This is a genomic window from Romboutsia lituseburensis DSM 797 (assembly GCF_900103615.1).
Classification (GTDB): domain Bacteria; phylum Bacillota; class Clostridia; order Peptostreptococcales; family Peptostreptococcaceae; genus Romboutsia_F; species Romboutsia_F lituseburensis.
Map to the genome: position 1 here is coordinate 346029 of NZ_FNGW01000004.1, position 57671 is coordinate 403699.

Consider the following 57671-nt stretch of genomic DNA (forward strand, 5'->3'; position numbering starts at 1 on the left):
AATAGGATTTGGACTAATACTAATAGGAAATACAAATAAAGATAAAATATACATGGAATGGAAGCACGGACTAATAGTTGCTTCCCTTTCATGGATACTACTTATGATACTTTGTGCAATACCATATTACTTAAGTGGTCATATGAAATCTTTTTTAGATGCGTGTTATGATGTTATAAGTGGATTTACAACAACGGGAGTATTTTTACTTCAAGATATAGATCATTTAAGTGTAAGTTTAAATTTATGGAGACATATTTTAACTTTTGTTGGTGGTCAAGGTATGGTTGTACTTGCAATAATGTTTTTATCTTCAAAGACTCAAGGCGCTTACAAAATGTATGTTGGAGAAGGTAAGGATGTTGAATTAGCACCAAATACAAGAAATACAACAAGATTGATATGGATAATAAGTTTATTGTATTTTGCAATAGGGACTTTTGTACTATGGATAAATGGTATGTTTATAGGTCTTAAACCTATGAGATCTCTTTATCATGCAGCATGTATATTTGTATCTGCATGGAGTACTGGAGGATTTTCACCAATGAGCCAGAATATGTTATATTACCACAGTTTCTCTTATGAAATAGTAACGGTAATATTCCTTGTACTTGGGGCATTAAACTTTGGACTTCACTATGCTATATGGAAGGGTAATAAAAAAGAGATTTATAAAAATATAGAAATTCAAACTTTTACAGCTACAATCTTGCTTACTTCATTCTTTATAGTAAAAGGATTAGCTAGACTTAATGTATATCCTAATGCAACTGCTATATTTAGAAAAGGTGTATATGGACTATTATCAGCTCATACTACGACAGGATTTATGAATTTATACGCAAGACAGTTCGCTCTAGAATGGGGAGATTTTGCTATATTAGTAATGATAATTGCAATGTTATTTGGTGGTTGTGCTTGTTCTACTGCAGGAGGATTTAAAGCTCTTAGAATAGGAATTGTAGTTAAAGGATTTATAGCAGATATTAAAAAGAGCTTAATATCAGATAGAAGAGTAAAAACTTTTAAATATCATCATTTAAAAGAACATACTTTAGATAGTGACGTAGTAAAATCTAGTGCTTTGATAATTATACTTTATATGATTTTATTCTTAGGAGGAACCATGCTTGGATGCTATTATGGATATCCAATGTTAGATTCGGCTTTTGAGTCAGCATCAGTAACAGGAAATGTTGGTTTATCAATAGGTATAACTTCAATTACAATGCCAAATCCTCTTAAAGTATATTATATTATAGCAATGTATTTAGGTAGATTAGAGTTTATGGCAGTCTTTGCGTTAATTGGATTTACTATTGGAGGAATAAAAAAATTATGTATAAGAAAATAAGTAAAGCATTATTAATAATATCTATTTGTACAATATTTATAATACCTTTAAAAATAAGTGCTAATGAATATACGATAAATGATTTAATAGAAAATGGAAAAAGCTTTGATAAAAAAGAAATAACAATAAAAGGTGAAGCAATAGGAGAGTCTCTAAAAAGAGACGATCATACTTGGATAAATATAAATGATACAACTAATGCTATGGGAGTTTATATGAGAACTGAAGATGCTAATAAAGTAAGTAAATTTGGTGGATATAGCAAAGTTGGAGATACAATAGATGTTAAAGGAACTTTCAATAGAGCATGTAGTGAGCATGGCGGAGATATGGATATACATGCAAAAGAAGTTAATGTAATAAAGGAAGGTAAAAAGACTATTGAGATAATAGAAAAAAACAAAATTTACACAGGTATAGTATCTACTGTAATAGTAATATTTATGGGATATATAGTTTATAAAAAGCAAAAATAGATGATAAAAATACTGGAATATTATTTCCAGTATTTTTTTATATTCTCTTTATAAAATGTTATATAATCTTCAGCTTTTAAAGGTCTAGAAAAATAAAATCCTTGAGCTGAGTTGAAGTTTAAAAGCTGAAAAACTTTAAGCTGAGTTTCATTTTCTATTCCTTCTACAACTGTTTTTATATTAAGTTCATTTGCCAAATTAGAAATATATTTAACAACATTAAACTGAACCATATTATCAATTTCTTTTACAAAATCTATAGGGATTTTTATTTCATCAAACTTAATAGTAAATAATTTACTTAAGGAGGAGTACTCTGTTCCAAAATCATCTATAGAAATTAAAAATCCAAAATCACTTAAAGTTTTTATTCTTTCTAATATATATAAATTATTTTTAGAAGTAATACTTTCTAGTATTTCCAGGGTAATATTTTTAGGATTTATGTTGTAATTTTGTGTTATCTTAATGATTTTTTCACAAGTACTAGGGTTTTGAAGAGTTTTTAGAGAAATATTTACCGAACACTGCTGGTAAATTCCCTCACAAGAGAGTAAGTTTTGAAACTTACAGGCTTCTTCAAATATATATACATCTAAGACATTCATGTTTCCCATGTTTTCAATTACTGGCAAAAAATCATTAGGACTTAATTCACCTAATACATCATTATTCCATCTACATAAAGTTTCATATCCTAAAACTTTATTGGAGTCAATTGAGACTTTAGGTTGATAAACTGCATATATTTTTTTATTGCTTAAATCATTTTTAAACTCTTTTTTTAGTAAGTTAACTCTATCAAATTCATCTTTTAATTTACTATCAAATTCAACAACAGCTCCACTAACATTTCTTTTACTTACATACATAGCATAGTCTGCTTCTTGAACAACCCTTGAAATATGTTTAGATTCGGTATTTACACTATAACCAACATCTAACTTTATGCAAATTTTATAATCATTGTTTAAAGCATTGATATATCTTTTTTTACTAAAATGAGAAGATAAATTATCTATATAGTTTTTGTCTACAGATTTTATAGCAAATATAAATTCATCTCCACCATATCTACAAAATAGTGTTTCTTTATCTATGTCCTCAGAAATAGATCTAAGTAAATTAGCCACAAATACTAATGCATTATCTCCTGATTCATGTCCATAAATATCGTTTATATCTTTAAACTTTTTTATATCAAAGAAAAATAAAGTATAATTATTTTTAAATGATCTAGATGCTGAGTTAAATCCAATTCTATTATATATTTCACATAAATAATCTAACTTAGATTGTTTTTTTATGTTTTTTAATAATTTAATATTTTCATCTAGAACCAAAGCATCTCTAAATATAAGTAAAGTTATACTTATTATAGTTACTTTAATATATTTGTAAGGGGAAATGCTAGAATCTATAAATTTAGAAACATAAATATATAATAATAAAAATAGTAGAGGTATTATACCTAAAAATATATTAGTAATTTTATTATTAATTTGATTATGTTCATTATTAATAAGCTCCTCGTTAACATATTGATCTTTTATCAGATAATATAAAAACATTAAATGTAAAATTATATGAAGAAAATTGTTTAAGCTTATATGCAGGGCGTATGCAACATTATCATCTAATATATTTAACACATAGCTACTATAATATATAAAATTTGATACAAAAAAAGAAGCTAAAAGGAAAGTACTGGCTTTTCTAAATTTCTTTTTATATATTGAAAACATAAATAATAACATAACAAAAAATCCATAAAATATCATTGATATTTTTTCTAAAACTGAAAAAGTAAACTTAACGTTTTCAAATTGTAAAAATAGAGATTTTAAAAATGTAATTAAGAATATGTTGTCTAAGCTATCGAAAAATAAGATAGCAATCGGAATGAATGCAATTAAAGAATCTCTAAATACAATATAAAATATCTTATATCTAGATATATATTTAATTAATTTAGCTAAATAATAAAAAGTAGTCAAAAAAAACAATATTATAAGTAAAGAGTTGACATAAATTGGAATCGTTTGCCTCATACGCATATAACCAAGTACCCATACTAAATCTATAGTAGACAATAAGTAAATGCTAGACAAAACACCAATTAAAGTTTTATGAATAGTATCATTGTTTTTAATTTTTTTTGAAGTATATATAATAGATATCAAAATCTGTAAATTCCATATTATATTAGTTAAAATATAGATGCTATTGTTATATGAAAAATAAGTACCACTAAAATCTAATTTATTAGAAATTATAAAAACAAAACATGTAATTAATACTTGAATCAAAAAAAACAAACGCATATGTTCACATCCTTAAAATATACTCATAAGTACATATTATACCCCTTTTACAACTAAATTAAAATCGAATCGACATAAATGTAATAATTAATTAACAAACTATTATATATTAATTATTAAAAAAACAAGTATAAATTATTCTTTACACAAAAACTAATATGTGTTATATTGTGGACAATTGGATAACATAGCTAATAAATTAAAATTTTTATCAGAGGAGATGGAAAATGGAAATATTAATTACACAACCAGCAAAAGCTGAATTAGATAAATTACTAAAAAACAGCGAGCATAAATATATAAGAATAGTAACAAAAAGAGAATCTATATTTGAAAAAGGTAGACTAGATTTTACATTTGACAAAAAAGAAGACGATGACTTACTTTTTAAAGCAGAGGGATATGAGATAGTAATAAACGTAAAATTAGCTGCTCAATTACAAAACTTAACTATATCTTATGGTGGACTACTTAGCAGAGATAAATTTACAGTAGAAACTGATTTTGGACTATTCAAATATTAAAAATATTTATAAATAGATGAAAAATTCGCTACACTTCATGTTGCAAACGACTTCGTTCGTTGCTTAAAATAAAAAATTTAATTAATTATGAATTTAAAATAAAGAATTGGTTAATATATTATTACAAAGGTGATTTAGATTACCTTGTATCTAAACACACTAGATAAAAGCTAGGCAATAACCTAAACCTTTTACTAGTATCTATTGGGTGATTAGATAGATGAGATGTCTTAGGATGTCATATTAAATAACCTAACTGAGATTAAAATTACCTCTTTTTAATCTCATGACTGTTAGTAAATGAAGTCAATAGCCAATAGGTGACTAAATGCTAAGTAGTAGATGTTATTTAATAAAAGTCGAAAAAGAGGAAAAAGCATAAGCTTTGGTAAAAGGCATTAGATTTGATGGCTATAACTATTAAATCTATTGTCTTTTATTTTTTTGCTGTAAATTGGAAAAATTAGTTGACACATAAAAATAAAGTACTATACTTAAAGTGTAAATACAATTTAAAAATTGCTAGGGGAGCCACTAGGCTGAGAGGACTACCGACCCTTATACCTGATCTGGATAATGCCAGCGTAGGGAAGCTTTATAAGACTTAACACAACAAATATTATTTTAGATAGTTACAAATCTAAACATTAATTTTGATATTTATTGTATATAAAGCTATACCTAATCAGGTATAGCTTTTTTTACGCTTAAAAGCATTATAATACATCAAAAACTGTGGGTAAGCTATGAAGTATAGTAATATCAACATCTTTGTGAAAGTAAAAAAATGATATTTTTGAGCAACGGACGAAGTCGTTGGCGACATGAGCAAAGCGAATTTTAATACTAAAACTTAAATTAGGGGGACTTTAATATGTTTAATTTAATTGAAAAGGTGAAAGACGTAAATCCATTAGTTTTGCATTATACAAATAATGTAACTATAAATGATTGTGCTAATATAACGTTAGCATTAGGGGCAAGCCCTTTGATGAGTTTTTCATATGAGGAAGTAGAGGATATAGTAAAGATAGCAAATTCAGTAGTTATAAATATAGGAACTATGAATTCAGAGTTATTAAACTTATATCTAATAGCAGGTAAAGTTGCTAATAAGTACAAAAAGCCTGTCATATTAGACCCAGTAGGTGTGTTTGCAACTGAAGCTAGAACAAATCTTACTAATAAGCTTTTAAATGAAGTTAAGTTTGATGTAGTAAAAGGAAATATAGCAGAAATCAAATTTATAGGGGGATTTGATGTAAAGGGAAAAGGTGTAGATTCATTTGATGATGAAACAGATTGTACAGAGATTATAAAAAAGGTAGCTAAGAAATTAGAATGTGTAGTAGCCGCCACAGGAAAGACAGATATTATAACAGATGGAGATAGCGTTTATAAAATAAATAATGGAACTAAAAAGCTTAAAGGCATAACTGGAACTGGTTGTATGAGTGCAAGTTTAATTGCAAGTTTTTTAGGCTGTGATAAAAATACATTAGAATGTGCTACTATGGGTATTTTGACAATGTCTTTATGTGGTGAACTAGCTGATAGTCAAAATCCAGCTATAGGAAGCTTTAAAGTGAATTTAATGGATGAAGTATATAGTTTAAATGTTGATAAATTAAATACATATGCAAAGATAGAAGAGCTAGTTCTAGCTTAAATATTAAATATATAAAAGGGAGAGATAGAGATGTTATTTACTGAGCGTTTATTTGAGGGAAGCAAAGATATTTGGGAAAGTTATTTAGAGCATCCTTTTTTAAAGGAAATAGGAGAAGGAACTTTAGATAAAGAGAAATTTAGAAAATACCTTATACAAGATTATTTATACTTAAAAGAATATACAAAAGTGTACTGCATGGGGGTTGTGAAAAGCAACACTATAAGAGAGATGAATATGTTTTATGAAGGTGCTGATGGGATATTAAATGATGAAACAGCCAACCATATTTCATATCTAAAAGGTTTTGGAGAAAATATGGATGAAATAGAAAAATATGAGTATCACAAAAACAATGAAAGTTATACAAGCTATATGAAAAATGTATCATTAGCAGGTGGGGCTAAGGAAATAATATCTGTGATACTTCCTTGCACATGGAGTTATAACTATATAGGTCTTAAATTAAAAGAAAACTATAAAGAATTTATGGAAGATAGTTTTTATAAAAGTTGGATAGAAGCTTATAGTAGTGAAGGATATACTAAGTTTACAAATGAGTGGATAGATTTTACTAATGAAATATGTAAAGACCTAAGCGAGGAAGAAGAAAGAAACCTTATAAGTATATTTAGAAAAGCTAGTATATATGAAATGGACTTTTGGCATATGGCATATGAGGGGAGTGAACTAGCTTATGTTTAATAGTATATTGCTTGTAGTGTGCATAATACCATTAGCTTTATATGTTTTAAAAATGAGAAAGTATAAATTTAAAACAAAAGAAATGGTTGTAATAGCAATGTTTAGTGCAATGAGTTATATACTATCATTAATTCCATTTGTAAGATACCCTCAAGGTGGAGGAATTAACATGTTCTCAATGCTACCATTGTTATTGGTATCAGTTTTATATTCAAGAGAGGCAGGACTTACAGCAGGTCTTATCACAGGAACTATAAGCTTATTAATGGGTGGATATATAATGCATCCTGCTCAAGTTATATTAGATTATACTATTCCTGATATGGCACTAGGGCTTAGCGATATGTTTGGAAAAGATGATAAGAAAAGAATTATATTTGGTAGTTTGGCTGCAATATTATTAAATACAACATCTCACTTTTTGTCTGGAGTATTTTTCTTTGGACAATTTGCACCAGAAGGAATGAATCCTGTACTTTATTCATTCTTATACAACTTCTCAGGTCATGGAGTAGAAGGAGTACTTTGTGTAGGTATAATGGCAGTACTTCCATTAGCTAATTTAAGAAAAGTTGCAAGTTTACAATAGATACGCACATGACATAAATTAGCGAATTGTAAATAAATTGTAAGAATATTGTTATTTTATTGTAAATACTTATTTTGCAAAATTTGGTATCATTAGTTTAAGCTTAATAAAAGTAGCGAATTTTAAGCAACGGACTAAGTCGTTGGCGACATGAGGTGTAGCGCCCACGCGGGTGGCTTAAGCGAAGCGAATTTTAATAAAAAGGAGAATAAACTGATGAAACTAAAAGTGAGTTTACTGGCATTAATGATGAGTTTAACTTTAGTAGGATGTGCAAATCAATCAACTACTACTGAAACTAAAAAAGATAATAATCAAGTACAAGAAAATATAGATTCGCCAAAAGATAACGCAACAGATGATAATAACAAAACTGATGATACACAAAAAGAGGACGAAAATAAAGACAAAGAACAAACAGAAAATACTCAAGATAAAAAAGAAGAACCTAAAAAGAACTTAAATGGTCAAGAAGATAAAAAAGAAGAAAAATCAGAAACAACAGATTTTAAAATATACACAGCAAAAGAAGAAGACACTGATAAAATAGTTGAATTTGAAACTATAAAAATAAAAAACAGTGCTTCAAAAGAAGAAAAAATAAATCAGTTAATATCAGCTTTAAAAGATGACTACTTTAAAGATGATGTACAAATGGTTTTACAATCAATAGACAATAATGGTATAGCTACTGTAAACTTAGTAGACCAACAAAAGTGGGCTAAACACTTTGCAGGGTCAACTGGTGGAGCTATATCTCAAGCAGCTATAATAGAGACTTTATTACAAAGAGATTACCAAGGGGATTGGATAAAAGGTGTTAAAGTTTTAGTTGATGGTAGTGATGAAGAGGTATTTGATCATGCACCATTTATAGATGTTTTTTATAGATAATTATTAAAGAGCTATCTCTATATAGAGATAGCTCTTTTTTTTAGAAATAGATAAAAAATTCATTAGTAATTAAAAATTACACTTGAACTTTAATAAAGTTAAAGCTACAATTAATATTGTTAAAGATTTAATGGAAAAAAATGTAAATAAAATTAAGGGGAAGACTATGGACGAAAAAAATTTACCGCAATGGATATTAGCGTTAGACCAAGAAGATTTAAATTTTATAAAAAATTTTATAATAACATCTGGATCATTAAAGGAAATATCTAAGTTATATGAAGTTTCTTATCCAACTGTTAGACTTCGTTTAGATAAATTAATTCAAAAGATAAATCTAAATGATAAGCAAGAACAACAACCGTTTTGTACATTTATAAAAGGTCTAGCAATTGATTCTAAAATTGACTTAGAAACTGCAAAAATGATTATTGAAAAATACAAAGAAGAAAAGGAGGAAAAATAATATGTTTAAATTTTTTATATCAATTATTGTAGCGATTGTTGTATTAGCTACACAACAATATTTAAGTACTAGAAAAAAATGGGTTATAGGTGGATTTTTACCTATTATATGGTTAGGATTTTCAATTTGGTTAATTTATTTTAGTCATTCAAAAACTACTCATTCTCTAATACCAGCATGTATAATAATGTTTTTAACTTTAATGTGTGTTTGGGCAGAGGGAAGAGAGTCAGTTAAAAAGAGAATAAATGAAGAACTAAATAAAATGAAAATACATGATATTAAGTAATAATACGTGTTAAGCAAAGAGGGGATATAATTGGAACGATATTTTGATAAAATAAGTTTATTTAAACTAATTTTTATTTATATAGCTATAACAATTGCTATAGGAACGATATCAGAAGTAGAGGTTTTAAAAGATAAAAGCTTTTTAGATGAAAACTTTTGGATGACAGTTGTTAATAGTACAATGTTAATATATTTTATTTTTAAATTTAAAATAATAAAAGATGATTATATAGATACTTTTAATAGCTTTAAACTAAAAGTAAATTATAAAGAAGTAATAACTCTTTCAATAATAGATTTAGTTATGGTTTTTTCTATTTGTGCAGTAGTTATATCTATAATATATAAAATTAATCCTGAGATTGTAGACTCTATGCTATCTGAACCTGTAGAAAAATTAAGCTTTATCTCAACTGTATTTTTATTCACTTTCACAGTTATATTAGCACCAATTGTTGAAGAGATTGTATTTAGAGGAATACTACTTCGTAGAATTTCTTTTAAATTTGGGGTTCGTAAGGGGATAATCTTATCATCTATTGTATTTGCAATACTTCATCCAGGCCTTGGGCATGTTTTTTCATTTATAGCAGGTGTAATTTTCTCATTGATATACTTAAAATATAACAATATTTTGATAAGCACCATAACTCATATGTGTTATAACTTTTTATATTTCATAGCTACAGTGTTTTCAATGTTTTTTGCAAATCAAAATGCATCTATATCTAATATAGAAAGTACTATATATATTTTTGTAGGGATATTAGGGTTGGTATTTTCTTTTAGATATTTATTTAAGTATATAAAAGTAAATTTCCCTGAGAAAAACAGCGAAGAGAATATACTTAAAAGTTATAGTGAAATTTAATAATTGATTTTTAAAAGTATGGACTTGTAAAGTTCATACTTTTTTTAATTTAATATAAAAAGGTTAAAAAAATAAAACTTTTAATTTATAAATCATTAGGTAATTATAGGTAATTTTATGAATTTGATAACTAATCAAAAATCATTTGATATAATTAAGCAGAATGTGAATCAAATACATAGGGGAAATGTGTATAAAAAGTAAGAGGGAGAAAAAATATGTTATTAAAATCAAAATGTAAAAGTGTATTAGCCATAACGCTGATAACTGCATCATGTATGATGAGCGTAGAAGCTATCAATGCATATGCACAAGAAGATCAAGTATCGCAAGCAAAACAAGTATCTGAGACAGAAAATAAAGAAGGGAACGTATCTAGAGTACTTGATCCAGATAAAATAAGTCTAGAGTCAATAATATCTAATGTAATTATTGAAAATGGAGATAGTATATACGAACCATTCCAATATGCTAAGGTTGGTGTAGAGATTACAAATGAAAATGTAGAGTACATAAATGTAAATGGAAGTAGTTTCTACTATAACAAAGATAGTAATTTATTTGAGGGGACTATTGGCAATAAAAAGATAGAAACTATAGTAGTATATTATAAGAATGGATTGAAAAAAATATACACTAGAGATACAAACAATGAAAATACTTTTAAAAAGTTTGATGTTGACGTGAAAAAATTAGAGTTATTAAGCCTTGATATTGAAAAAACAGAAAATTTATCTGTAGGAGATAAAGTTAAGGTAAGTGCAAAATTAAACATGAAAAATACAGCTGATAAAATGCCATGGCGTATAGGGCTTAAGTTTGCAAATAGCAATGCTCCTAAAGGTGAGTACATAATTTCTTTAGTCTACAATAAAGATAAAGACGTATATGAAGGATATCTAGGATATGGCCTAGAACCACCTCGTGATGATACACCTGTATTTCATTATACTGAAAAAGGTGGAATCCCTTATGATGGTGAGAGCAAATTAATTGAAGTAGGTGTATATGTAGCTGATTTTTATGAAATATATGAATCAGTAATTAAAGATAAAGAAGCTTTACAAAAGTATAGTTTTAGTGCACAAAAATATGAAAATCCTATAAAAAATATATATTACTTAGGTGATAAAATAAAAGCAGATGTAAAAAATGCTGATGATATTGAGAGTATAGCTATAGAATATGATAATTCAGCATTTCATGATTTTAAAGATAGATATCATATAGTTAAGCTTAATAAAAAAGAAGGAAATATCTTTGAAGGAGATAGTTCTATTATAAATCTTTATGATGAACGAGTATGTAAAGTAATAGTATACAAATCTAATGGTGGATATGCAATATATGATAAAAAAGATTATCCTAATTATGTACAAACTCTACAGCCTAATGACGATGCAAAAAGAAAGCACAAATGGGTTATGCTAGATGATAAATGGTATTTATATGAAATAAGTCAATCTCAAGGCAAAGCTAATTACAAGATGCAAACAGGCTGGAAGCTTGTAGACAATAAGTGGTACTACTTAAAATCTGATGGAAAAATGGCAACAGGCTGGGAAAAAGTAAACGGAACATGGTACTATTTAGAAGACAGTGGAAAAATGGCAACAGGCTGGAAAATGGTAGATGGAATATGGTATTATCTAGATGGCAGTGGAGCGATGCAAAAAGGCTGGGAAAAAGTAAATGGAACATGGTATTACTTAGATGGTAGTGGGGCAATGAAAACAGGCTGGCAAAAAGTAAACGGAACATGGTACTACTTAAAATCAAGTGGAGCAATGGCAACGGGTTGGATAGATTTAAGTGGAACATGGTATTATCTAGATGGCAGTGGTGCAATGAAAACAGGATGGCAAAAAATATCAGGTAAATGGTACTATATGTATGGAAGCGGAGCAATGGCTAAAAATACAGTAATAGATGGTTGGAGAATAAACTCAAGCGGAGTTGCAACTAAAATAAAATAAGTAATATAAATTCATTAAACTAGAAAAAGAGTGTTTTATAAATGATAAAATTCATTTAGAAATACTCTTTTTTATTTATAAAATAGTAAGGTAAAAGATAGTTAGAAAGCAGAACACAATATTACCAAAAATTAACAAATATGTTACTATAATATAAGTGAGCAAAATAGGGGGAGGAATAAAGATGTTATTAAAATCAAAATGTAAAAGTGTATTAGCAATAACACTTATAAGTGCATCATGCTTAATGTGGCTAGAAGAAACTAGTATATATGCACAAGAAAATAATACAAAAGGGGTAATTTTACATAGAGCATTTGATCCAGACTCAATAAGTTTAGATTCGATTATATCTAATGTAACCATTAAAAATAAAGATGGTATATATGAACTATTTAAGCCGGTTAATGCTAGCGTAGAAATTTCAAATAAAGATGTAGACTATATTATAGTAGATGGAAATAAGTTTACTTACGACAAATATAGTAAATCATTTGATGGAGTTATAACTAACACTAAGCCTCAAAAGATAGTAGTACACTATACAAAGGTATTGAAAAAAACTTATATTAGAAATGAAGCTAATGAAAATACCTTTAGAAAATTTGATATTGATACAAAAAAGGCTGAGTTATTAAACCTTGATATTGAAAAAAAAGAAACTTTATCTGTAGGAGATAAAGTTAAGGTAAGTGCAAAGTTAGACATAAAGAATACAAATGGTAGCATGCCAAAACGTATAGGTCTTAAGTTTGCAAATAATAATGTTTCTGGTGGAGAGTATAAAATTTGTCTAACATACAATAGTGACAAAGGGATTTATGAAGGCTATCTAGGATACGGTTTAGAACCATACTATCCAAAGCCTTATGTTCCTCATTATACTGAAAGTGGAGCAATACCTTATGAAGGTAATAGTAAGCTAATTGAAGTTGGGGTATATGAAAATGATTTTTATGAAAGATACACACCAGTAATTACAGATAAAGAAGCTTTACAAAAATATAGCTTTGATGCCCAGAAATATGAAAATCCTATAAAAAATATATGTTACTTAGGAGATAAAATAAAAATAGAAGTGAAAAATGGTGAAGATATTAAAGGTATATCTATAGAATCTGATTGTCCAGGTATGGAGCCAGAATATGATAGATACTTCATAGAGAAACTAGACAAAAAAGAGGGCAATGTTTTTGAAGGTAATAATAGATATTTACCTTTTTGTAAAATTATAGTATATAAATCGGATGGTGGATATGCAATATACACTAAAGAGGAGTATCCTAACTATGAGAAAGCTTTAGATTGTAACCAAGATAAGGATAAAACGTACAAATGGGTTTTACTTGATAACTATTGGTACTTATATAAAATAAGTTTAGGAGATGTTAATTGGAGACTTAATTATCAAATGCAAACAGGGTGGCAAAACATAGAAGGTCAATGGTACTACATGTATGCTAATGGAAAAATGGCTGCAAACACAGTAATAGATGGTTGGAAAATAAACTCAAGTGGAGTTGCAACTAAAATAATGTAGTAAAGAGTTATAGGGGGAAACATATGAGAAAGTTAAAAAAATCCGTGATATTAGGGCTAAGTATAGCTGCATTAGGAGTAAGTACATACAATGTAAGCAAAACATACGCGTTAGAAAATCCAAAGAGCTATGTAGCTCAAACTAATGAGGCAAGAAGTAGTGAAGTAGGGGTAAAAGATGAAGATGAATTAATATCAGCTCTAAAAGATCCTTCAGTTCAAAAGATAATATTAAAAAATAACATAAAAATATCTAAACAAGAAAATCAAACAAAAATCAAAGTAGAAGGTAAATCAAAAGAAATAATATCTGAATCGTCAACTAATAAATATACAATATCATCTATAGGTAATAAAGACAGTGAGGCTTGTATTTCATTTTATCAAAGCGCATCTATAAAAAATGTAAATATAGATAACGTTGAAATAATAGGATGGGATCTAAATATAGAGAATTCAAATATTAAAAATACTAGTATTAGAGCAAATTACATAAAAAAATGTACTATAGAAAATAGTGCAATGAGTACAGAATGGCTAGACGATAGTAAATTAATAAACACACAAATAGATGAAAGAAAACTTGATTCAGATGCTAAGATAATAAATGTAGATATAGACAATACAAATACAGATTTAAAATATGATGAAAGTACAATAATTGTTGGTAATGAAAATCTAACTTTAGAAAATGTAAATATAAAAAATAAATATGGAAAAGGAATAAAAATAGAGGGTAAATCTGATGTTGTTATAGAAGGCGATGTAAAAATAGAAACAAATAAAACAGAAGCCATATCGTTAGAAGGTTCTTCAAATGACAATAAATCTAGACTATATGTAAATGGAAAACTAAAACAAGTAGGAGATACATATACAATAAAAGCTAAAAATGATGGAGATTATACTGAGGTATATGATAAATCAAATATATTATCAAAAGGATTAGATAGTGGAGGTAGCGGATACTATAATACATCATTGAGAACAGGAAATACACCTAAACTACCAGATTCAAGTATGGAATTAACAAAGGAAGTATCAACAGATGATGAATTAGTGGCAGCATTAGAAAATCCAAAGGTGCAAGAAATAATAGTATTAAATGATATAGAAATATCTAAAAAAGAAATTTATAGTATGATAAAAATAGAAGGTGAATATAAAAAAATAGTAGGAAAATCATCAACTAATAAGCCAAAAATATCTTATAAATTTGATGCTTATATTTTTTTTGATGTAAAATGTAATAAAGGATTAGACATAACTAATATAGATTTTAATAGCATTAGGATGAATTCTGATAAGGTTTATATAGAAAACTGTACTATAGAAAATGGTATAGCAATGACAGGACAAAGTATAAAAAATAGTACAGTAGTAAATTGTAGTATAAGTGCAGTTAATATAGAAAATTGCAAATTGATAAATGCACAAATAGATGTAAGTAGACTAGATTCAGATGTAAAAATAACTAATGTAGATATAGATAATACAATGACGAAATTAGTTGATTATGCAAGTACAATATGGGTGTCTAATGAAAATCTAACTTTAAAAAATGTAAATATAAAAAATAAAAGTGGAAGACCACTAAGCATACAAGGTAATTCTAAAGTTATTATAGAAGGGAATGTAACAATAGAAACAAATAAAACAGAAGCTATTTTATTAGAAATGGATTATACAAAACAAATGGCTAGACTATATGTAAATGGAGATTTAAAACAAATAGGAGATACATATACAATAGTGTCTAAGCAAAGTGGAGTTTATACAGAAGTATATGATAAAAATAATATATTAAATAGTTCTATGGATAAGGATGGAACAGCGTATTATAACACTATAAATAGAGTAGGATCTGAACCCAAATTACCTGAAAACAATAAAAATGGTTGGAAGCAAGAAAATAAAGTATGGTATTACTATAAAAATGGAATAAAGAGCAAAGGTTGGCTAAAGGATGCTAACAAATGGTACTATCTAGGTGAAGATGGTAAAATGCAAACAGGCTGGAAAATGGTACATGGAACATGGTATTACTTAAATGGTAGTGGAGCAATGGAAACAGGATGGAAAAACTTAAATGGAACATGGTACTACCTAAGACCAAGTGGAGCAATGGCAACAGGATGGGAAAAAGTAAACGGAACATGGTATTACTTAAGATCTAGTGGATCTATGGCAACAGGATGGATAGATTTAAGTGGAACATGGTATTATTTAGATGGCAGTGGAGCAATGAAAACAGGATGGCAAAAAATATCAGGTAAATGGTACTATATGTATGGAAGTGGAGCAATGGCTAAAAATACAGTAATAGATGGATGGAAAATAAACTCAAGTGGAGTTGCAACTAAAATAAAATAATAAACTAAATATCCCCTATATAAAAAATACTTTATATAGGGGATATTTTTATTAATTTTCAAACTAAAATGTTGAATTTTGTAGAATAATGAGGTTAACATGCATATAATAGACTAACTATAAATCAACTTATAGTTATTAAAATTTAATAAAGAGGTGTAAGTATGGGATATTTAAAATCACAATCATGTAAAGGGAAAAATTATTATAAAAAATCAAAAAAATCTCATAGTAAGTCAAACCAATCAAACAGCAATTCATATAGTGCAAGCCAATCTCAAGACAATAACTCATATAGTGCAAGTCAATCTCAAGATAATAACTCATATAGTACGAGCCAATCTCAAAATAGTAAATCTTATAGCTATGGATATAGTGATATTAATGTTGGAGATAGTTACAGTTATAGCTATAGTTACAGTTACAGTAGAGACTTATAAAATGATTGACTGAAGATGTTTATAAATGGATAAACATTATGAGCGAGGAGAACAAATAAATAATTACACTATAATAAAAATTATTGGAGAAGGTAGATATGGGATAGTATATCTTGCACAGGACAAAGATCTGAACAAAGTTGTAATAAAACAATTAAAAGAAGATATGCTAGAAAAATACCCTAAAAAAGTATTTTATGAAGCAAATATTATGCAAAATTTAAATAACCCTCAATTTCCTAAACTTATATCAACTTTTAAAAATAATAATACACAAGGCTATATAATGGAATATATCGAAGGTAACAACTTTGAAGATTTAGTAGTGAGACATGAATATGAATTTTCAAGAAAAGAAATATATACCATTGCTAATCAACTTATATCAATTATGAAGATATTACATGAAAATAATATAGTTCATAGAGATATAAGACTCCCAAATGTAATAGTTAGAAAAAATGGTGAATTAGTTTTAATAGACTTTGGATTAGCTAGATATATAGACAATAAGAGGTATTTAAAAGAAATAGATTATTGGTATTTAAGTGATTTTTTAATTCATTTGTATTATACATCATATTACCCTGAATCAGAAATAGATGAAGAAAAGCCATGGTTTGAAGAATTAGATTTAAATCAATATGAAAGAACTTTTTTAAAAAAACTTATGGGTATGGATGGGGAATATAATAATATAGAAGAGATTGAAAATGACCTTAAGATTATCAGTAGTTTAATTTAATTTTTCTATAAGCCATGTATTTATACATGGCTTGTATTATATCAGTATATAGGTGGTTAAAAATATGATAAATTCAAACGGTATATTGAAAATTTATGAAGATTCTTTTAGAACAAATATATATACCACTAGGCATTTTAGAAGGATAGGATTAATAGATGTAGATATTAAATATTTTTATTCAGTAGAAAGAGTTACACTCGCATTTTATAGTTCATCAGGGACTAACAATGGAAAAACTAAAGGGTTATGGTATCCTATTTTAGGAATAAAAACTAGAAATGGTAAATTTACTGAGTTTACACCTTATTTAAACTTTGTATTAACTGACACAACAATAGATGGATTTGCTAATAAAGGATGGCTTGCTAAATCTTTATTTTTCGCTAGTAAACGTCCATATTATAAAAAAACATTAGGATTTTCAAATGGTAGATATTATGAATCTCTTTTTTATATAGGCCAAACACTAAAAGATTTAACACAAAAAAATAAATTTTATTCAATGCCATCTTTAAAACCTAAAACTTTAAATAAAATATTAACATCTGAAGAAGTTTATATTGGTAATAAATGTAGCCAAAAAGAAAATTTTGAAAGATTCATTCAAGATATATTCGAAGAACATTAAAAATTTATATATTATATATTTAATAAATAATATGAGTATAAAACAAATATCTCATATTCAGTTTTAATAAAAAAAGAGTTAATTTCTATACGAAGTATAACTCTTTTTTATTATCAAAAAAAGAAAGTAAAATGTAAAAATAGTAGATAATACAAAGAAAAAAAGGAGATTTTATAGAAAAAGCAGTTATGTTGTAGTAGAATATTTAAAGTAAGGGTTAAAAAAGGAAACAAAGAAGTAAAAGGAGAGATTGGATGAATAGACGTAAAAGTATTATAATTTTAGCTATTATAATGATAGCTATGAATTTTGGTGTAGTAAAATCTAACGCTGCTGAAAAGATTACATATATAAACGGGGTATTATTAGTAAACAAGCAATATGGCCTACCTAAAGATTATAATCCAGGTGAAAACAGAGAAGCTAGAAATGCTTTTGAAAATATGAAAAGAGAAGCTGAAAAAAATAGTTTACAATTAAATGCATTTAGTACATTTAGGAATTATGCTTATCAAGATAGATTATACAACAACTATGTAAAAAGAGATGGACAAGCAAAAGCAGATAAGTACTCTGCAAGAGCAGGATATAGTGAGCATCAAACGGGACTTGCATTTGATATAGGTGGAAGCAATTCTAGCTTAAATGCATCTCAAAAATTTGCTAATACAGCAGAAGGTAAATGGCTTAGAGACAATTCATATAAATATGGATTTATACTAAGATACGATAAAAATAAAGAACACATAACAGGATATATGTATGAGCCATGGCATTTTAGATATGTTGGGACAGACTTAGCTAAAAAGATATATAATTCAGGATTATGTTTAGAAGAATATTTAGGAGTATACAAAAATGGATGGTATCAAGCTGATAACACATGGTATTATTATACAGAAAATAAGCCAGTATCAGGATGGAAAAAATCATCAGGCAAGTGGTACTATTTAAATACTAATGGACAAATATCAACAGGATGGAAAAAAATATCAAACAAATGGTATTACTTTAATATAGATGGAGATATGGAAACAGGATGGAAGCAAATATCAGGTAAATGGTATTACTTCAATGCAGATGGAGATATGGTGACAGACTGGAAGAAAATATCAGATAAATGGTACTACTTCAATGCAGATGGAGATATGCAAATAGGATGGAAGAGATTATCAGATAAATGGTACTACTTCAATGTAGATGGAGACATGGAAACAGGATGGAAGAAGATATCAAATGAATGGTACTACTTCAATGCAGATGGAGATATGGTAACAGGATGGAAGAAAATATCAAATGAGTGGTATTACTTCAATACAAATGGAGACATGGTAGCAAATACAGTTATTGATGGATGGGAAATAGACTCAAATGGAGTTGCTACTGAAATAATAAACAATCAATAATATAAAATAAAGCTATTGCAAAATGATTATGGGAATCACTTTGCAATAGCTATTTTAATATATAAAACCAAAACTACTATTATAAATGTGACTATCACAAACTAAAGTAGATTTAGTACAATAAATTTTTACCTAAATAGCATTATCATTATATTCTTCAAACACTTCTTTATTAATAGAATTAATATGAGACATATAAAGCTTTGTCTCCTTAACAACAACAGGCATAAGTAATATCAAGGCAATTAAATTTGGAATAGCCATAAGACCATTAACTATATCTGCAATTATCCATACCATTTCTAATTTCAAGAAAGAACCTAAAAGAACCATCAAAACAAATACTAATCTATATCCTTTTATACCTTTAGTACCAAATAAGAACTCAAAACATCTTTCTCCATAATAACTCCAACCAAGTATAGTTGTAAAAGCAAATAAACTTAAGCTAAGAGTTAAAAATAAAGGACCTACATTAGGAAGTACACTTTCAAAAGCAGACTGTGTCATAAGAGCACCGTTTAAATCTCCAGTCCAAACCCCTGATAATATAATAGAAAAACCAGTAAGTGAACATATAATTAAACTGTCTATGAAAGTACCAGTCATAGAAATAAGACCTTGTTCTGCTGGCCAATTAGTTTTAGCAGCCGCAGCAGCAATTGGGGCACTACCAAGTCCTGATTCATTTGAAAATACACCACGAGCTATACCATTTCTAATAGCCATAGCAACACTCGAACCTAAAAAACCACCTACAGCAGCCGTTGAATTAAATGCACCATCAAATATAAGTGTAAATGTAGCTGGGATTTTATTAAATGAAGTAAATACAATTAATAAACACATAAAGATATATATACCAGACATAAATGGAACTATAGCTGTTGCCACCTTAGATATATTTTGAATTCCACCAAATATAACTAAAGCCACTATTAAAGTTAATATAATACCAGTAATTCTTGGATCTATTCCAAAGCTACCATTTATAGAATCTGTTATAGAGTTAACTTGAGTAAATGTACCTATCCCAAGTAATGCCACTAAAATACCACTTATAGCAAAGAATATTGCAAGCGGCTTATACTTTTGTCCTAGACCATTAACTATATAATACATAGGACCTCCAGATGTTTGACCATTTTCATCCTTAGTTCTATATTTTATAGCCAACACACCTTCAGCATACTTAGTTGCCATACCAAAGAATGCTGCAAGCCACATCCAAAATAGTGCTCCTGGTCCACCTACCTTTATAGCAGTAGCAACACCAACGATGTTACCAGTACCAACAGTAGCAGCAAGTGCTGTACATAGCGCTGAGAAACTAGAAATATCTCCATTTCCACTGTTTTCAGCCTTAAAAATTAATCTTAATGCAGTTGGAAGTTTAGTGATTTGTAAAAATCCAAGTCTGAAAGTAAATAAGATACCAGTACCAACTAATAATACTAGTAATGGTGGTCCCCATATAAATGAGTCCACAGAGTTTAAAACATCAATTAAATTCATAAAGAACACCCCTTGTATCATTGTTTAAGAAATTAAACAATTTAAAATTTTAAGCTAAATAAATCTTTGGAGTAAAATGAATTAATTGACAGGAATGAAGAAATAAAGTTTATCCTTAGAAAATAACATTTAAACAAAATCATACTTTAAAAATCTTAGAATAAGATTAAACTTTGTAATACAATTAATTTTGAAATAAGATTTTGTTATAAAATAATAAAAGCTAAATCTAATATTAGATTTAGCTCTGGATAAACGAACGTACTATAAATGAGTACCAAAAAAGTACTAAAAAATAGTTTATAATCCCTGTCCTTTTGCCTGAGAGATTGAGCAGTATTGCCTTGCCCCTTCGGCGCCTATAATAGGTCTCTCCAGAGTTCCCTAAACTTTACAGTCCTACTTTAGAAAAAGTACCTGAGAGTGCGACTCCGTCGGTGTGTTAAAATTAACAACTCTTCTATAAAGCTTCAAACGGGTATTTAATTATGTTAGCATTATTCACTATCTATAATATTAAATAAACTAAAAAATGTCAACAATTTAATTCGTATTGACCACTAACAATTTAATGGAATATGGAAAAAATGTATATTTATTGCATATAAAATTATTTAAATTAGTAGATACTTCAAAATATATGTTAATATAATAATTATGTAAAACAATATGCTCATATGGGCAATCAAAGGAAGGTAATACGATGAAGAAGATATTAGTACTAGCAGAAAAACCTTCAGTAGGTAGAGATATAGCTAGAGTATTAGGATGCAAAAACGAAAAAAATGGATATATAGATGGACCAAAATATATAGTAACATGGGCACTAGGACATTTAGTAACATTAGCAGATACAGAAAGTTATGGTCAACAATACAAATCTTGGAATATAGATGATTTACCAATACTTCCAAAGTATTTAAAAACTGTAGTAATTAAAAAGACTAGTAAACAGTTCAACACAGTAAAAGCTCAAATGAATAGAGATGACGTATCTGAAATAGTAATAGCAACAGATGCAGGTCGTGAAGGAGAGCTTGTAGCTAGATGGATAATAGAAAAAGCACAAGTTAAAAAGCCATTAAAGCGTTTATGGATATCATCAAGTACAGATAAAGCAATAAAAGATGGATTTAATAAACTTAAAGATGCTAAAGAATACGAAAATCTATATTATTCAGCAATAGCAAGAGCAGAAGCTGACTGGATAGTTGGAATAAATGCAACTCGTGCACTTACAACAAAGCATAATGCACAACTTTCTTGTGGTAGAGTTCAAACTCCAACACTAGCAATGATACTTAAAAGAGAAAATGAAATAATGGAATTTAAACCTAAAAACTACTATGGAATAAATGTAATAGGAACTAAAGGTTCAAGTAGCCTTAAATTTACATGGGTAGATAACAAAAACTCAAGTAGTAGCTTTAACGAAGAAAAAGTAGATAACACTATAAAGAAAATAAATAACTCAAAAATAGAAGTAACAAAAGTAAATAAAAGTCATAAGAAAAAATATTCACCAGCACTATATGACTTAACAGAATTACAAAGAGATGCCAACAAAATATTTGGATACTCAGCAAAAGAAACACTATCAATAATGCAAAAACTATACGAGCACCACAAAGTACTTACTTATCCAAGAACAGACTCTAGATATTTAACTACAGACATAGTAGAAACATTACATGATAGAATAAAAGCAGTAAATGTAAGTGACTACTCAAGAGTATGCACAAAACTATTAAAAACAAAAATAAAAGGAAATAAATCATTTGTTGATGACTCAAAAGTAAGTGATCACCACGCAATAATACCAACAGAAGAAAGAGTATTCTTAGGTGATTTAAGTGATAAAGAAAGAAAAATATATGACTTAGTAGTAAAGAGATTTTTAGCAGTACTTTGTCCTCCATTTGAATATGAACAAACAAGTATAGAAGCTAAAATAAATGATGAAAAGTTAACTGCTAAAGGTAATAAAATAATATCTTTAGGATGGAGAGAAACGTACAAAGATAGCGATGATGAAGAAAGCTATGATAGTATACCAACAGTTAAAGAAGGAGATACGTTAGAAGTAGAAAAAATAAATAAAACTACTGGAAAAACTAACCCTCCATCATATCTAAATGAAGCTAGTTTACTTACACAAATGGAGAAAAATGGACTAGGAACAGTAGCGACAAGAGCTGATATAATAGAAAAATTATTTAACACTTTCTTATTAGAGAAAAAAGGAAAAGACATACACATAACATCAAAAGGTAAGCAATTATTAGAACTTGCACCAAAAGATTTAAAAACACCAGAATTAACATCTTCTTGGGAAAATCAATTAAATGATATATCAAAAGGAAAGTTAAACAAAAACAAATTTATAGGTGACATGAAAAATTATTCTATAGATATAGTAAAAGAAATAAAGCAAAGTGACTCTAAATTTAAACATGATAACTTAACTAAAAATAGATGCCCAGAGTGTGGAAAGTTCATGCTTGAAGTAAACGGAAAAAGAGGTAAGATGTTAGTTTGTGAAGATAGAGAATGTAACACTAGAAAAACTGTATCACAAACAACAAATGCAAGATGTCCAGTATGTCATAAAAGACTAGAACTTCGTGGAGAAGGAGAAGGAAAGACATTTGTTTGTAGCTGTGGACATAGAGAAAAATTAAGCACATTTAATAAAAGAAAATCAGAAGAAAAAAATAAAGCATCTAAAAAAGATGTAAATAAATATCTAAAAAATCAAAACAAAACTGACGAAAACTTCAATAATCCTTTTGCAGCAGCTTTAGCGAAATTAAAGAAATAAAAGTAATATAATGTCGTTTAAAGAAGTTGAAAATGAGGGAACTGTAAAATAATATAAAAAAATATGTAGAAATATAAAAAAATTACTCTTAAGAGTAATATAATATTAAAAAAACAGATGCTATAATAAAAGTATCTTAAATATATTTATATTTAATGAAAATTCCCAAAATTATTGTAAAAAATCATATTTCTTTTAGTTAATTTATTTTTAAATTTTTTACAAAAACTCAAAAACAGCTTCCGATTATTTCGGAAGCTATTTTTTTAGAAATTGACCAAGTCGTTGTCTACATGAAGTGTAGTGCCCATGAATTGGATTAAACGAAGCGGATTTTTTATATAAGCGTATCTTTTGGATCAATATTACCATTAATATTTAGTAACTCTTTTGCAAATATTTTTGATATATAAATACTAGATAACACCCTCATTATAATATCAGTAGCTGGTTGGGCATATATAAATCCATTAAATCCTAAAACAGCATTTAATATTAATAATAATGGTATATAAAGTAATCCTTGTCTAGAGATAGATAATATCATAGCAGGTACTGCTTTACCCATAGATTGAGCAGCAGTTGTTGCTATCATTTGCCCTCCTATAAAAGGTAATGACCATATTAATGCCCTTAATATTACTGTTCCCTTATCTATTACTTGAGGCTCTTTTGTAAATAATCCTATTAATATTGGGGAACTAATGGCAAATACTCCTAGTAGCACTATACCTATAATACAAGTTAATCTAGTACCTATTTTAATTACTTCTTTTGCTCTATTTAAGTTACCAGCCCCATAACTATAGCCTATAATAGGTTGGCACCCTGTAGAGAACCCTATAAATATAAATGTTCCTATCATCATTATCTTTGCAGCAACACCCATTCCTGCTACTGTTTGAGTTCCATACTTTATAGCTATATTGTTTGCTACTATAGTTGCAACACCCATTAATATTTGATTAAAAGATGATGGTAAACCTATTTTAAATATTTCGCCTAGTATCTTTTTATCAAAACTAAATAGCCTTAATTTTATCTTAAGAACAGTATTACCTTTTATAAAGCATGCTAAATAATATATAAACCCGACCAGATTCCCTATTATAGTAGCAAGTGCTGCCCCTGATACTCCAAGATTAAATTTAAAAATGAATATTGGGTCTAATATTAGATTAAGAATTGTACCTATTACCATACCCATCATTGATTTCACAGCATTACCCTCTGCTCTTAATAATTGACCAAATGCAAAATTACCAATTACAGCGATAGAACCTACAAGCATTATACTAACGTATTGATAAGTATACTCATAAGTATCACCGCTAGCTCCAAGAGATTTTACTAATGGCTTACAAAATGCTAAACCTAATACAGTTACAATTATTGCAATCATTAACAATAACCCTGCCGATATTGAAGTTGTTTTATTTGCTTGTTCATAATCTTTACTACCTAGACATCTTGAAATGTATGACGATGCCCCTGTACCTATAATACTTGCAATACCCATTAATAATATAAATATAGGTAGCGCTATATTAGATGCTGCCAATTGACTAGAATCACCTAGCATACCTATAAAGTATGTATCTACAAGATTATAAAATACCTGTACCATCATTCCCATAACCATGGGGATAGATAACTTGACTATTGCTTTATATACTGGTTCATTTGCTAATAAATCAATATTTTTTTCATTCATTTTTTGACCACCTTTCTTACTCTTTTATAGTATATTTTAGGTTACACTTGTTTCATAACCAGATATATTAAATAATCTAAAATAGAATTTATCAATAATATATATAAATGTGATACAGCAAGAAGTAATATGTATAAGTAAAAAATTATACTATAGGAGTATTAAAAATTAATACATAGAGTAATTTAAATTAAAGCCAAGTACGTATATAATCAATAGTGATAAAAAACTTAAACTCAAATTATCAATAGAAAAGTCTTATTACAAAAATCTTATTATGATATTGAAAACTAATTGTGCTTAGAATCAAAAAAATAACTTCTGAACTACCAGAAGTTATTTTTTTGTGCAAAAATAAAAATAACTATCATAAAACAACCTGTAGATATAATAGACTAATTTAAATAAATATTTATATTTACAGGAGGGTGTTTGTATTATGTCTAAAAAGAAAAAAATATGTGTAGTAGCTGCATCAGCAGTAATAGTAGCTCCAATGTTATTTACAACTCCAGCATCAGCATCATCAGTTTCAAATGGGATATTATCAAAAATAGAGAGGCAGCTGAGTGTGAATAAAATACTAAAAGATATAGAAAGACTATCAATGGAGGATGGTCAAAATAAAGATAACGCCAGAGTTACAGGATTTGAGGGAGAACATGAAGCGGCTAAATACATACAAAGCCAATTTAAAAAATTAGGACTAAACTCAGAACTTAAAACAGTAGATGGGATAGATGGATTTATAGATGAGGGGTCTTCATTAACAATAAATAATCAAAGTGTAACTGTAAAAACACTGACATACTCACAACCTACTAATCAAAAATTAGAAGGTGAACTTGTATATGCAAAAACTGGAACAGAAAATGAGTGTAAAGAAGCTAACTTGCAAGGTAAAATAGCACTTATACAAAGGGGTTCAATATCTTTTGCAGATAAAGCTAAAAATGCATACAACAATGGAGCAGTTGGAGTAATCATATATAATAATGCTAGTGGAATGTTAAATGGTACACTAGGTGAACTAAATGATAGTGTAGTACCAACAGTAGGTATGAGCTTAGAAGATGGAAAAGTTTTAGTAGATAAAGTAAATGCTGGAGAAAGTGTAAATGTATCTATGGAAGTTAACACTATAGTAAAACCAAATAGTTTTTCATACAATGTAGTAGGTGAATTACCAGCACATAAAAACGTTAAAAATCCTCAAACATTAGTAGTAGGAGCGCACTTTGATAGTGTAAGCTGTCCAGGTGCTAATGACAATGCAAGTGGTACAGCAACAATACTTGAATTAGCTAGATTAATATCACAACCAGAAGTTAAAAACAAACTACAATATAATATAAAATTTGTTGCATTTGGAGCAGAGGAAATAGGGCTAGTAGGATCTAAAGAATACGTAGAACAATTAGTACAATCAGGAGAAGCTGAAAATATAGCAGGTATGATAAATCTTGATATGGTAGGAGTAGGAAATCAAGTAGTAACATATAACATAGATGATAATGCATCACATAAAATAACAGATATAGCACACGAAAATATAAATGAATTAGGATATAAATTTGGAGGACACTTTAACTCAGGATCAAGTGATCATGCACCATTTGAAGCAGCAGGTATACCATCTGTATTTATACAATTTGACAAAGACCCATACTATCATACAGATGAAGATACATTAGATAAAATAGATCCTCAAAACATAAAAGAAACAGCAACATTAGTATTAAACATGCTTATGGATATGCAAGAAAAATCACCAAACAAACCTAATAAGCCAAATAAAAAGCAATTTAAAAATATAGAATTTGAAAATGAAGAAATGCCAAGTTTATAATTTAATAGGATATGTTAAATTATTCTATTATTAAATAGAATAATAAAAATGACTGGCTTTGTATTCCATTAACATCGCCAGTCATTTTTATAGTTAATTTGCATTATATTAAAATTACGAACTTGCTAAGCTAATTAATTTTAATGATTACTTATATTTAAAGTATTAATAAATTTTTCCCTATCTAAAGGAGTTTGAAAACAAGAACATGGAATAAGGGCAGATATATTACCTTTGTTATTAATAATGACAATAATACTATCTTCTTCAAAAAATTTACTTACATTGCTAAGATTTGTTTTTTTTATATTATCCTCAAAAGAATATATAATACTATTTTCTTCAATTTTTAAGCTCTGCCAACCTAGTATATCAGGATTTTTATTTACTTTATTTTTTACTAATCTAAGTCGTTTTTTATGTAATTGTTCAGGACTTAGTCCCCAAAACAATAATAAGACTATTAATCCTGCTAACACACCAAAAACTAAGAATGCTTTAAACCCATAAATAACAAAATATATAATACTCATTATTAGCCATGATCCAACAATAACTTTTTTAATCAACTTTAAGACATGAGTATTTTTCTCATCAAATTCCGATATAAACTTTAAAGCAGTTGCATATTCTTCTAGTGTTAATTTGAAATTGTATTCCATTTTTCTATCCTCCTATATCAATTCAATATATCTATTTTCCTTAAGTATATATTAAATGTACTTAGGAGAAATAGGTATCTTAACAAGTGCTTTGTTTAACAAATCCATTTAATAAAAGTATCAAAACTAGAGTCATAATTATATTGCTCTATTTTTGTATAATTAATATAAAAAAATAATTATGAAAATAATAAAAATTATACTTAAGAATAATTTTCTGAAAATTCTATAAAAGGTATTATTATACTAAATAATACTTTTCAGGAAGGATAATTTTATTTATGTCATTTAAATATAGGGTATATGGGTTAAATATAGAATCAGAAATTGAACTAGAAGAACTTGTAAAAATAGAGGACAATCAATGTAACCAAATAGATGTAAAAATAATATATGGAAAAACTAATAATAAAATAAAAAATCAAGTAAAAAGCAATTCATGGATAGGTACAGATATAAATGATATATGTGTATACACTAAAGACATTGCAATATATCAAATAAAAAATGGTAACACCATAATAATAGAACCATTAAAAGATAAGGATAATGAAAGAATAAAATCATTTTTATTAGGATGGTCATTTGGAATATTGTTAATTCAAAGAAAAACCATAGCACTACATGGATCAGCCATATCAAAAGGAGATAAAGCTATTATAATATCAGGCAAAAGTAAAGCAGGTAAATCAACATTAGCATCAGCTTTTAATAATAAGGGATATAAGTTTTTATCAGATGATGTAGTAGCACTAGATATACTAAAGGATAGTGTACTAGCTCAACCTGCATATCCACAAAATAAGATATGCGAAGATGTTATGAAAGTATTGGGATATAATAAAAAAAACTATGAAATAAATAAAAAAGATACTGAAAGAATAAGATACAAAGTGCCAGTAAACCAAATGTTTGAACCAAAGCCATGTAAAGTACAAGCTATATTTGAAATAGTATCTAAAGATGAATATGAAAAAGTTAGTATAGAAAAAATAGAAGGCAATAAAAAAATTGACTATATGCTGAATAACATATATTTCTTTGGGGTAGAAAGTTCAATAGGAACGAGACCAGAATATTTTAAAAAAGCAATTCAATTAATCAACAGTATTCCTTTATATAAAATAAAACGACCATCAGACAAGATAACAATAGAAGAACAGATGGACTTAGTAGAAAATGAATTATCAGAATTATAAAATTATTTATATTCCTTATTAAGAAAATAAGGTTAATATAAAAATAAAACAAAAGGGATGGGGGAGATATTATGAAAGAATGGAAAAAACCTAAAATAACGTGCTTGGGAATAGGAAAAACTGAAAGTATAAGTAAAGACCCTCTAGGAATAAGGCCACTAGGAAAGGATGAGAGTAGCAGCAGTAGTAGTAGTAATAAGCCACCAAAACCACCGGGACTAGGACCATCTTAAAATATTTAAATAGTTAACAATAATTTAAATCTCACTTTATATAAAACATATAAAGTGAGATTTTTTGTGTTACACATATGTAGAAACAAATTAACCATATTACTTATAGGGCTAATACAAAAAGGAATACAAAACTACACCTGTGGGTAGTATTCGTTATCTACCTAAAAAAATATAATAATATAGGAGTTAAAACTTAAACAAAATTAATTGGAGGATAAGTGGAGGGAAGTAAATGGAAGAAACAATTGACTTAAGGGAGTATTTCGCAATAATAAAAAAGCGATTTTGGATAATTGCACTTATAGCAATAGTAGCCACAACAGTTAGTGGAATTATAAGTTATGTTAGATATGTTCCAGTATATCAAGCACAAACAACGCTAATAGTAAGTGCTGAACCAATAAATGGTACTACAGTACTTACAGGAGATCAAATGTCAGTAACACAAAAGCTAGCAGTACTATATGGAGAAGTAATCAAATCAAGAGCAGTGCTAGAACCAGTCATAAAAGATTTAAATCTAGACATGACATACAATCAACTAGCTGCATCAGTATCAGTAACACCAGTCAATGAAACACAAATAATGAACTTGATGGTACAAGATACAAATCCAGAAAGAGCCAGAGATATAGCAAATAAAATACCTGAAGTATTTGGAAAAGAAGCAAAAAGAATAACAAATGCCAATAAGGTAGAAGTAATAGATAAAGCAATACTTTCAAAAGCGCCTATAAACTCAAACAAAACAATGAACATGGTTATAGCAGCAGTACTAGGAGCAATGATAGGACTGTTTGTAATATTCTTAATAGAATATCTAGATAACAAAATAAAGACACCACAAGATATACAAAAACATTTAGAACTACCAATATTAGGAGTAATACCTGATGAAGGATTAATAAAATAGGGGGAAAGTAAAATATGCCAAAATTAATAACTATAAAAAATCCGAAATCCCCTATATCAGAAGCATATAGAGGAATAAGAACGAGCATACAATTCTCAGATCTAGACAAAGAAATGAAAGTAATAACAGTAACAAGTAGTAAACAAAACGAAGGAAAAACAACAGTAATAACTAACCTAGCAACAACATTTGCTAACTTAGACAAAAAAGTACTTGTAATAGATGGAGATCTAAGAAACCCAGGTGTACATAGAATGTTTGGAATAAGTAACTTACACGGACTTACAGATGTATTAGTAGATAATACAACTTTTGTAGACTGTGTAAACTGCACAGATACTAAAAACCTTCATGTATTAACATGTGGAGTAGTACCACCAAATCCTTCAGAAATGTTGGCATCTCAAAGGATGAAAGAATTTATAGATAATTTAAAAGATAATTATGACTATATATTCATAGATGCACCACCGATAGGAATAGTAACAGACGCTGGAGTAATATCAAGTTATTCAGATGGATGCATATTAGTAATAGGTGCAAATGAAACAGATATAGAAACAGCTAAACTAGCAAAAGAAAGACTAGATAGTGTAGGAGCAAAAATAATAGGAACAGTACTTAATAAATTTGCAGTAAAAACTAATGGACATGACTATTATGCGTACTACTATCAAGGAAGAAAATCTAAAAAAGCTAATAGAAAAATGAACAAAAAAGAAAAATCCATGGCGTAAAAAAGCCATGTAGGAGGCTTATATGCAAGTAAAAAGTGAAGTCTTAAATGAAAAAAATACATCTAAAAAAGTGATGACATGGGCTCTTGATATATGCAGTATAGTACTAGCTATGTTAATTAGCAGTCAATTATTGAAAATAGATAATTCACACATATTTAGAATGAAAAGCTTAAATACACTGATTTTATATATAGTATTTAACACATCTTTATTAGGTATTTTTAACTGTTATAAAATTTATTTTAAGTTTGATAAAGCAGGAATTATTGGAAATATTTTTACTGCATGTTTCGTAGCAATGTTACCTATATATTTAATTGATAAAACTTTTAATTTGCCTAAGTCACCATTATTTTATATTTTTAATGTACTGATTATATCAGTTTTGGCGGTTGGAACTAGATATGTATATTTATTATTTGCAGATAAATATATAAAAGTTGATAAGAGAGACAGTAATAAATAGTATAAATGGAATTTATATTATGGAGGGTAAAATGGGGGAAAGATTTAGATTTGAAAGTGAAATAGATGAATCAGCTGTAGCTATTGATATAGATAGTATACAAACAAACAACTCTATATTCTATACAGCAACTAAAAGAATAATCGATATAGTATGTTCTTTAGCAGGTCTTATATTATTATCTCCATTGTTTTTAGCAGTAGCAATACTTATTAAATTAGAAGATCCAAAAGGCAAGGTATTCTTTGCACAAGAAAGAAACGGCAGATATCCATTAACTTTTAAAATGTACAAGTTTAGAAGTATGGTACATAATGCAGAAGAACTTTTAGATGAACTTATGGATCAAAATGAACAAACAGGGCCAGTTTTCAAGATAGAAAACGATCCTAGAATAACTAATATAGGTAGATTTATAAGAAGAACAAGTATCGATGAATTGCCACAGCTATTTAATGTACTTAAAGGTGATATGAGCTTAGTTGGTCCAAGACCACCTATACCTCATGAAGTTGAGCAGTACACAGCATATCAAATGCAAAGACTTGGAGTGAAGCCAGGGCTTACTTGTATATGGCAGGTAAGTGGTAGAAATAATGTTGGATTTGATGAGTGGGTAGATATGGATGTTGAATATATACAAAATAGATGTTTGTGGCTTGATATAAAGCTGATATTTAAAACGGTGTTTGTACTGTTTGGAGATGAAAATGCATCATAGATAGGAGAGTATTGCAAATATGAAAAAAGTATTGTTTATTTCATCTGCAGGGGGTCACTTATCAGAGTTAATGCAGATGGAATATTTAATAAATAAATATGAATCTTACATAGTTACTGAAAAAACAGAAAGCACTATAAATTTAAAAAATATATATGGGAACAGGATATCGTTTCTGATTCATACATCAAGAAAACCATTTATAAAGTTTCTATTTAAATTTATATTCAATATTATTAAATCCATAATAATTTATTTTAAGTATAGGCCAGATGTTATAGTAACTACAGGAGCTAACTGTGTTATTCCAATTTGCTATATAGGTAAGATTATGAGGAGTAAAATAGTGTATATTGAGTCTTTCGCTAGAGTAGAATCTTTAAGTTTAACTGGGAAAAATTTGAAATCAATATCAGATTTATTTTTTGTCCAACATAGAGAATTGAAAGAAAAATTTCAAGATACTATATATGAAGGTAGGTTATTTTAATGATTTTTGTAACACTTGGAACCTTTGAAATGAAATTTACGAGAATATTAAATCAATTAGAAAAATTAGACCTAAAAGATAAAGTAATAATACAATCAGGTCATACACATTTTAAATCTAATAAATATCAAGTAATTAATTTTATGGGAAAAGAAGAATTTAGATATTATTTAGAAAAGGCTGATATAGTTATATGTCATGGAGGAGTTGGATCAATACTAGAGGCGATAAATTTTAAAAAAAGAGTAATTGCTATACCAAGATTAATTAAATATAATGAGCATGTTGATAATCATCAAGTAGAAATTGTAAAAAAATTTATAAAAGAAGGATATATAATTGGAACAATCAATGAAAAAAAAATAGGCGATTTGATAGAAATATCAAAGAAATTTAACTTTAAAGAATATAATAAATCATCACAAGAATTTATATGTAAATTAGACAATTATATTGAAAATATAATATAAAAGTATATAAATGAAAAGTTCTAGTGAAAAATGTGAAGATAAATATTTTGGTAGTTGGTTCCTTATTAGAGGTTAAAGAAGGAATGACAGCCTTATCTAAATTTTACTTAAATAATAACTGAAGTAGAATGTTTATAAACTTAATTAAGTAAAAACAAAATAATAAATATTATAGATTATTAAAAAATATAGATGAAATAATCAAGTTATGAATTGTTCTAAAAATTTTAAAACAATTTAAAACTAATGAGTATGTATTAAATACAGAAAGTATAACAAAATCGATAGATACATTTATAGGAGGAAAAATGAATATACTTTATCTTAATAATTCAATGCATTTGGGTGGTGATAATAAATGCATATTGAAATTATGTAAAGAATTGAAAAAAGATAATAAAATAATTGTAGCAAGCATGGGAGGCATTTTAGAGTCCGAATTAAATAATTTGGGAATTATGCATTATAAGATACATGACGTAGTAAATAAGAAGCCTAGTATAATAATATCCAATGTTTATAAATTAATAAAAATAGTTAAAGACGAAAATATAGATATAATTCATAGCCATCATAGAATGTCGGCACTTACAGCTAAGATAGTATCTAAGTTTGTAAAAGTAAAAGTTATTCATACACAACATCTATGTATAGAAGATAAATTTAGATTAACTAAGTTTGCATTAAATAGTATAAAAATAATAACAGTAAGTGAATCAGCAAAAAAAATATTGCAAACTAAATCTAAATTAAATGGAAATAGGATAACTACTATTTATAATACTATAGAAACTGAAAATGACAATAAAGTAGTAGATAAAAGATTAATTAATTTAAAGGATCAAGGATATTTTATTATAGCACAAGTAAGTAGAATAATTGATTATAAAGGTGTATATGATTTTGTAGATATAGCAAAAAAAACTGTAATAGAAAACGATAATATAAGATTTGTACTTATAGGAGATGGGCCAGAAAAAGAAAACCTAGAAAAATATATAAAAAAAGAAAGACTACAAGATTTTATAATTTTATTAGGAAGTAAAGATAATGTAATAGAACATCTAAAATATATTGACTTACTTTTATTATGCTCATATATAGAAGGATTACCATTAGCTCCAATTGAAGCATTTTCTCAAGGAATACCTGTAATTGCAACCAATATTAATGGAACAAATGAAGAAATAGTAGAAGGAATGAATGGGCACCTAGTGAATGTAAAAGATATAGATCAATTTTCAAATAGAATATTAGAGTTGTACAAAGATAGAGAAAAATTGATTGAGATGAAAATAAATTCTAAAAATATTTTTAATAAATATTTCAGTAGCGATGAATATATAAGTGAACACATAAAAATATATTGTAAAGGATAAACGTATGATAAGTATTATAATTCCCGTATATAATGTAGAAAACTATATAGAAGAGTGTTTAAAATCAATTTTTAACCAAACATACAAAAATATAGAAGTGATAATAGTAAATGATGGTTCAACTGATAGAAGTAAAAATATTATAGAAAAATTTAAATTAAAGTATAAAAATATAATATATTTAGAACAAGAGAATAAGGGTGTATCAGAAGCTAGGAATTTAGGATTAAGACATGCTAAGGGTGAATATGTTATGTATATTGATTCTGATGATTATATGGAAATAAATATGATTGAAGAAATGTATTCTAAAGCTAAAAGCTTAGATTATGATATTGTTATATGTGGTCATATAAAAAAATATGATCATAAACCTAGAAAGGATAAAATACGAGTATTTAATATAATTGAAAAAGACGTATATACTAACGAGGATATATTGGGTATGATGTTAGAATTTAAGGTTAATGGATTTGTATGGGATAAGCTATTTAAAAGACAACAACTAATTGAAAATAAATTTTATTTCCAGCCAAATATGTACTTTGAAGATTGGATTCCTGTAATGAAACAAATTTATAGTTCTAAAAAAATAGGAATTTTAAATAAACCTTTATATTATTATAGACAAAGGGAGACATCCTTAATTCATAAAAAGAATGAAAAAATATTAAATGATTACTTTTATACAATAAATAGTATATATGAGTACATAAGTAAACTGGAGTTAACATTTAGAGGGGAGCAGATTAAAGTTTTTTATACAAATACATTATATACTTTAATAAGATATTATTACTTATACTATTATAATAGTAAGAAAGATCTAAAACAACTATATTCATTCTTTAAAAGATCAAAGTATAATGAGTGGAATAAAAGATGTAAACATATTTTTATTATAAATAAATCAGACAAAATAGTATTGGTGAAAATATTACTATGGAAAATGAAAGTTTTTCATATGGTATATCCAAAGTAAATTTATGAGATAAGGAGTGTGGTTATATGATCTCTGTTATAATTCCAACGTTTAATAGGTCAACTGTAATAGAAAGGTCAATAAGAAGTGTACTAAATCAGTCTATTGGTGACTTAGAGATTATAGTTGTAGACGATAATTCAAATGATAATACAGAAGATATAGTAAAAAGCATACAGGATGATAGAATTAAATTTGTTAAACTAGAACAAAACAAAGGTGCTTGCTATGCTAGGAATGAAGGAATAAAAAGAGCTTCTGGTAGATATATAGCTTTTCAAGATAGTGATGATGAGTGGTATATAAATAAGCTTGAAATACAGCTGAAATATTTAGAAAAAAAGAAGTTAGATGTTGTAGCTTGTAAAGTATTGATTAAAAGTGAAGATAGAGAATATGTGTTTCCTAAGAACATAAATGTAGACTCTTCAAATATATATATGGACAATTTTATAACAACTCAAACTATTCTTGCAAAAAAAGAATGCTTGATTAATGAACCTTTTGATAATGATTTGCCTAGGTTCCAAGATTGGGATCTTGCAATTAGATTGGTTAATAAATATAAGGTAGAAGTAATAGATAAAGTATTGGTTAATGTATATCATCAAGAGAATAGTATAAGTAAAAGTAGGGAAAAAGCTATAGAGGCATTAGAAATTTTTTTAGATAAACATAGTAAAAATAATAAAATAGAATCAAAATTTTTAAGGTCTATAGGTGTATACAATATGAGCTTAAACAGGAAGTATAAACGTTATTTTATCAAATCTTTTTTTAAAAATCCATTAAATATAAAATCATTTTTAGATTTTATCCTATCTTTATTAAATCTTAACAAGTTGCACTGTAAGATATATAAACAGACAGGAAAAATATAAATGACTAATAAAAAGCTTAATATAGATATAAAAAATATATTTATATTTTTTATAATAACGTTGTTTATATTTCCACAAGAAATTAGAAGTGGAATATTAGGTGGAAAATTTGGAACTGTAAATTTTATTGCTGTAATAACTATAGGTATATTATTTCTTAAGTACATAAAAAATATAAATAAAATATATTTTGCATTTTGGTATATAACAATACTAATTTATCTATTTACAGCTAGTTTATATGAAGTAGATTTAGGTAGGATAATAAAGTGTATATTGATTTATTTTATGCCTTTATTAATTATTGGATTCGAGTTAGAAAAGAAAGATACTATAAAAATTTTGAAATTTTGGTTAAATACTATTAATTGTATAATTATAGTTATAACAGTTATAGGAATAATTGAAAAATTCTTAGGCATAAACATAATGATAGAATTATCTAAATTTATGACTCCAAGAATAAGAGATTTAGTAATGATGCAACAATCAGAAAAAATATATAGACTATATTCTTTTATGGGTCATCCATTATTTAATACACAAATGTATTTAATATTTTTTGTGATTAACAATATATATAGTTATTATATTTTAAATAATAGATGTAAATTATGGGTAGCAATTTTTAGTATAGTAGGTATATCTCTAACTGCAAGTAAAACAGGAATAGTAATGATATCATTAGCTATTGTATTATTATTTAAAGTAGATTCAAAAGTAAGCAAAATAATTATAATAGCTCTTATAATTATACTAGGAAATGAATTTAATTTATTTGATAATGTAATTACTAGATTTATGGGAGATAGTTTAACAACTGGTAGATCTGAAAAGTGGGAGTTTATCAAGTCTATGAATCAATATCCAATGAAATTTTTTACAGGATATGGAAATGGATTTGTTTTTGAACTTAATAATTATATAAATTGGGCGTCTGCTGCATTTGAGTATCCGATAAGGATGTTTGCATTTGAATTTGGAATTTTAACAATGGTACTAATATATATACCAATAATGATAATCCCAACATTTTTACTAATAAAAAGAAGACAAGTATATTTATTAATAAGTTATTATATTGTTTTTATACAAGTTAATACTTATAATGGCTTAGCATTACATGGAGATTATATGTTAATATTTTGTTTTTTTGTATTTATGATAATTAATATATCAAAAATGTTAAAAGGGGATGTTAAAAAATATGAAAATAGCTTTTTTATGCCATAATGTTTTTTCAAATGGAGGAGTTCAAAGGGTTGTTACAAATATATCTAATTTATTTATAGATATGGGATATGACGTTGATATAATTTGTACAGATAAAAAAATTTTAATAGATAGAACAAAATATCAATTAAATAATAAAGTTAAAGTTATAAATGTAGAAAGAGTTGAGGAGAAAAAAATAATATATTTATATAAAAAACTATTAAGAGGAATTAATAAGTTTACTAATATCTTAAATAGACCGATGTTTATAAAGCTACAGACTAATGTGTATTATAAAAAAAGAGAGCTAGATGAAATAGCAGATACTATAATAAGAAATAAATACCATTGTGTAATAGGATGTGAAGGGTATTACTCAGTATTCCTAGGTATAATAAAAACTAAATTAAATTGTAAAACGATAGGGTGGCAACATAGCTCATATGATGCATACTTTACATCTAAAAATAAATATTACGGAAATAGAGAAAATTTATTTAAAACTTATCTAAATCTATTGGATAAAAATATAGTATTAACTAAAAGTGATAAATTAAAATATGAAAAAAACTTAAATGTATTCTCGCAAGTAATATATAATCCATTAAGTTTTAGTAATAGAAATATAAGTAATCAGCAAAATAAAGTTATAATAGCAGCTGGAAGATTAGTATATCAAAAAGGATTTGATATGCTAATAGAAATTTTTAAGACTATTAAAGAAAATACAAAAGAAGAATGGAAATTACACATTATAGGTAGTGGAGATGAAGAAAGTAAATTACAAAACTTAATATTATGCAATAATTTAAATGATTATGTGAAAATATTTCCATTTACTAAGGATATAGAAAAATATATGCTAAGTGCTGATATTTATGCAATGACTTCTAGAAATGAAGGGTTCGGACTTGTAGTTACAGAAGCGTTGCAGTGTGGATTGCCAATAGTTACATTTGAAACTTCTGGTCCAGTAGAAATTATAGAGGGGTATGAATGTGGAACTATCGTTAAGAGATATAATAAAGATACATTTGCAGAGAAAATCCTTGATTTAATAAATGATGAGGATAAAAGGACTAAATTATCTAGAAATGCCATTAAAAGAGCTAGTATGTTTAATCCTAATATAATAATAAAAGAATGGGACAGATTAATAAAAAGTATTACATAATATTATAAATAATAAAAATAGGAGAACGTATGAACGATAATTTATTTAAAAAATTTACTGAATTTGCAATGGGAAATGGAATAGTTTTAATTTTAGGATTTATTTCTGCACCATTAATAACCAGAATTATAGCACCGGAGGAAATGGGGAGATATTCTATGTTTAATACAATATCTAATTTTATACTCCTTTTAATTCTTCTAGGCATAGATCAAGCATATGTTAGATTTTTTTATGAAGAAAAAATTGAAGATAGATCGTATTTACTTAGACAATGTATATCCTTAAACTGTAAAATAAATATAATGATATCTGTGGTATTATTAATATTTTATAAGCCGATTTCAAAGTTTATTATAGGAGAATATTCATTCAAATTAATTTTATTAATGATATTATTTATTTCATTTAGTATGCTAGGAAGATTTTCTTTACTAGTTATAAGGATGAAACAAAAAGCTAAGATATATTCAGCATTACAGGTATTGGGTAAAGTATTATACATAGCTTTTATACTGATATTTTTAAAAATTTCAAAAAATTCTTGCAATACTTTGATTCTAGCATTAGTTACGTCGAATATTTTAACTGTAATAGTATCTGTTCTAATAGAAAGAAAAGATTGGTTCACTAAGTGTAATTTAAGAACAATAAAAACTTCTCAAAAAGATATATTAAAATATGGATCACCATTATTTTTTTCTATGGCCATTACATGGATATTTCAATCAACAGATAAAATAAGTTTAAATCTATTAAGAGGATATGAAGAAGTCGGTATATATGCAGCTTCATATTCTATAGTTGCTTTGTTAAATGCATTTCAAAATACATTTACTACATTTTGGGTTCCTGTAGCTCATGAAAAGTATGTTAATGAAAATAATGCGAAACTATTTTTTATAGAAATAAATAAAATAGTTTCATTTACAATGTTAATACTAGGAATATTACTTATAACATTTAAAGATATAATAGTTTTATTGTTGGGGAGTAAATATAGTCAAGCTGTGTTTGTATTTCCATTTTTAGTGTTTAATCCAATAATGTACACTATATCAGAAACAACAGTAATAGGAATTGGATTTATGAAAAAAAGTGTCTATCATATTTATGTAGCTTTAATTTCGGCATTTTCTAATATAATTGGAAATATATTATTAGTTCCACAACTGGGAGCTAAGGGTGCTGCAATATCAACAGGTATATCTTATATTATATTTTTCTTAATGAGAACTTCTTTATCTAAGCGGGTTTATAATGTAAATTATTCATTAAATCAGTTTTATGTATCTAGTATAATGCTATCGATTTTAGCTTTATATTCAACTACACATAAATTAGACCTGAATACTATAGCTATTAGTTTGATATCTACAATAATAATTTTATATCTATACAGAGATGTAGTTTTAATGATCGTTAATAAATTAAGACAATATAATAATTTTATATATAATAAGTTTTAAAAAATATAAAAAAAGGGGAGCAAAATTAATTTATGAAAATTGCAATTACAGGAACTGGATATGTAGGATTATCAAATGCTATTTTACTAGCACAATATAATGAAGTAGTAGCGGTAGATATAATACAAGACAAGGTTGACCTTATAAATAATAAAAAATCTCCAATAGTAGATGTAGAGATTGAAAAATATTTAGCTACTAAGGAATTAAATCTAGTAGCTACTACTGATGTATATAAAGCATATAAAGATGCAGAGTTTGTTATAATATCTACACCAACAGACTATGATCCAGATAAAAATTACTTTAATACAAGAAGTGTAGAAGCAGTAATAGCAAACGTACTTTCAATAAATCCAGAAGCTACAATGATAATAAAATCAACAGTACCAGTTGGATATACTGAAAGAGTAAAAGAAATGTTTGATTGTGATAACATAATATTCTCACCAGAATTTTTAAGAGAAGGAAAAGCTTTATATGATAACCTTTATCCTTCAAGAATTATAGTAGGCGAACAATCAGAAAGAGCTAAAAAGTTTGCTAATTTACTGGTAGAAGGGGCTATAAAAGAGGACATACCAGTATTGTTTACTAATTCAACAGAAGCAGAAGCTGTTAAATTATTCTCTAATACTTACTTGGCAATGAGAGTTGCATATTTTAATGAGCTAGATACATATGCAGAAGTTAGAGAGCTTAATACAAAGCAAATAATAGAAGGTGTAGGGTTAGACCCTAGAATTGGAAGTCACTATAATAACCCTTCATTCGGATATGGTGGATATTGTTTACCTAAAGATACTAAGCAGTTAAGAGCAAACTATGAAGATGTACCAAACAACATAATACAAGCTATAGTTGATGCAAATACAACTAGAAAGGATCATATAGCAGATCAAATAATAAAGCAAAATCCTAAAACAGTTGGAATATATCGTTTAACAATGAAAACTGATTCTGATAATTTTAGGGCTTCATCAATACAAGGTATAATGAAGAGGATAAAAGCCAAAGGTATAGAGGTGGTAGTACATGAGCCAGTACTCAAAGAGGATAAATTTTTCAATTCAAAGGTTGTAAATGATTTAGAAGAATTTAAATCTATGAGTGATATAATAGTATCTAATAGATTATCAAAAGAGCTATTTGATGTAGAAGAAAAAGTATACACAAGAGATTTGTTCAATCGAGATTAAGAAATTTAAAATAAAAGATCATGAGTTTATGATGATCTTTTATTTATTTTATTGATTTTAAGAAAGAGGTGATCATATATATTAAATTTTATAAGAGGATTTTGTATGGCACTAGCTGATAGCGTACCAGGAGTATCGGGTGGTACAGTAGCATTTATATTAGGATTCTATGATGACTTTGTAAATTCATTAAATAACTTAATATTAGGAGATAGAAGCGGTAGAATAAATGCACTCAGATTTTTATCTAAAATAGGGCTAGGATGGATAGTTGGATTTATATTATCTGTATTATTTATAACATCTATATTTGAAAAAAATATATATGAGATAAGTTCTTTATTTCTAGGATTTATAATAGCATCTATTCCTTTGATAGTTAAATCAGAACAAAAGATATTATCAAAAAATAAGAAAAACATAGTATTTTTAGTAATTGGAATAGCCATAGTATGTGCAATGACTTATTTTAATCCAGTAAAAAATAGTAGTCAAAGTTTTTCTGTAAATATTAATAATTTAAATATATTGTTTATAGGCTATATATTTATATCTGGAATGATTGCTATATCAGCAATGGTGTTGCCTGGTATTTCAGGATCAACTATACTTTTAATATTTGGTCTTTACGTTCCTATGCTTACTGCTATAAAGGAAGTACTTAAGTTAGACTTTGGATATTTACCAGGTATAATAATATTTAGTTTTGGAATTTTGATTGGTGTGTTTGCAACTGTAAGATCTGTTAGATATTTACTTAGAACCTTTAGACCTCAAACTATATATTGTATTATAGGTCTTATGATTGGTTCTATATATGCTGTTATAATGGGACCGACATCTCTTGAAGTATCTAAGTCACCTATGACCATATCAACATTCAGTATAGTATTTTTTGCTATAGGATGTATTTTAGTTCCTGCATTAGAAAAGTTTAAATCTGTGTTAAAAAACAAAAACGCTAAATCGGAAACAGTAGAAGTAAACTATAATAGTTAAACTTATATATTATATAACTAAAAAGTAGTACTATATATAACCTAGGTGTAGTATAGTGCGTTAAATAGGGTGAGTGTATAATTTATTATGAATAATTTTAATTTATTTTAAACAAGGGAGTATAAAATGAATAAATCACAAGAATTAGTAATAAATCTATTGTCACATGCTATTAGAGGACAAAAGTACGAACTAGATATTAATGAAAATATAAACTGGAACGAAGTAATAGAAGAAGCTAATGAACATAGTGTAAAGGGGCTTATATATACAGCTATAAATAATACAGATTATACAAAAACTATGGATAAAGAAACATTAGATGATTTGAAAAAAACTACTTTTTTTAGTGGAATGTATCAAATAAACCATATAAAACAAGTATCTAAAGTATTAGATGAATTAAATAAAGAAGCGATTCAGGTAGTAGCATTAAAAGGATTAATAGTTAGAGAGCTTTATCCTAAACCAGAGCAAAGAACTATGGGAGATGCAGATCTGATAGTTAAAGAGGGTGATTTAAATAAAGTAAGATTAATACTAGAAACTCTAGGATATACAGTATCTGATAGGGAATATCATCATCATATAAGATTTAAACATAAAAATCACTTAGATATAGAAGTACATTGGGTGTTAGGTAATGGTAGATTTTTTGATAGTATAGATTCAATAGAAGATAATATATGGGAAACTTGTATTCCAGTAAATATTGGAGTAAGTAATGCACTTTCACTATCCCTAGAAGATATGACACTGCATTTAATAACCCATATGGTAAATCATATTAAGGATGCTGGATTTGGAATTAGGCAGCTATGTGATTTAGTTGTATTAGTTGAAAAACAAGGACATTTAATTGATTGGAGTTTATTTAATAAAAAGGTGAAAGAATGCAATATTATAAAATTCACATCTGTAATATTTAATATATGTAATAAATTATTCAATATGGAAATTCCAAGTGAAATATATATCGAAAGTATTGATGAAGAAAATATGAATATCTTTATAGATGAAATTTTTTCAAATGGAGTATTCGGAAAAAGACATACTCATAAGCAATATGCTAATTGGTCAGCATGTAACATAGATAGAGAGGAACCTAAAAATGTATATTTTAAAAAAGTATTTTATACAATGTTTGGACCTATAGATACATGGGGGGATAAATACAATTATGCTAAGAAAAATAAAATATTAATACCAATAGCATATATTCATAAATTTTTATATGGATTATTTGGTAACAAATTTACACTAAAAGAAAAATTTAATCTTATATTTAAAACAACTAAAGAATCAAAAAATAAAGATGAAATATTAAAATGGTTAGAATTACAATAAAGTAAAATAAGACCTATCAATATACAAGGGGAAAAACAGGAGGAACAAATGAAACGCACAGTAAGAAAAGCAATAATACCAGCAGCTGGACTAGGAACTAGATTTTTACCAGCAACAAAATCACAACCAAAAGAAATGCTACCAATAGTAGACAAACCAACGCTACAATATATCATAGAAGAAGCAATAAACTCAGGGATAGAAGAAATACTAATAGTAACAGGTCGTAGCAAAAAAAGTATAGAAGATCACTTCGATAGATCAGTAGAACTTGAACTAGAACTTGAGCAAAAAGGCAAAAAAGAAATGCTTAAGATGGTACAAGACATATCAAACATGGTAAATATCCACTACATCAGACAAAAGGAGCCAAAAGGGCTAGGACATGCTATTCATTGTGCTAAAAGTTTCATAGGAAACGATCCATTTGCAGTACTTTTAGGTGATGATATAGTAGATAGTGAAAAGCCTTGTTTAAAGCAATTAATAGATTGCTACAATGAATACAAAACTACTGTATTAGGTGTTCAAGAAGTTGCAAAAGAAGATACTTGCAAGTACGGAATACTAGATGTTAAGCATATAGAAGATAGAGTATACAAGGTAAAGGACATGGTTGAAAAACCAGATATTGATAAAGCTCCATCAAATATTGCTATACTTGGTAGATATATAATAACTCCAGCTATATTTGATATACTTGAAAATCAAGATCCTGGAAAAGGTGGAGAGATACAATTAACAGATGCACTTCAAACTTTAGCAGATCAAGAAGCTATATACGCATACAACTTTGAAGGTAGAAGATACGATGTAGGGGATAAGTTAGGTTTCTTAGAAGCTACTGTTGACTTTGCATTAAAAAGACCAGAGCTTAGAGATGAATTTATGGACTTTTTAAGAAGTAAAGGTGAAAATAAAAAAGCTAAAGAAGTGACTGTTAATGTAATGGATGAAGTGGCAATAGATGCTGAATAATAAATAAAAAATAAAGCCAACAGTAGATTAATTATTATTATGACTGTTGGCTTTATTATTTTTTTGGTTTAAGTTTTCATGTGTCAGTTTTTTTATATACAAAATTAAATAGATATAGATTATTAAATTAGTATAGTTGGTAGAATATACTTGTAGTATTAAATAATGGCTGCAACTATTAATGCTACATCTGTGGCTAATATGTTATAATTTTTAATATAATATGACAAAGAAGGTGATTGAAATTAAAAATCTTAACACTACAAATTTACAATCTATTGGATTATCACAAACATCAAAAGGTGTTTTACTTAAATGGAATAGTGAAGACAAATACTATAAAAGTGGAGCACTACATTACGGCATTTTTAGTAAAGTACATCCAGTGGTTTAATGTATTTGTTCAAGAATAAGAGAAAAACTTGGTCTTAAAGGTGTTGACTATAAATTAGAAGTTATAAAAAGCAAAGGTTGCGAAGATTTTGAAGAACAAGAAATACTTTGCTGTGTAAGTGATAACTTTTTAAAAGCTGATGAAACTTTGATTACCTTTGCAAAACATTATAAAAACTATAATCAAAAACTAACATACAATAAATTACTAGAGGATTTTAAAGATTTTGAAGAAGAAATAAACCAAACTTTACTATTTGACTTTATAGTTAATAATATAGATAGACATTTTAATAATTTTGGATATATTATAAATGGAAAAAGAAAATATTGTCCAATATTTGATAATGGTTTAAGTTTATACTCAGACTTAAATTTAGAAGAGATACAAGCTATTAATAAAAATGAATATGCAAAGAAAAGGTATGATAAAAGTAAACCTTTTGAAAATAAGCACAATTCACAGATAAAGTTAATTAAGAAGCTACCTCACATTAACCTAAATAACACTAATGAAGAATTCACTAAAATTATAGAAGAGTACAAAGATTATCTTGGAGAAAAAAGAGTAAGGGCAATGATTATGTTGTTAGAGGAGAGGTTAAATTATGTTAGAAAATTATACTCTAATGTATAAAAATATTGAAGTAGGAAACATAAGCTACAATCAAGATAAAGATCAATTTTCATTTAAATTAAATGAAGAAATTAAAGATACAAAATACTTGCCACCAATACTTTATGATTATACAAATTTATCATTAGACTACAAACCTACTCATGAAAATATACTTTGGTGGATAGAGGATAGAATTATGCCTCCAGAAAGAGATGCTATAGATCATATACTTGATAAAATGGGTTTATCAATATATAACCCATGGACAATACTAAAAGAAAATAAAGGAATGACATTAGAGGATTATTGGTGGATAAGAAAAGATAATGAAAAATATGAGCAATGCCATATTAGATATTTATTGGAAAATAAAATTAGAACAGACTTTGGTAGACCTGTTTAAAGATATTAGAATAATTATCTAAGGGTATGAGATTTACAGGTGAACATAAGCGAAGTTTTTTAGAAGCTACTGTTGACTTGGATATATTATTTAGGGGTGAGTAGCGATGCTAAGCACCCTATTTATGTGTTTTAAATACCAGTAATTATATATAAGTATTACAAAGAGTATACCTATGGGTAGTGTTCTAAAGTTTATTACAAACCTATAATATTATACATAGATTGTAGAGTTGGAGGTTTTAAAACAATGAATAAAAAAGATTGGAACAACCCAGAATTAAATGTATTAGGATTAAAAGACACAGCTAATGATGAACTAAAATACCCTTGTGACTATTGCACAACTAAGCATTATACACAAGAACAAAAAGACTTACATAATTCTATATATCATAAAGATCAAATGCATACATCATAAAATTCATTATAGAAGATAAAGAAACTTTTTTTTAGAGTACAACATCTAAAAAGAAGTTTCTTTATTTGTACATATTTTAAAAGATAAACGTACTAGATATTGTTTTATATAGACAATTATTATTCAAATACAGTCTTATAAATAACGTTATAGATTTATATACTATTTGTTAAAGCTGCTCCTCTTTAGTATTAAACAAGACTATACTGATACCTAATTAAATAAAATTTATATATTGATAAAATTATATTATAGCTATTGGAATATTTTTACATTTTATAGTTATGTAAATTTTAGAATTAGGAGAATTAAAAATGATAAAAAACAAAATGGTAAAATTAGTAGGATCAGCTATGGCAGCAGCATTAGTATTTGGGACTTGTATTCCAACAATAACAGCTAATGCAAATGCACCAGAGCAAGGTCAAACAAATATAGAAAACATGGATAGAGAGCAATATGAGTATGCTCGTCAAGAAATACAAACAGCACTAGATTTATTAGATAATGCTGACTTAACAAACGTAGATAACTACAACAAAATGATGGCATTTACAAATGCTGCAAAACAAAGATTAGAAGGCATGGAGTCAAATCAGTGGGTAGATGATTTATATAGCAGAATAGAAAAAGAAATCTTCCCAAGTGCAAATGTAGCATTAAGATTAATGAACGATATGAGAGCGCTACAAGGTGTAGATAAAAATGATAAAGAAAATAAAGAAGCATGGATAAATGCACTTAATGAAGCTGTAACATATGCAAGAGTAAACTACTTAGCAAATGACAATACATTAAGAAGTGCTATAAAAGTATTACATACAGAAGCTGGATTAATAACAGAAGATAAAGAAGATCAAAAAACAGAAGAAGTAAACATGGATAGAGAGCAATATGATTATGCACGTCAAGAAATAGAAACAGCACTAGATTTATTAGATAATGCTGATTTAACAAATGTAGATAACTACAATAGAATGATGGCATTTACAGGTGCTGCAAAACAAAGATTAGAAGGTATGGAATCAAATCAATGGGTAGATGATTTATATAGCAGAATAGAAAAAGAAATATTCCCAAGTGCAAATGTAGCATTAAGATTAATGAACGATATGAGAGCATTACAACGTGTAGATAAAAATGATAAAGAAAACAAAGAAGCATGGATAGATGCACTTAATGAAGCTATCACATATGCAAGAGTAAATTACTTAGCAAATGATAGTACATTAAGAAGTGCAATAGATGTACTACATACAGAAGCTGGATTAAAATAATTAAATTATAATTATAAAATGGAGTGTAGATAGATTTATGAAAAATAAATTTATCTACACTTTTTTACGTTTAAACAAAGGGAATTTTTATCAGATTAACATTTATTATACTAACTTAATATAATAAATTAAGTTGTCAAAAAACAACTGAATTTATCATAAGGAGTATGAATATGTCTAGAAACAACTGTAACATAAATGGAATAGATGTGAGCAACTGGTCTGGAAACATAGATTTCAGCCAAGTTGCTCAAACAGATGTAAAAATTGTATATATACAAGCTACAGAAGGTGTTTATTATACTGATCCATATTTACACGAGTTTTATAATGGAGCAAAAGCAAATGGATTAAAGGTAGGTTTTTATCATTATTTCAATCCAGGTAGTTCACCAACTCCAAGAGAGCAAGCCAGATATTTTGTGGATGCATTAAAAGGATTCAAGATAGATTGTAGACTAGCACTAGATTTAGAAGAAACAGGAGGTCTAAACAATGAAAAATTAACTAATCAAGCTATAGAATTTTTAGAAGCTGTAAAAGAATTTAGTGGACTAGATGTTGTAGTTTACACATATACAAATTTTGCTCAAACTAGCTTAAATACTAATTCTGATATAGGAAATTATAAGTTATGGATAGCTGAGTATAGTTCAAATTATCCTCAACAAAACCCTGTATGGGGAGAGGAATATATTGGATGGCAATATTCTGATTCAGGAGATGTTAGAGGAGTAGGTGCCAATACGGATTTAGATTATTTCTCAAGTGAAATATTATTAGAACACAAAGAAGATACTGAGCACAAGCCAACAGAAAAGCCACATCATAAACCATCTGAAGATACACACCATAAAACAAATAATCCAAAAATAATAGATTATATAGTAAAGCCAGGAGACACTCTAAGTCAGATAGCATTAAATTATAACACAACAGTAAATGCACTAGTACAAGATAACAATATTCAAGATCCAAATCTAATATATCCAGGTCAAGTAATAAAGATATACAAAAGTGGGAATCATCACCAATCAACTCCTGTATATATAGTAAAATCAGGAGATACACTAAGTCAAATTGCACTAAATTATAATACAACAGTAAATAAATTAGTTGAGCTTAATAATATCAAAAATCCAAATCTAATATACCCTGGACAAAGAATAATATTACCTTAAAAAAATAGCTAAAAAACCGTTATTTTAAATAAATTTCAATACCGAGGACATAATATATTTAATTGTATATATAAGCCTCGGATTTTTTTTCATCAAAATAAATATTATAATAAATTTAAAATTGGGTATTGACTTATAAACAAAAAATGACTTATAATGACATCGTGGAATTGTAAGAAAAGTCTGATTTTACTTTAAATAATAAAACAACTTTTCGAAGTAGTGTAAATTACTGGATTTCATGGGAAAATTTAATATATCGGTAGGTGAGGTTACCTTAGGGATACGGGTTGATGCCGCGAAATAGTGGAGACACTATTAGCTGGTTAGCAGGATACATCGAAAGTGAAGGTGTATTTTAATTCAATATCATGCCCTAAGAAGCTAAAGCTTGAACGAGAGAATATATACTATTTATTTTGATGAGATTTAAATCCTTGTTTGGCTGTAGCTAAATGAGGATTTTTTTTGAATAAACGAAGTTGTTGGTGACAGAAGCGACTTTTAATTAATAGAGAGAGGTGATATCAAATGGATTTGGAAAGGCATAGTTACACAGGGATAGATGAGACATATCGGATGAAGACCTAAAATTTTTATGAGAATTCGTTAGTATCTATTCCCTAAGCAAGAGAAAATACAGCTTAATCAGGAGGGAATAAACATGAAATTAAAATTCAACAGAAAACCAATACAAATAGCTAAGAGATTAAATAAAGAAGAGACTGAAGAAAAATTAGTTAAATTCTCAGCTTTAAGTCCAGAGGAATTAATGGAGGAATTTAACACTAGTGAAGGTGGATTAACTAAAGATTTAGTACAAAAAAGAACTGAGGAATACGGTAAAAATGAACTAAATCAATCAGATGAGGATAGTTGGTACAAAAGATTATTTGAAGCATTTATCAATCCTTTTACGTTAGTTTTACTATTACTAGCAATAGTATCTTTTGTCACAGATTTCTTGATAGCTAAACCTGGTGAGAAAGAATTAACTACTGTAATTATAATTGCTACAATGGTTACATTAAGTGCAATGTTAAAGTTTATACAAGAAGGTAAATCAAATAATGCTGGTAAACAGCTAAAAGCTATGATAAAAACTACATCAACTGTAATTAGAGATAATAAAGAGTACGAGGTACCTATAGAAGATTTAGTGCCAGGTGATGTAATTAGATTAATGGCAGGAGATATGATTCCAGCAGATGTTAGAATAATAAGTGCAAAAGATTTATTTATTAGTCAGGCATCTATGACTGGTGAATCAGAGCCTGTTGAAAAATTTGCTAATTTAAAAAACAATAAGTTAAGATTAACTAATTATATAGAAGCTCAAAACCTTGCATTTATGGGTACGAATGTTATAAGTGGCTCGGCAACTGCTATTGTAATAATAACTGGAGACGATACACAAATAGGGACTATAGCAAATACAGTTACTGAAAAAAGAGAGTTAACTAGTTTTGATGAAGGTGTAAATGCTGTTAGTGTTTTATTAATCAAATTTATGATGATAATGGTACCTATAGTATTTTTAATAAATGGTATAACTAAAGGTAATTGGCTAAATGCACTTTTATTTGGTATATCTATTGCAGTTGGTTTGACTCCAGAAATGTTACCTATGATAGTAACTACTAACTTAGCAAAAGGTGCTCTATCAATGTCTAAAAGCAAGACTATAGTTAAAAATCTAAATTCTATACAAAATTTTGGTGCTATAGATGTTTTATGTACTGACAAGACTGGTACTATAACTGAGGACAAAATTATATTAGAAAGACATTTAGATATACACGGAAATGAAGATATTAGAGTACTAAGACATGGATATTTGGTAAGTTATTTCCAAACAGGACTTAAAAACTTACTAGACCAAGCCATACTAGATCATGGTAGACAAAATGGACTTAAAACTTTAAATGAAGCTTATGAAAAAGTAGATGAAATACCTTTTGACTTTACTAGACGTAGAATGTCTGTTGTTTTAAAAGATAATAACGAAAAAACTCAAATGATAACAAAAGGTGCAGTTGAAGAAATGTTAGACATATGCACATTTGCAGAATACCAAGGTGAGGTTGTAGAGCTTACTGAGGAAATTAAAGAAGAGATTTTAGAGACAGTTAAAGATTTAAATGGAGTGGGTATGAGAGTTATTGCAGTAGCTCAAAAAACTCAGCCTTCACCAGAGGGAATATTCTCTGTACAAGATGAATCGGACATGGTGCTTATGGGATATATAGGATTTTTAGATCCACCTAAACAGTCTTCTGTAGAAGCAATCAAAGCATTAAAAGAGTACGGAGTAGATGTAAAAGTACTAACTGGTGACAATGAAAAAGTTACTAGACATGTATGTAATCAAGTGGGAATAAGTGTTGATAATATACTTTTAGGACATCAAGTAGAAGTTATGACTGATGAAGAGTTAAAAGTAGAAGTAGAAAGAACTAGTATATTTGCTAAGTTATCACCTCAGCAAAAAGCTAGAATAGTTTCAATACTTAGAGAAAATGGTCACGTAGTTGGATTTATGGGAGATGGAATAAATGATGCTCCTGCTATGAGAAAAGCAGATATAGGTATATCAGTAGATACAGCTGTTGATATAGCTAAAGAATCTGCAGATGTAATATTATTAGAAAAAGATTTAATGGTACTTGAAAAGGGAATAGTTGAAGGTAGAAAGACTTTTGCAAATATAGTAAAATACATTAAAATGACTGCTAGTTCTAACTTTGGTAATATGTTTAGTGTGTTGGTAGCTAGTGCATTGCTTCCATTTTTACCTATGTTGCCTGTGCAACTATTAATATTAAACTTAATCTATGATATATCATGTATATCAATTCCATGGGATAATGTAGATGAAGAGTATTTAAAAGTTCCACGTAAATGGAATGCAGATTCTATAGGTAGCTTTATGAGATGGATAGGACCAACAAGTTCTATATTTGATATTCTTACTTATATAGTATTATTCTTTGTTATATGTCCTATGATAACTGGAGGACACTATTGGTCACCTGGTGTTGATAAAGAATTATTCATGATGGCATTTAATGCTGGATGGTTTATAGAATCATTATGGACTCAAACTTTAGTAATCCATATGATTAGAACTCCTAAGATTCCATTTATACAAAGTAATGCATCAACTCAGTTAACAGTTTTCACTACAATAGGAATAATAATAGGTACACTAATTCCATATATACCATTTGGTACAGCACTAGATATGTACCCTATGCCAGCAGTATACTTTGCATGGTTAGCATTAATAATAGTAGGCTATATGGTTGTAGTTACTATATTTAAGAAAATATATATTAAAAAATATGGAGAGTTATTATAATAATTTAGACATATTAATTTAAATATAGTAGATAAGTATCAAACTAAATAAATACAATATAGAAGAAATAAATATTATATTTGAAAAATAAAATATAAAAGAAAAAAGGCTAATATTTACTAAAATATTAGCCTTTTTAAAATAAAAAAACAGTTAAATATAAAATTATATTAAGTCAAAATTTGAAATTGGCACATTATAAATCTTTAGAATATCCTGTAATCCTTCGAATATTTCTTCTCTAGAAAAATTACATTCTTCTAACTGATTTTCAGAAAACTTACTAATAGTTTGGTAAAAATCCACAGCTACTTTTAAATAATCTAGATTGCTTTCATCTAAAGTTTTAAATAGTAAATTTTCAGCTTCACAAATCTTATGTTGGCTAATAAGACTATGAATTTCTTCATATAACTTATCAGCTTGCGAGTAGTTGTCTTTATCATGTATTTCATATTCTATTGAACTTGTTTTAAATATTAACTTAGCTACACAACGCCCAATCCCCTCGATTTGCCTGATCAACCAGTCCTGTGTGTATCCCATAGTTATTTCTCCAATCTATTTTAAATTAGTAATCTTATTAATTTACTATTTTTTTAATTCTACACAAATGAAAAAATTCCTTTATTTTTTACTTATAATTAAGTATAATTTTAAAAAAAATTCTATATAAATGCATTTATTTCAAGTAAAAAATTAATAAATTTATATTTCATCGTAGATACATTTTATCTTCATATGTAACTCTTCTTTTTCCTCTGCAGTGAAGCAGTCACTAGTGAAAACCATAGTAGCTAAAGCTATAATTCTGTTATAGTGTGCTGAATGGTTAACTTCTTTTTCTTCTTCCTCTTTATTGTCCTCTACCTCGATGTCCATATCCTCTAATACTTTATCTAAAAACATAAAATCCCCCTAATTAATTTATATATTTTAAAATTTTTACAAAAAATGGCAATGTTGCCTAGAACAACTATAACACTAGATAAATAAAATTTCAACTTTTTATGGTCAAACAAATCATAAGTTCGAAAAAAAGAACGTAAATTTAGCCACGAAATACGTGGCTCATACTACTTAATCTCGATAATTTTTAGATAGGTAATTAAATATATCATCTTTTATGTCTTTAGATACTTTATTGTTACCTAAATAACCATTAATAAAATTTAATAAATCCTTTTTTAACTGAACTTTATCGTTATCAGTAAATTTGTTTCTATCGTTACTTTTCCCTAGTAAGTAATCAACAGATACATTAAAGTATAATCCAAAGTCTTTTAATGCTTCTATTTCAGGCATTCTTTTATCGTGTTCATATTGAGATATAGATGCTTTTGTAAATGTATATCCATACAATTTATTAAACTCATCTGCCATTTCTTGTTGATTAAGTTTTTTCTCTAACCTTAAACCTTTAAATTTCTCTCCGAAAGTCATAATTTATCACCCCACCATAAGTTAAGTATAGTATAAGGTTTTATTTATGTAAACAAATTACAAAAAAATTTGAGAAAATTAATTTTATATATTGAAAGTTAACTCAAAATAAACTACGATTTGCTTGTTATTAAGTATTATTTATATAAGGGGGAGTGAATATGGCATATTGTTTTAATAAAATGAATAGCAAAGTTTTGAAATTTGATGTGTTAAAAGATCTTGATAAAATAAGGTTTAATCATTATATTATGAGAAAAGAAAATATAAATAGATTGATTAAAGATTTGCCCGATGGTCAGTTTAGTTTGACTATAAGTGAAGTACAAAGGGAGCTTAATTTATCTAAAAGAAAAGCTTACAATCTCATAAAAGAATTTGAAAATATAGGGATAATAAAAAATATCATTAAGGGAAATTTATCTAGAAATAATTCTGTATATGAGTATGTGGTGAAAGATTTTGAAACTGATTTAAGTAAAGGTAAGGATATAGAAAAATCTAGTGATATCAATACATATACTAATACTAATGTAAAAGATATGTGTAGTGACATGAATAGTGATTTGATGAACTTAAAAAAAGAGAACTTAAAAAGAGATTTAAATAAAAATAATATATACGCGTCTATAATCGATTACCTAAATGAAAAAAGCAGCAAGAATTTTAAAAGCACTACTAAAAAAACTAAAAGTGTGGTTGATGCTAGAATTAACGAAGGTTTTGTTTTAGATGATTTTTATAAAGTTATAGATATTAAATGCAGCCAATGGTTGTATAGTGATATGGCAAAATATCTAAGACCTGAAACTTTATTTAGCAATAAATTTGAAGGATATTTAAATGAAATTAATACTAATAAAGTGGATGATAGCAATGATTGTGAGATTTGGGACATTAAGTTTGATTACTAATAGTTAGAAAAAATTGTAAAAATATATTGCGAAATAAACTCAAATGAAACTATAATTAAGTTATAGATAACCTTAGCGAAATTTATAATTTACACCTTACCACCAAATTATAAATTGAGGTGTATTGGTATGAAAAATTTTGATGCTGTTAATATAGAACAATCTATATTGGGCACTTTTATAGTAGATGAATCTTTAGGATATAAGCTTGAAGAATTAAGTAGAGATTTATTTACTTTTGATTATAACAAAGAGATTTTTAGTATTATGCTTGATTTATACAAATCAAATATGAGTTTGGATATTCAGACTATTTCAACTAAGTTAAGTGAAAATAATTTAGAAGTAAATATAAGTTATTTGAGCAACTTAGCGGTAATGAGCCAAAGTTTTGCTATTGATACTCATATTGAAATTTTAAAAGATAAATATTTAAGAAGAGAGATTATAAAAAATTGTACAAGCTTATTTCAAAGTTTAGGTGATGGAGATGAGATAAATTCTGTTATTTATAATTTTGAAAATAGGATGCAAAAAATATTAAACAAAGAGAAAGTAAAATACAACGATAGTATTTGTGATATATGTGAAGGTTTATTGAATTTCTTAGAAAGTGATGAAGAAATCGGTATGAGATTTGGGGTTAAATTTTTAGATGATGTTATTGGGGGACTTTTCAACGGGGAATTAACTACTATTGCAGCTCGTAGTGGTGTTGGTAAAACAGCTCTAGCCCTTCAAATCATGTTAAACTGTATGGAACAAAAAAAGAAAGTTTTGTTTGTAAGTAGGGAAATGACAAGTCAGCAAGTCTTTATGAGAAATCTCACAAAAAGAACAGGTATTAGCACAAAGAATATGAAAAATAAGGATTTAGACGAAGATAGTTGGAAAAGTATTATAAAAGTCATGGGTGATTTTAGTCAAAGAAACTTGATATATATAAATGACAAAATAAGTACTATTAGTGAACTTAGAAAAAGGATACGAGTATTAAATCCTGACTTAGTTATAGTTGATTATGTTCAGCTTATGAGTGTTGAAAGTAGTTTGCAAAATAGGGAAAGAGAAGTAGCTACTTTATCTAGGGAACTTAAAAATATTACCTTAGACTTTGATATACCTGTTATTCAGCTAAGTCAATTAAATGATGAAATGAAAGATTTTAGACCTTGGGGTGAAAGACCTATGAGAGATAGTAAGGCTATATTTCATGATAGCAATAACGTTATTTATATACACGAACCAGTTTTATCTGAATTTGATGAAGCATGTGATGATATTAAAAGAGATAAAAGAAGTGTGCTAAATGCTAAGAAAAAGGGAATTAAATTAGTTGATTTAATAGTTGCAAAATGTAGAGATGGGGAGATTGGATTTAGGCATTACTGTTATAAAGGATCTAGACTACATTTTCAATATATTGAATATTAGGGGGATATGATTAAAAAAGGAGAATATCTCAATTATGAGAATTCTCCTTTATAGCAACGGTCGAAATCATTAGCTATTTTATATTTAATATGTTTTTGGATAATTCATTTATACTATCAGTTAAGCTAGATAGTTTTCCTTCTATTCTAACTAGTAAATACATAGATAGAGCAATTGGAAAGCCTATATTAGCTATTAGAGTTTGAAAATTACTATCCATAATTTAACCTTAAGCTAAATCGTAGTTTTCAGTGCCAGTTTCAACTACTTTAGCATCAACACAAGCGGCAAAATCATCACCATTTGATGTAAATATATTTTTAGATAGTATATTATCCATAGCAGCTTTTATTTCACCTTCAGTTAAACCTTCTTTAGGATTATCCACAGATATAGATACCTTTTTACCTAAAACAGTTTTAAAAGTCATTACTAATTTTTTCTTAATTTCCATAATTAAACCTCCATAAATTTAAATTTTTAAAGCAACAGGCAAAGTCGTTGGCGCCATGAAATTTTATGCAGATAATGTTGTATTATCTATTTTTGCTACCTCTAGCAAAGTATGATCTTGAAGTGATGCTAATAGTTCACCTACTTCATGAACAGCATCATTAGATGCACTTGGTTTTACGTTTGATAAAGTCTTAGTTTTAGTCTTTATCTTTCCTGTTAGTTCATCTTGACCAATTTGAAATTTTAATTTTAATCCTGATGGATTTTTTGTAGCTATTGCCATAATTCATTCCTCCCTTTGTTTTGTTTTTTAAGCTTGTTTAGCTTATATCTATATAGTACTTAGTGGGATGAAAATGTAGTTATAAAGTATATTGGCAATGTTTTTTAGAGTAAAAAATTTTAAAAATAGTTTTTCACAACATCTTCAGAATACAAGTTGATATATTTGAGCAACGGACCTGTTTTTTAGGCGTTGGCGATAGGAGTGAAGCGACTTTTTGCTTAAAGCTGTATTATATTAGTGAGATTAATAAATAGGAGGGGATTTATATGAAGGTTAAATTAGATGATTTAAGTATTAATGTAAGTAATTTATTTAATATTGTTGGAGAGGAAAAGTTTTTAGAGATTACTAAGCTTTATGGGGGGAACAATTTATATATTCCTACATATAAAAGTGCTATTAGGGAAAGTAGAAATAGGGAAATTATTAATAAATTTAATGGGTGTAATGCTGATGTCCTAGCTAGAGAATATGGTATTAGTGTTAATTATGTAAACAAAATTGTTAAGGGATAATTGGTGTATTGACACTAATTAATGTATGAAAAAGAAGGTAATGGCTCGAAATAACATGGAAAATAGCGTATTTAGCACAAATTTGCAAATGGAAAATTATTCATTTTCAAACCTTCTTATGCTACTATTGAAATACAATTAGTTTGAAAATTGAATAAATAAGAGGGGGAAGTTTATGAAAAACAAAAAACTGTTATCAACTGTAACAGCAGGGGCATTGTCATTTTCTATGTTGGCTTCATGGTCTGCAAGGCCTATAGAGGCAAATGCACAA

General features: G+C 27.4%; 58 protein-coding genes and 3 riboswitches (2 of these 61 cut by a window edge). Of the genes, 48 read left to right on the top strand and 10 right to left on the bottom strand.

The genetic code is table 11. From position 1 onward, the window contains the following. Both BLP75_RS09975 and BLP75_RS09980 read left to right on the top strand, forming a co-directional pair. Window positions 1–1357 carry the 3' portion of a TrkH family potassium uptake protein gene (locus tag BLP75_RS09975; RefSeq protein WP_092725737.1) on the top strand. It extends 170 nt beyond the left edge of the window, so 1357 of the gene's 1527 nt are visible here — the last part of the coding sequence; its start codon lies off the left edge, out of view; its stop codon occupies window positions 1355–1357. Beyond that, window positions 1342–1833, top strand: a complete 492-nt coding sequence (locus BLP75_RS09980) for a hypothetical protein (RefSeq protein ID WP_092725739.1) — start codon at window positions 1342–1344, stop codon at window positions 1831–1833. Before BLP75_RS09975 ends, BLP75_RS09980 begins: the two co-directional genes overlap by 16 nt. A gap of 20 nt (window positions 1834–1853) precedes the next feature. On the opposite strand, the gene BLP75_RS18155 is transcribed toward BLP75_RS09980, so the two are convergent. Beyond that, on the bottom strand, window positions 1854–3176 hold the full coding sequence (locus BLP75_RS18155) for a bifunctional diguanylate cyclase/phosphodiesterase (RefSeq protein WP_170827943.1): 1323 nt from the start codon (window positions 3174–3176) through the stop codon (window positions 1854–1856). Window positions 3177–4384: 1208 nt separating this feature from the next. On the opposite strand from BLP75_RS18155, the gene BLP75_RS09990 reads away from it, so the two are divergent. The 15 genes from BLP75_RS09990 to BLP75_RS10060 all read left to right on the top strand — a co-directional run bounded on the left by BLP75_RS09990 (window position 4385) and on the right by BLP75_RS10060 (window position 19276). Then, window positions 4385–4681, top strand: coding sequence for a hypothetical protein (locus BLP75_RS09990; protein ID WP_092725743.1), 297 nt, complete (start codon window positions 4385–4387; stop codon window positions 4679–4681). A 514-nt stretch (window positions 4682–5195) separates the two neighbouring features. Continuing rightward, a riboswitch (TPP riboswitch) is annotated at window positions 5196–5289 on the top strand. 266 nt (window positions 5290–5555) lie between these two features. After that, window positions 5556–6350: a hydroxyethylthiazole kinase gene (gene thiM / locus BLP75_RS09995; RefSeq protein ID WP_092725744.1), complete on the top strand. Its 795-nt coding sequence runs from the start codon at window positions 5556–5558 to the stop codon at window positions 6348–6350. A gap of 30 nt (window positions 6351–6380) precedes the next feature. Further along, window positions 6381–7055, top strand: a complete 675-nt coding sequence (tenA, locus tag BLP75_RS10000; RefSeq protein ID WP_092725746.1) for a thiaminase II — start codon at window positions 6381–6383, stop codon at window positions 7053–7055. Beyond that, a complete protein-coding gene (gene thiT, locus BLP75_RS10005; RefSeq protein WP_092725748.1) occupies window positions 7048–7644 on the top strand; it encodes an energy-coupled thiamine transporter ThiT in 597 nt (198 codons plus the stop codon). Before tenA ends, thiT begins: the two co-directional genes overlap by 8 nt. A 216-nt stretch (window positions 7645–7860) precedes the next feature. Further along, window positions 7861–8538, top strand: coding sequence for a midas domain-containing protein (locus BLP75_RS10010; RefSeq protein ID WP_092725750.1), 678 nt, complete (start codon window positions 7861–7863; stop codon window positions 8536–8538). Window positions 8539–8704: 166 nt separating this feature from the next. Continuing rightward, window positions 8705–9004 (top strand): DUF2089 family protein, encoded by a 300-nt coding sequence (locus BLP75_RS10015; protein WP_092725752.1) that lies wholly within the window; start codon window positions 8705–8707, stop codon window positions 9002–9004. A gap of 1 nt (window position 9005) precedes the next feature. After that, window positions 9006–9293 (top strand): hypothetical protein, encoded by a 288-nt coding sequence (locus BLP75_RS10020; protein WP_092725754.1) that lies wholly within the window; start codon window positions 9006–9008, stop codon window positions 9291–9293. 30 nt (window positions 9294–9323) lie between these two features. Further along, window positions 9324–10166 carry a CPBP family intramembrane glutamic endopeptidase gene (locus BLP75_RS10025; protein WP_092725755.1) on the top strand — a complete coding sequence of 281 codons (843 nt, stop codon included), beginning with the start codon at window positions 9324–9326 and terminating at the stop codon, window positions 10164–10166. 218 nt (window positions 10167–10384) lie between these two features. After that, window positions 10385–12142 (top strand): hypothetical protein, encoded by a 1758-nt coding sequence (locus tag BLP75_RS18505; protein WP_139149835.1) that lies wholly within the window; start codon window positions 10385–10387, stop codon window positions 12140–12142. Window positions 12143–12326: 184 nt separating this feature from the next. After that, window positions 12327–13682, top strand: coding sequence for a hypothetical protein (locus tag BLP75_RS10035; RefSeq protein ID WP_092725756.1), 1356 nt, complete (start codon window positions 12327–12329; stop codon window positions 13680–13682). A gap of 23 nt (window positions 13683–13705) precedes the next feature. Next, window positions 13706–16054 carry a pectate lyase-like adhesive domain-containing protein gene (locus BLP75_RS18510; RefSeq protein WP_278335054.1) on the top strand — a complete coding sequence of 783 codons (2349 nt, stop codon included), beginning with the start codon at window positions 13706–13708 and terminating at the stop codon, window positions 16052–16054. Between the two features lie 164 nt (window positions 16055–16218). Beyond that, a complete protein-coding gene (locus tag BLP75_RS10045; protein WP_092725758.1) occupies window positions 16219–16494 on the top strand; it encodes a hypothetical protein in 276 nt (91 codons plus the stop codon). A 25-nt stretch (window positions 16495–16519) separates the two neighbouring features. Further along, window positions 16520–17239, top strand: coding sequence for a serine/threonine protein kinase (locus BLP75_RS10050; protein ID WP_092725760.1), 720 nt, complete (start codon window positions 16520–16522; stop codon window positions 17237–17239). A 64-nt stretch (window positions 17240–17303) separates the two neighbouring features. Beyond that, window positions 17304–17870, top strand: coding sequence for a hypothetical protein (locus tag BLP75_RS10055; RefSeq protein WP_092725762.1), 567 nt, complete (start codon window positions 17304–17306; stop codon window positions 17868–17870). A 254-nt stretch (window positions 17871–18124) separates the two neighbouring features. Continuing rightward, the gene (locus tag BLP75_RS10060) at window positions 18125–19276 is read left to right on the top strand and encodes a D-alanyl-D-alanine carboxypeptidase family protein (protein ID WP_092725764.1); all 1152 of its coding nucleotides are present in this window, start codon (window positions 18125–18127) and stop codon (window positions 19274–19276) included. Window positions 19277–19408: 132 nt separating this feature from the next. Here the strand turns inward: BLP75_RS10060 and BLP75_RS10065 are convergent, their stop codons facing one another. Next, on the bottom strand, window positions 19409–20791 hold the full coding sequence (locus tag BLP75_RS10065) for an alanine/glycine:cation symporter family protein (RefSeq protein ID WP_092725766.1): 1383 nt from the start codon (window positions 20789–20791) through the stop codon (window positions 19409–19411). Window positions 20792–21090: 299 nt separating this feature from the next. Continuing rightward, window positions 21091–21179, bottom strand: a riboswitch (glycine riboswitch). Between the two features lie 315 nt (window positions 21180–21494). Between BLP75_RS10065 and BLP75_RS10070 the strand changes: the two genes are divergently transcribed. After that, window positions 21495–23612 carry a DNA topoisomerase III gene (locus BLP75_RS10070; protein WP_092725768.1) on the top strand — a complete coding sequence of 706 codons (2118 nt, stop codon included), beginning with the start codon at window positions 21495–21497 and terminating at the stop codon, window positions 23610–23612. Between the two features lie 337 nt (window positions 23613–23949). Here the strand turns inward: BLP75_RS10070 and BLP75_RS10075 are convergent, their stop codons facing one another. Beyond that, the gene (locus tag BLP75_RS10075; protein ID WP_092725770.1) at window positions 23950–25326 is read right to left on the bottom strand and encodes an MATE family efflux transporter; all 1377 of its coding nucleotides are present in this window, start codon (window positions 25324–25326) and stop codon (window positions 23950–23952) included. A gap of 439 nt (window positions 25327–25765) precedes the next feature. Between BLP75_RS10075 and BLP75_RS10080 the strand changes: the two genes are divergently transcribed. Further along, window positions 25766–27175: a M20/M25/M40 family metallo-hydrolase gene (locus BLP75_RS10080; RefSeq protein WP_092725772.1), complete on the top strand. Its 1410-nt coding sequence runs from the start codon at window positions 25766–25768 to the stop codon at window positions 27173–27175. A 140-nt stretch (window positions 27176–27315) separates the two neighbouring features. Here BLP75_RS10080 and BLP75_RS10085 read toward each other — a convergent pair whose 3' ends face one another. Beyond that, window positions 27316–27837: a hypothetical protein gene (locus tag BLP75_RS10085; RefSeq protein ID WP_092725773.1), complete on the bottom strand. Its 522-nt coding sequence runs from the start codon at window positions 27835–27837 to the stop codon at window positions 27316–27318. A gap of 281 nt (window positions 27838–28118) precedes the next feature. On the opposite strand from BLP75_RS10085, the gene BLP75_RS10090 reads away from it, so the two are divergent. The 25 genes from BLP75_RS10090 to mgtA all read left to right on the top strand — a co-directional run bounded on the left by BLP75_RS10090 (window position 28119) and on the right by mgtA (window position 52349). Beyond that, window positions 28119–29036, top strand: coding sequence for a phosphoenolpyruvate carboxykinase (ATP) (locus BLP75_RS10090; protein ID WP_092725775.1), 918 nt, complete (start codon window positions 28119–28121; stop codon window positions 29034–29036). 71 nt (window positions 29037–29107) lie between these two features. Beyond that, window positions 29108–29269, top strand: a complete 162-nt coding sequence (locus BLP75_RS18165) for a hypothetical protein (protein WP_170139062.1) — start codon at window positions 29108–29110, stop codon at window positions 29267–29269. 235 nt (window positions 29270–29504) lie between these two features. Then, window positions 29505–30185 carry a YveK family protein gene (locus tag BLP75_RS10095; RefSeq protein WP_092725777.1) on the top strand — a complete coding sequence of 227 codons (681 nt, stop codon included), beginning with the start codon at window positions 29505–29507 and terminating at the stop codon, window positions 30183–30185. A 14-nt stretch (window positions 30186–30199) separates the two neighbouring features. Beyond that, the gene (locus tag BLP75_RS10100) at window positions 30200–30922 is read left to right on the top strand and encodes a CpsD/CapB family tyrosine-protein kinase (protein WP_092725778.1); all 723 of its coding nucleotides are present in this window, start codon (window positions 30200–30202) and stop codon (window positions 30920–30922) included. Between the two features lie 22 nt (window positions 30923–30944). Beyond that, window positions 30945–31391: a hypothetical protein gene (locus BLP75_RS10105; protein WP_092725780.1), complete on the top strand. Its 447-nt coding sequence runs from the start codon at window positions 30945–30947 to the stop codon at window positions 31389–31391. A 31-nt stretch (window positions 31392–31422) separates the two neighbouring features. Further along, on the top strand, window positions 31423–32112 hold the full coding sequence (locus BLP75_RS10110) for a sugar transferase (RefSeq protein WP_170139063.1): 690 nt from the start codon (window positions 31423–31425) through the stop codon (window positions 32110–32112). Between the two features lie 19 nt (window positions 32113–32131). After that, window positions 32132–32602: a PssD/Cps14F family polysaccharide biosynthesis glycosyltransferase gene (gene pssD / locus BLP75_RS10115; protein WP_092725784.1), complete on the top strand. Its 471-nt coding sequence runs from the start codon at window positions 32132–32134 to the stop codon at window positions 32600–32602. After that, window positions 32602–33072: a PssE/Cps14G family polysaccharide biosynthesis glycosyltransferase gene (gene pssE / locus BLP75_RS10120; protein WP_092725785.1), complete on the top strand. Its 471-nt coding sequence runs from the start codon at window positions 32602–32604 to the stop codon at window positions 33070–33072. The genes pssD and pssE overlap by 1 nt, the downstream gene beginning before the upstream one ends. Window positions 33073–33380: 308 nt before the next feature. Next, on the top strand, window positions 33381–34451 hold the full coding sequence (locus BLP75_RS10125; RefSeq protein ID WP_092725787.1) for a glycosyltransferase family 4 protein: 1071 nt from the start codon (window positions 33381–33383) through the stop codon (window positions 34449–34451). A gap of 4 nt (window positions 34452–34455) precedes the next feature. Continuing rightward, window positions 34456–35433, top strand: coding sequence for a glycosyltransferase family 2 protein (locus tag BLP75_RS10130; protein ID WP_092725789.1), 978 nt, complete (start codon window positions 34456–34458; stop codon window positions 35431–35433). A gap of 26 nt (window positions 35434–35459) precedes the next feature. Continuing rightward, complete coding sequence (locus tag BLP75_RS10135) at window positions 35460–36314, top strand: glycosyltransferase family 2 protein (RefSeq protein WP_092725791.1); 855 nt, start codon at window positions 35460–35462, stop codon at window positions 36312–36314. Further along, the gene (locus BLP75_RS10140; RefSeq protein ID WP_092725792.1) at window positions 36315–37547 is read left to right on the top strand and encodes a hypothetical protein; all 1233 of its coding nucleotides are present in this window, start codon (window positions 36315–36317) and stop codon (window positions 37545–37547) included. Continuing rightward, window positions 37522–38703, top strand: a complete 1182-nt coding sequence (locus tag BLP75_RS10145) for a glycosyltransferase family 4 protein (RefSeq protein WP_170139064.1) — start codon at window positions 37522–37524, stop codon at window positions 38701–38703. Before BLP75_RS10140 ends, BLP75_RS10145 begins: the two co-directional genes overlap by 26 nt. Window positions 38704–38732: 29 nt before the next feature. Next, on the top strand, window positions 38733–40172 hold the full coding sequence (locus BLP75_RS10150; RefSeq protein WP_092725795.1) for a lipopolysaccharide biosynthesis protein: 1440 nt from the start codon (window positions 38733–38735) through the stop codon (window positions 40170–40172). Window positions 40173–40204: 32 nt separating this feature from the next. Continuing rightward, window positions 40205–41371 carry a nucleotide sugar dehydrogenase gene (locus BLP75_RS10155; protein ID WP_092725796.1) on the top strand — a complete coding sequence of 389 codons (1167 nt, stop codon included), beginning with the start codon at window positions 40205–40207 and terminating at the stop codon, window positions 41369–41371. A 105-nt stretch (window positions 41372–41476) separates the two neighbouring features. After that, the gene (locus BLP75_RS10160) at window positions 41477–42370 is read left to right on the top strand and encodes a DUF368 domain-containing protein (RefSeq protein WP_092725798.1); all 894 of its coding nucleotides are present in this window, start codon (window positions 41477–41479) and stop codon (window positions 42368–42370) included. A 126-nt stretch (window positions 42371–42496) separates the two neighbouring features. Continuing rightward, on the top strand, window positions 42497–43717 hold the full coding sequence (locus tag BLP75_RS10165) for a nucleotidyltransferase domain-containing protein (RefSeq protein WP_092725799.1): 1221 nt from the start codon (window positions 42497–42499) through the stop codon (window positions 43715–43717). A gap of 48 nt (window positions 43718–43765) precedes the next feature. Then, window positions 43766–44695 carry a UTP--glucose-1-phosphate uridylyltransferase GalU gene (gene galU / locus BLP75_RS10170; protein ID WP_092725801.1) on the top strand — a complete coding sequence of 310 codons (930 nt, stop codon included), beginning with the start codon at window positions 43766–43768 and terminating at the stop codon, window positions 44693–44695. Window positions 44696–44930: 235 nt separating this feature from the next. Beyond that, complete coding sequence (locus BLP75_RS18170) at window positions 44931–45089, top strand: hypothetical protein (RefSeq protein ID WP_170139065.1); 159 nt, start codon at window positions 44931–44933, stop codon at window positions 45087–45089. Between the two features lie 147 nt (window positions 45090–45236). Beyond that, complete coding sequence (locus BLP75_RS10175; RefSeq protein WP_092725803.1) at window positions 45237–45725, top strand: HipA domain-containing protein; 489 nt, start codon at window positions 45237–45239, stop codon at window positions 45723–45725. Next, a complete protein-coding gene (locus BLP75_RS10180; RefSeq protein ID WP_092725804.1) occupies window positions 45697–46110 on the top strand; it encodes a hypothetical protein in 414 nt (137 codons plus the stop codon). Before BLP75_RS10175 ends, BLP75_RS10180 begins: the two co-directional genes overlap by 29 nt. 249 nt (window positions 46111–46359) lie before the next feature. Continuing rightward, complete coding sequence (locus BLP75_RS18175; RefSeq protein ID WP_170139066.1) at window positions 46360–46530, top strand: hypothetical protein; 171 nt, start codon at window positions 46360–46362, stop codon at window positions 46528–46530. A 314-nt stretch (window positions 46531–46844) separates the two neighbouring features. Beyond that, a complete protein-coding gene (locus BLP75_RS10185; RefSeq protein WP_092725805.1) occupies window positions 46845–47807 on the top strand; it encodes a hypothetical protein in 963 nt (320 codons plus the stop codon). Window positions 47808–47980: 173 nt separating this feature from the next. Continuing rightward, a complete protein-coding gene (locus tag BLP75_RS10190; RefSeq protein WP_170139067.1) occupies window positions 47981–48988 on the top strand; it encodes a GH25 family lysozyme in 1008 nt (335 codons plus the stop codon). Window positions 48989–49239: 251 nt separating this feature from the next. Next, window positions 49240–49400, top strand: a riboswitch (M-box (ykoK) riboswitch). A 252-nt stretch (window positions 49401–49652) separates the two neighbouring features. Continuing rightward, window positions 49653–52349 carry a magnesium-translocating P-type ATPase gene (gene mgtA, locus BLP75_RS10195; protein ID WP_092725808.1) on the top strand — a complete coding sequence of 899 codons (2697 nt, stop codon included), beginning with the start codon at window positions 49653–49655 and terminating at the stop codon, window positions 52347–52349. A gap of 165 nt (window positions 52350–52514) precedes the next feature. On the opposite strand, the gene BLP75_RS10200 is transcribed toward mgtA, so the two are convergent. The 3 genes from BLP75_RS10200 to BLP75_RS10210 all read right to left on the bottom strand — a co-directional run bounded on the left by BLP75_RS10200 (window position 52515) and on the right by BLP75_RS10210 (window position 53792). After that, a complete protein-coding gene (locus BLP75_RS10200; protein WP_092725810.1) occupies window positions 52515–52895 on the bottom strand; it encodes a DUF6483 family protein in 381 nt (126 codons plus the stop codon). Between the two features lie 162 nt (window positions 52896–53057). Beyond that, window positions 53058–53258 carry a hypothetical protein gene (locus BLP75_RS10205; protein ID WP_092725811.1) on the bottom strand — a complete coding sequence of 67 codons (201 nt, stop codon included), beginning with the start codon at window positions 53256–53258 and terminating at the stop codon, window positions 53058–53060. Window positions 53259–53429: 171 nt separating this feature from the next. After that, window positions 53430–53792 (bottom strand): helix-turn-helix domain-containing protein, encoded by a 363-nt coding sequence (locus tag BLP75_RS10210; protein WP_092725812.1) that lies wholly within the window; start codon window positions 53790–53792, stop codon window positions 53430–53432. Between the two features lie 161 nt (window positions 53793–53953). On the opposite strand from BLP75_RS10210, the gene BLP75_RS10215 reads away from it, so the two are divergent. Then, window positions 53954–54706: a conserved phage C-terminal domain-containing protein gene (locus BLP75_RS10215; protein WP_092725814.1), complete on the top strand. Its 753-nt coding sequence runs from the start codon at window positions 53954–53956 to the stop codon at window positions 54704–54706. 129 nt (window positions 54707–54835) lie between these two features. Next, window positions 54836–56140, top strand: coding sequence for a replicative DNA helicase (locus BLP75_RS10220; RefSeq protein WP_092725816.1), 1305 nt, complete (start codon window positions 54836–54838; stop codon window positions 56138–56140). A 73-nt stretch (window positions 56141–56213) separates the two neighbouring features. Here the strand turns inward: BLP75_RS10220 and BLP75_RS10225 are convergent, their stop codons facing one another. The 3 genes from BLP75_RS10225 to BLP75_RS10235 form a co-directional block, all read right to left on the bottom strand. Further along, complete coding sequence (locus BLP75_RS10225; RefSeq protein ID WP_092725817.1) at window positions 56214–56360, bottom strand: YvrJ family protein; 147 nt, start codon at window positions 56358–56360, stop codon at window positions 56214–56216. Between the two features lie 9 nt (window positions 56361–56369). Then, the gene (locus BLP75_RS10230) at window positions 56370–56594 is read right to left on the bottom strand and encodes a DUF2922 domain-containing protein (protein WP_092725818.1); all 225 of its coding nucleotides are present in this window, start codon (window positions 56592–56594) and stop codon (window positions 56370–56372) included. Window positions 56595–56657: 63 nt separating this feature from the next. Next, window positions 56658–56879, bottom strand: a complete 222-nt coding sequence (locus BLP75_RS10235) for a DUF1659 domain-containing protein (protein ID WP_092725820.1) — start codon at window positions 56877–56879, stop codon at window positions 56658–56660. Window positions 56880–57148: 269 nt separating this feature from the next. On the opposite strand from BLP75_RS10235, the gene BLP75_RS10240 reads away from it, so the two are divergent. Together BLP75_RS10240 and BLP75_RS10245 are read left to right on the top strand one after the other, a co-directional pair. Next, the gene (locus BLP75_RS10240; RefSeq protein WP_092725821.1) at window positions 57149–57397 is read left to right on the top strand and encodes a Mor transcription activator family protein; all 249 of its coding nucleotides are present in this window, start codon (window positions 57149–57151) and stop codon (window positions 57395–57397) included. Between the two features lie 175 nt (window positions 57398–57572). Further along, on the top strand, window positions 57573–57671 hold the start of the coding sequence (locus BLP75_RS10245) for an immune inhibitor A domain-containing protein (protein WP_092725822.1). The gene runs 2031 nt beyond the window's last position; only the first 99 of its 2130 coding nucleotides appear in the window; its start codon is at window positions 57573–57575; its stop codon lies beyond the right edge, outside the window.

Bases quoted from the DNA above. Each gene is read 5' to 3' on its own strand.
- mgtA (WP_092725808.1), top strand. From the start codon at position 49,653: ATGAAATTAAAATTCAACAGAAAACCAATACAAATAGCTAAGAGATTA.
- thiT (WP_092725748.1), top strand. From the start codon at position 7,048: ATGTTTAATAGTATATTGCTTGTAGTGTGCATAATACCATTAGCTTTA.
- BLP75_RS10105 (WP_092725780.1), top strand. From the start codon at position 30,945: ATGCAAGTAAAAAGTGAAGTCTTAAATGAAAAAAATACATCTAAAAAA.
- BLP75_RS10210 (WP_092725812.1), bottom strand. From the start codon at position 53,792: ATGACTTTCGGAGAGAAATTTAAAGGTTTAAGGTTAGAGAAAAAACTT.
- BLP75_RS10070 (WP_092725768.1), top strand. From the start codon at position 21,495: ATGAAGAAGATATTAGTACTAGCAGAAAAACCTTCAGTAGGTAGAGAT.
- BLP75_RS09980 (WP_092725739.1), top strand. From the start codon at position 1,342: ATGTATAAGAAAATAAGTAAAGCATTATTAATAATATCTATTTGTACA.
- BLP75_RS10090 (WP_092725775.1), top strand. From the start codon at position 28,119: ATGTCATTTAAATATAGGGTATATGGGTTAAATATAGAATCAGAAATT.
- BLP75_RS10055 (WP_092725762.1), top strand. From the start codon at position 17,304: ATGATAAATTCAAACGGTATATTGAAAATTTATGAAGATTCTTTTAGA.
- BLP75_RS10065 (WP_092725766.1), bottom strand. From the start codon at position 20,791: ATGAATTTAATTGATGTTTTAAACTCTGTGGACTCATTTATATGGGGA.
- BLP75_RS10060 (WP_092725764.1), top strand. From the start codon at position 18,125: ATGAATAGACGTAAAAGTATTATAATTTTAGCTATTATAATGATAGCT.
- BLP75_RS10240 (WP_092725821.1), top strand. From the start codon at position 57,149: ATGAAGGTTAAATTAGATGATTTAAGTATTAATGTAAGTAATTTATTT.
- BLP75_RS10235 (WP_092725820.1), bottom strand. From the start codon at position 56,879: ATGGCAATAGCTACAAAAAATCCATCAGGATTAAAATTAAAATTTCAA.
- BLP75_RS18510 (WP_278335054.1), top strand. From the start codon at position 13,706: ATGAGAAAGTTAAAAAAATCCGTGATATTAGGGCTAAGTATAGCTGCA.
- BLP75_RS10155 (WP_092725796.1), top strand. From the start codon at position 40,205: ATGAAAATTGCAATTACAGGAACTGGATATGTAGGATTATCAAATGCT.
- thiM (WP_092725744.1), top strand. From the start codon at position 5,556: ATGTTTAATTTAATTGAAAAGGTGAAAGACGTAAATCCATTAGTTTTG.
- BLP75_RS10095 (WP_092725777.1), top strand. From the start codon at position 29,505: ATGGAAGAAACAATTGACTTAAGGGAGTATTTCGCAATAATAAAAAAG.
- BLP75_RS18165 (WP_170139062.1), top strand. From the start codon at position 29,108: ATGAAAGAATGGAAAAAACCTAAAATAACGTGCTTGGGAATAGGAAAA.
- BLP75_RS10160 (WP_092725798.1), top strand. From the start codon at position 41,477: ATGGCACTAGCTGATAGCGTACCAGGAGTATCGGGTGGTACAGTAGCA.
- galU (WP_092725801.1), top strand. From the start codon at position 43,766: ATGAAACGCACAGTAAGAAAAGCAATAATACCAGCAGCTGGACTAGGA.
- BLP75_RS10110 (WP_170139063.1), top strand. From the start codon at position 31,423: ATGGGGGAAAGATTTAGATTTGAAAGTGAAATAGATGAATCAGCTGTA.
- BLP75_RS10200 (WP_092725810.1), bottom strand. From the start codon at position 52,895: ATGGGATACACACAGGACTGGTTGATCAGGCAAATCGAGGGGATTGGG.
- BLP75_RS10080 (WP_092725772.1), top strand. From the start codon at position 25,766: ATGTCTAAAAAGAAAAAAATATGTGTAGTAGCTGCATCAGCAGTAATA.
- BLP75_RS10015 (WP_092725752.1), top strand. From the start codon at position 8,705: ATGGACGAAAAAAATTTACCGCAATGGATATTAGCGTTAGACCAAGAA.
- BLP75_RS10185 (WP_092725805.1), top strand. From the start codon at position 46,845: ATGATAAAAAACAAAATGGTAAAATTAGTAGGATCAGCTATGGCAGCA.
- BLP75_RS18175 (WP_170139066.1), top strand. From the start codon at position 46,360: ATGAATAAAAAAGATTGGAACAACCCAGAATTAAATGTATTAGGATTA.
- BLP75_RS10100 (WP_092725778.1), top strand. From the start codon at position 30,200: ATGCCAAAATTAATAACTATAAAAAATCCGAAATCCCCTATATCAGAA.
- BLP75_RS18505 (WP_139149835.1), top strand. From the start codon at position 10,385: ATGTTATTAAAATCAAAATGTAAAAGTGTATTAGCCATAACGCTGATA.
- BLP75_RS10130 (WP_092725789.1), top strand. From the start codon at position 34,456: ATGATAAGTATTATAATTCCCGTATATAATGTAGAAAACTATATAGAA.
- BLP75_RS10150 (WP_092725795.1), top strand. From the start codon at position 38,733: ATGAACGATAATTTATTTAAAAAATTTACTGAATTTGCAATGGGAAAT.
- BLP75_RS10135 (WP_092725791.1), top strand. From the start codon at position 35,460: ATGATCTCTGTTATAATTCCAACGTTTAATAGGTCAACTGTAATAGAA.
- BLP75_RS10225 (WP_092725817.1), bottom strand. From the start codon at position 56,360: ATGGATAGTAATTTTCAAACTCTAATAGCTAATATAGGCTTTCCAATT.
- BLP75_RS10205 (WP_092725811.1), bottom strand. From the start codon at position 53,258: ATGTTTTTAGATAAAGTATTAGAGGATATGGACATCGAGGTAGAGGAC.
- pssE (WP_092725785.1), top strand. From the start codon at position 32,602: ATGATTTTTGTAACACTTGGAACCTTTGAAATGAAATTTACGAGAATA.
- BLP75_RS10020 (WP_092725754.1), top strand. From the start codon at position 9,006: ATGTTTAAATTTTTTATATCAATTATTGTAGCGATTGTTGTATTAGCT.
- BLP75_RS10125 (WP_092725787.1), top strand. From the start codon at position 33,381: ATGAATATACTTTATCTTAATAATTCAATGCATTTGGGTGGTGATAAT.
- BLP75_RS10045 (WP_092725758.1), top strand. From the start codon at position 16,219: ATGGGATATTTAAAATCACAATCATGTAAAGGGAAAAATTATTATAAA.
- BLP75_RS10050 (WP_092725760.1), top strand. From the start codon at position 16,520: ATGGATAAACATTATGAGCGAGGAGAACAAATAAATAATTACACTATA.
- BLP75_RS09990 (WP_092725743.1), top strand. From the start codon at position 4,385: ATGGAAATATTAATTACACAACCAGCAAAAGCTGAATTAGATAAATTA.
- BLP75_RS10140 (WP_092725792.1), top strand. From the start codon at position 36,315: ATGACTAATAAAAAGCTTAATATAGATATAAAAAATATATTTATATTT.
- BLP75_RS10145 (WP_170139064.1), top strand. From the start codon at position 37,522: ATGAAAATAGCTTTTTTATGCCATAATGTTTTTTCAAATGGAGGAGTT.
- BLP75_RS10190 (WP_170139067.1), top strand. From the start codon at position 47,981: ATGTCTAGAAACAACTGTAACATAAATGGAATAGATGTGAGCAACTGG.
- BLP75_RS10215 (WP_092725814.1), top strand. From the start codon at position 53,954: ATGGCATATTGTTTTAATAAAATGAATAGCAAAGTTTTGAAATTTGAT.
- BLP75_RS10010 (WP_092725750.1), top strand. From the start codon at position 7,861: ATGAAACTAAAAGTGAGTTTACTGGCATTAATGATGAGTTTAACTTTA.
- BLP75_RS10035 (WP_092725756.1), top strand. From the start codon at position 12,327: ATGTTATTAAAATCAAAATGTAAAAGTGTATTAGCAATAACACTTATA.
- pssD (WP_092725784.1), top strand. From the start codon at position 32,132: ATGAAAAAAGTATTGTTTATTTCATCTGCAGGGGGTCACTTATCAGAG.
- BLP75_RS10165 (WP_092725799.1), top strand. From the start codon at position 42,497: ATGAATAAATCACAAGAATTAGTAATAAATCTATTGTCACATGCTATT.
- BLP75_RS10220 (WP_092725816.1), top strand. From the start codon at position 54,836: ATGAAAAATTTTGATGCTGTTAATATAGAACAATCTATATTGGGCACT.
- tenA (WP_092725746.1), top strand. From the start codon at position 6,381: ATGTTATTTACTGAGCGTTTATTTGAGGGAAGCAAAGATATTTGGGAA.
- BLP75_RS10180 (WP_092725804.1), top strand. From the start codon at position 45,697: ATGTTAGAAAATTATACTCTAATGTATAAAAATATTGAAGTAGGAAAC.
- BLP75_RS10085 (WP_092725773.1), bottom strand. From the start codon at position 27,837: ATGGAATACAATTTCAAATTAACACTAGAAGAATATGCAACTGCTTTA.
- BLP75_RS10075 (WP_092725770.1), bottom strand. From the start codon at position 25,326: ATGAATGAAAAAAATATTGATTTATTAGCAAATGAACCAGTATATAAA.
- BLP75_RS10230 (WP_092725818.1), bottom strand. From the start codon at position 56,594: ATGGAAATTAAGAAAAAATTAGTAATGACTTTTAAAACTGTTTTAGGT.